Genomic DNA, 57,371 nt, shown 5'->3' on the forward strand with positions numbered 1-57,371 from the left:
AGGCAGCCTGATGGTCGTTTCCTTTCAGGTGGCCATCAGTATCGGTGCGGTCTTCGGCGGCTATATCGTCGATTCCTACGGTGCCACTGCGCCGCTGGCGCTGACCGCGATACTGGCCGCATCCACGGTCGCTCTGGCCCTGCTGCAGCGTCGTGATTGATCCTGTCCGTGACGCCAGATGCCTAAAACGTAAGTCCTGCCCGGAATGTGGTCCGGGCAGGACTTTTTTGAACAGCCGATTTTCTTGCCGTCGCTCTGGTTACTTGCGGTAGGCTAGCCCACCCCAGATGCGGCCTTCGTCTCTGTGGCGACCGCCGTGTACTGCGCCGATATAGGCAGCCGCAGCGGAAACGAGCGCGGAAGCGGCCAGCAGGAATGCTGTCAGAATACCAGCGACGCGTGCTTTTTCTGCGGCATCCGCAGCCTTGGTCTTGGCATCGTCCAATGCCTTCTGCGCCTCAGCCTTCACGGTCTCGAGCTGCTTCTGCGCTTCATCGACCTTCTTCTGCGCTTCCGCCCTGACGGCCTGCACACGTTCAACCGTCTGGTTCACGCGCGTTTGCGCATCGGTCTGGCTGATGCTTGTGCGGGCAGCGACCTGATTGGCGAGCCATGTTTTGTCGGCATCAGATATCTCGCCTGTTGCCATCAGATTGCCGAGAATGCCGCTAATCTGGCGCTGATAGTCACTGGCGCTCTGTTCACCCGTCACAGGGGTGGCGGGCGTATCGGTCCTCAGTAGCGTATCCGTGAAATAGTCGATCGGGTTAGTTCTCAGGCCCTGCGGAAGCATTTGCTCAATGCTGGGCGCTGCAGCCTGACCGGCTCCTTGCGCCAGACCACCGGCCGCACTGCCAGCGCCGGAAATGATGCCGCCCGCCATTTGGCCAGCCCCCTGAACGGCGCCGCCGACTGCGGAACCCGTGGCCTCGACGGCGGTCTGCGCCACGCTGCCAACAGCTTTGGCGCCACCGGACAGTACGCCGAGCGCGAGAAATGCCGAGACGACCGTTCCGAGCCCCCATACGACCAGGCCATTCACACCATCGCGGACCGTCAGTTCGTTCCTGTCGGCAGCGCCGGCAGGCCGACGCATGCGGCCGGCAATATAGCCACCCAGCATGTAGGAGCCGACCATGGAAATGATGACGAAGAGCGCGGTTATGATGAGCCAGACTGTGCTGATCTCGCCGCCATCGTCGGCCGAGATCGAACTCAGGCCTAGGCCGCCCGCAAATGCGGTGAGGACTGCCATGGCGCCCGAAGAGATGACGGCACCGGCGAAGATCGCTGGCCAGTCCACATAGCTGCGGTTTGGATTCGTTTCGATACCCGTTGGATCAACCATCAGCGTAGCCCCAGCAGTGAGAGAATGAACAGGACAACGACGACGAGCCCAACTAGATAGATGATGGAATTCATGCGGTATCTCCTCCGAAAGGACGATCAGTCCTCCGCGTAGCGGTGATTATGTGCAGTGAGAAACGTGAGCCGAGTGCTCCTGCACTAAACTCATCGCACCCGAAAAAGTTTCAGGACTTCTCATTGTCTCGGAAGGATTTGAACAAATTCGACCCCGAAACCGCCATGTGAGCACGGGTGAAAGATCAGGGGATGTTCCGCCTTTCGTCACTCAATCTTTGCTGACGAAAGGCCTCACTCGGGCGATGGACCGACATAGCGGGACTGCGGACGAATGAGCCGCCCTGTCCGTTGCTGCTCCAGCACATGCGCCGTCCATCCTGCCATGCGACCTGCGGCAAAGACATTGGTAAAGCTGTCGCGTGGAAAACCCAACGCCTCCAGCACCAGGGCCGTGTAGAACTCTACATTTGTCTGCAATGGCCGAAGCGGCTTCTTTTCCTTGAGGAGCGCCAGCGCCGCCGCCTCCACTTTGCCGGCAAAGGCAATGCGGCTGGATCCATCCTTGAGAGCCGACACCGCGCCTTTCAGCACGTCGGCGCGAGGGTCGCGGACACGATAGATCCGATGGCCAAAGCCCATGAGGCGCTCCCCGCGCGAAAGCGCATCCTCCAGCCATGTTTGAATGTCAGCCTCACTGCCAATCGCATCCAGCATATCAAGCACCGGACCCGGCGCCCCACCATGAAGAGGCCCCTTTAACGCACACAGCCCACCAACCACTGCTGAGAACATTCCGGCGTCTGTCGAAGCAATAATGCGGGCCGTAAAGGTCGAGGCGTTCAGTCCATGATCGGAAACCGTCGTGAGGTAAGTATCGAGTGCGCGCACCTTCTCCGGCGAAGGGTGAACGCCGGAAATCATTCGCAGAAAATCCGCTGAATGGCCGAGCGTGATATCGGGTGCAATCGGCGGAAGCCCTTGCCTGTCGCGGATGATGACCGCGGCAAAGACCGGCGCCGCCGCAACGGCCATGATGTGGTGCGCAGTCGTTTCATCATCAGGCAACGCGGACAGCAAGAAGCGCAGGCCCTCTATGGAAGAAAGATGTGACAGGTCAGGAAGCGGCTGGATCAGCTGGAAAGCCCGCTGCCGGGCAGAACCCAGCTGAGAACGAATGTCCTGCGCCGTCGCAGGCTGGGGGACTTGCTCTGCCCATAGAAGCTCCAGAACCTGTTCAAAAGACCAGCCCGCCAGGCTTGACAGATGGTGCCCGCGAATAATCAGTTCACCAGCCGTCCCGTCCACATGGCTGAGAATGGTTTCGGCTGCGACGACATCATCGAGGCCGATCACCGACCTATTGTCACTCAAGGCTGCTATCGCGGACATGTAATTTTCCTCAATCTGAATACGAATGCGCTTGAGGATGCGGCATCGTATATATATGGTCAATATTGATTGATATAATCAATATGAGATATGGAATGCAGCCTTACGACAAGTACATGAGCGCTGACCGCGCGGCTTCCGAGCTCGGCATCAGCCGAGCAACGCTTTATGCCTATGTCAGCCGTGGCTTGATCCAGACGAGCGCAGCCGAAAGTGACCCGCGTCGCAAGCTCTACAGCACCCATGATGTCGAGGCGCTGAAGAAAAGGAAAACCGTTGGGCGACGCCCCGGACAGGTTGCCGCTTCCGCGCTTGACTGGGGGCTGCCGGTTCTCGAGTCCTCTATTACGCAGATAACGGAAGGACGCCTGCGCTATCGGGGGCATGATGCGCTTGTGCTTTCACAAACCGCGACCCTGGAGGATGTGGCCTGTCTGCTGTGGGATTGCGGTGAGACTAACCCTTTCGATGACATGAAAGCCGCACCTGCCCCATGGCCACAGCCGATCCTTGATTACGTCAGCACCCTGCCGCTGACGGAGCGGTGTCAAACACTTCTCCCTCTCGTTGAAGCAGGCCGCCTAACTGCGTGGAGGCGCGAAAACAATCGTCTCTGGTCCGGCGCCGCCGTTCTGCTGCGAGCTGTCGCCAGCGCCTGCAGCCTCGGCCAGCCGGGCACGCAGCCGGTTCACCTGTTTCTCGCTGACGTATGGAAGACGGATGCGGCAGGCGCTGATCTCATCCGCCGCGCTCTCGTGCTTCAGGCCGATCATGAGTTGAATGCCTCCGCATTCGCTGCGCGCGTTGTCGCCTCCACAGGCGCCTCGCTCGGTGCTTGTCTCAATGCAGGCCTTTCGGCGCTGAGCGGACCCATGCATGGCGGCATGACAAGCCTCGTCGAGCTCCTGTTCGATGAGCTGGAACGGCGTGATGATGTGGAACGGGTGATTGATGAACGGCTTCGACGCGGCGAAGCCATACCGGGCTTTCACCATCCGCTTTACCCGGACGGTGATCCACGGGCCGCGGGCCTCCTGCCCCATCTTCCATCGGATGTGAAGCGTGCTGAGCTTCTGCGAGTGATGAACGACACCACAGGGCAGTTGCCGACCTGCGATGTAGCGCTGGTGAGCCTGCGTCGCAATCTCGGGCTGCCGCGTGGCTCGGCCCTGGCGCTCTTCGCCATCGCACGGACCACCGGCTGGATTGCCCATGCTCTGGAACAGAAGCTGGACGATAAACTCATCCGGCCCCGCGCGCGCTATGTGGGGCAATAGGCATTGTGGTTTCACAGCATGGCCGGCATTCACCTCCGGGCCTGAACGTGCAACGACTTTGGCACATGCCGTGCTGCTTGATTTCGATGTGCGGCCAATGCTCGGAAATATCGCGCGGCGCTGGCCTGAACCGCTAGACTATGTTGCGGTGGATGCCGAAAACCGAATGGGTGTGAGCGCATTTGAACCGCCCCGATGGCGAATAGAACGGCGAGACGGGATCAATGAGATTTTGCAATGAACGAGCGAAACCGGTCGCTCATTTCCGGGTTGGCAGGATTATAGACCATCATGTTGAGATCCCCGCGCCCCTCCACCGCAAAGCTTGAAAACTCCAATTCAATCGTTCCGAGAACGGGATGGTGAAGGCGCTTGAGCCCTTCATGCATGCTTGTGACCTCGTTGTCGTCCCACATGGCCTTGAATTCGGCGCTGGCCGCCGAGAGCTCATCGACCAGTTGCCGGACGTCGGCGCCAGCGCCAGCGCGCGCAGCGTCCGCCCGGAATGCGCCGACGACATAACGGGCAACATTGCGCCAGTCCTCCTGCGCGGTGCGCACCCGGTCATTTGAGAAGATCAAGCGCAGAATATTGCGGTTCTCCCTCGCCAGTTTGCTGTAATCGGTAAGGATTAGGGCGGCGGCCCGGTTCCACGCAAGAACGTCCCATGTCGCCGTTCTGATGATGGCGGGGCTGAAGGGCATGGCGTCAAGCACACCCTGCAGCCGGGGCGTTATGGTCTCGGGTTGACGGTAACGCGGCTCGGGCGGATGGCCGAAGGCCAGTATATGCAGGTGGTCGCGTTCGGGATCGGTTAGCATCAATCCCTTGGCGATGCGATCCAGCACATCCGCCGAGGGCGAACCGCCCCGGCCCTGCTCCAGCCAGGTATACCAGGTCGGGCTTATATTAGCGCGCTGAGCGACCTCTTCCCGACGCAGGCCCGGTGTGCGGCGGCGGCCGGTGGCAAAACCGAACGTCGCGGGATCAAGCCGCATACGGCGATCACGCAGGAAGGCACTGAGCGCATTGTCTGTCATCGCATTCCCCGGCACAGCCTGTTGAGAATTATACCATGATAAGGTCACTACTTTAACAGGACAATTCTTCATGAGATCACCTCTCCCGTCAACGCGGGAGATTTTTATGCGTGTTTTTCTGACAGGTGCGACCGGGTTCATCGGCTCGCGGATTCTTCGTGAACTGCTGGCGGACGGCCATGAGGTGGTCGGCCTCACCCGCTCGGAGGTCGGTGCAAGAGCGCTGGAGGCCGCCGGCGCCACCGCACATATTGCAACGCTTGAAGATGCGGCAGGGCTAGCGCAGGGTGCGGAAACTGCCGATGCCGTGATCCACACGGCATTCGATCACGATTTTGCGAATTTCGCCGCCAATTGCGAAAAGGATCGCCGGGTGATCGCTGCGATCGGTACCGTATTGGCTGGCTCCGACCGGCCAATGCTCATCACCTCAGCGGTCGGCATGGGCGATCCCGGCAATGGCGAACCTGCGCGGGAAGATGTGTTCGATACACATCATTTCAACCCGCGCATCGCCTCTGAACTCGCGGGACAGGAGCAATTGCAGGCTGGCGTCAATCTCGGCGTCATCAGACTTCCGCAGGTGCATGACACGGTAAAGCAGGGCCTCATCTCGCCCTATATCGAGATGTCGCGAGACAAAGGCATCGTCGCCTATGTCGAGGACGGCGGCAATCGCTGGTCGGCCGGTCATGTCGATGATGTGGCGAAACTCTATGTGATGGCGCTCGCTCGAGGCGAACACGGTGCTCGATATAATGCCGTGGCGGAAGAAGGCGTTGTGGTTCGCGATGTTGCCGGGATCGTTGCAGAGGGGCTGGGGCTACCGCTGCTATCAATAGGCAAAGAAGAGGCTGCCGGCCATTTCGGCTGGTTTGCCCTGTTTGCCTCCATGGATCTCAGGGCTTCCAGCGCCCTCACACGGGAAAAGCTGGGCTGGGCGCCGAAAGGTCCGGGCCTGCTCGATGATCTCAGAGCCATGGATTATTCGGCGATCTAGGCATTGGCCGACCGGCGCCCACGATAGGGAATGGCGAAGACAGGCAGCATGGCAGCAACGGAAAACCAATGCTGACTTTATGAATGGAAAACGTTCAGGTGACGGACATCATTTGCCCGATTCCGGTCTGCCAAGGCCAAGCAGGTGGTAAAAGGCAATCGCTCCGATTGTCGCCGTGCCGATACCATCCAGCGTGAAGCCGGCGACATTGAGCTTGAAGTTGCCAGCGCCCAGCACCAGAGCGATACCCACGGTAATGAGGTTGCGGGGTTCGGAGAAATCCACCTTGTTTTCCACCCAGATGCGCCCTGCGGTCGCCGCGATCAGGCCGAAGACCACGACAGACAGGCCGCCGATGACGGGTCCCGGTATGGTCTGAATGAGCGCACCGAATTTCGGCGAGAAGCCGAGAATGATGGCGACCAGTGCAGCAACGATGAAGACGAGTGTCGAGAAAATGCGGGTTATCGCCATGACGCCCATGTTTTCGGCATAGGTCGTCATGCCGGTGCCGCCGAAAGCGCCTGAAAACATCGTCGCGATGCCGTCACCGATAAAGGCGCGGCCGAGATAACGATCGAGATTCTGCCCGGTCATCGCGCCTATCGCCTTGATATGCCCAAGATTTTCCGCCACGAGAATAACGACGACCGGCGCGATCAGCGCAATCGCCGATCCTGAAAACACCGGTGCGGTGAATGTCGGTAATCCGAACCACGATGCGGCCGCCACGCCGGAGAAATCGACGGGCTTGCCGAGGCCAAAGCCGTTGGCAAGCACGAGATAGGCGAGATAGGCAATCGCACCGCCGAGAAGAATGGGCAGACGGCGCGCCATGCCGGGCGCATAGACCGCAATCGCACCGACCGATGTGACCGTCAGGATAGCAATCCAGCGCGACAGCTGGTCGCCATCGGGGTTGCCCGGGCCCGAGCCAGAGGCGCTTGCGATCGCAATTGGTGCGAGGACAAGACCGATCGCCGCAACGATCGCGCCCGTCAGCACTGGCGGCATCAGCTTTTCGATCCAGTTATGACCGGCGATCATGACGATGACGCCGATCAACGCATAAAGCACCCCGGCAGCGATGATACCGCCGAGCGCCAGCGCGATATTGGGACTGACTGCCCCGGCGGCTGCCCCCGTTGCCACGAGCACCGGCCCGATGAACGCAAAGGACGAGCCGAGATAGCTTGGCACACGTCCGCCAACGGCGATGAAGAAGATCAGTGTCGAGATGCCTGAAAACAGGATCGAGACGTTCGGATCGAACCCCATGATTAGCGGAGCAAGAACCGTGGAACCGAACATCGCAACGACATGCTGAAGACCAAGCACCGCGGTCTGTCCCGCAGGCAGACGCTCATCGGGCAGGATGCGTCCTTCTGTTTTCAGTCTCCAGCGCGGAAAGTAACCACCGGTATCGCTCATATCGCCCCCCTGGCAAACAGCCGGCACGCGCCTCCCGGGGCCTTCCCGTTTCAGTTCGCAACCGCGCAAGAAAATTTGCTTTTTATGATTTGCGCCCACCGTCCGAGATCGAATCGGCAGCCGGCGCATCTTTTTCTCCGTTAACGCGATTGCCTGTCCCTGTCATCGGCTATGGGCTGTTTCCCACTGTTGCTTCCGGCGCGGAAACAATCAGCTCCCGCGCCGGTAAAAGATCGGGTGGACGGCGTTATTGCGCTTTTTCAAGCGCCGTCAGGATTTCATAGGCCGCAGAAACCCGCTCCTCATTGGGGTAGTTTTTATTGGCCAGAATGACGATGCCCAATTTCTGCTTTGGGATGAACGCCACATAAGCGCCGAAACCATTGGTGGAGCCGGTCTTGTTGATGAAGACATCCTGACGCGGTTTCATGGGCGGCGAGATTTCAGAGACCGGAACAGTCTTGAGCAGGGCACCGGAATTCAGCTCTCGCAATGTCTCCCGCTGCGCGGGACGGGCATATTGCTCCCAGACCATGTCCTGCGTCATGGCGCCGACGCTGAAATATCCCGTATGGGTGTTGGTGAGCGCCTGCTGGATTTTTCCGTCCAGCTTTTCCAGTCCCATATTCGCATTGACGAAGCGGATCATGTCTGCCGCTGTCGATTTGACGCCGTAGGCTTCCGAAGAGAGAACGGCGGGGGTCACGCGGGCGGGCTCGCCCGTTCGCTTATAGCCCTGCGCGTAATCGGCCATCTTTGCCTCGGGCACCACGGTGAAGGTGTTCTTCAGGCCCAGAGCGGGGAAGAGTGTATCTTTCATGGCGTCATCGAAGCTTTGGCCCATGGCCTTTGCGGTGATGTATCCGAGCATTCCGATGCTGGGATTGGCGTAGGTTCTGTGCGTTCCTGGCTTGTATGAGGGTTTCCAGGCCTTGAGATAGGCCAGCAACTGCTGTTCCGTCTTGACGTTATCCGGCACCTGCAACGGAAAGCCGCCGGCAGTGTGGGTGCCGAGTTGCATCAGCGTGACATCGCCGAAGGGCTTGCCCTTCATGGACGGAAGATTATCTTCGACCTTGCTCGAGAGCGAAAGCTGGCCATTCATTTCGGCATAGGTGCTGAGGGTAACCGTGAAAGTTTTGGAAATGGAGCCGAGTTCGAAAAGCGTCTGCGCCGTCACCGGCTTGCCCGAGCTTTTGGACATGACGCCATAGGTGAAGATGTGGCTTTCACCATCGACACTGATACCAACGGCAAGGCCCGGAATGCCGTTTTTCTCCATGATCGGTTTGATCGCGGCATCCGTTATCGCTTTCAGCTTTGCCTCATCGGCGGCAAAAGCCTGTGTTAACAGGCTCGTCGAGAGCAAGGCCGCCAGTGCGACATGTCTGCTGTTGAGTTTCATCTTTCGCGTTCTCCAAAACCTAGAGTGGATTTTAGGCGTGTTTGCCATCCCCAGCGAAAGACGTTTAACCGGCCTACATTGCACGAACAAATCATGATATCTCGGAGGAGGCACAAGAAAATCTAGGTCTTGAATGGTTCGGCAATTTCTCCCCCTGAACGGCCTACGGGCTTTTGAGGCATCGGCGCGACACCTGAGCTTCACCCGCGCGGCCATCGAATTGTGTGTGACGCAGGCGGCTGTGAGCCAGCAGGTGAAAGGGCTGGAAAAGCGGCTTGGCGTTTCGCTTTTTCAGCGGCTTCCGCGCGGCCTGAAGATTACCGCCGAAGGCGAGGCCCTGCTGCCGACGGTAACCAGCTCCTTCGACCAGATGGCGACGACGCTTGACCGGATCGAGGCCGGGCAGGTGCGCGAATTGCTGTTTCTGGGTGTTGTGGGAACCTTTGCCGTGGGCTGGCTGCTGCCCCGGCTGAAGGCGTTTCAAAAGCAGCATCCCTTCATCGATGTCAGGGTTTCCACCAATAATAACCGGGTTGATATGGCGGCTGAAGGGCTGGATTTCGCCATTCGCTTCGGCCAGGGATCCTGGCATGGCACGGATGCCTTCCGATTGTTCGAGGCGCCACTTTCACCGCTTTGCACGCCGAAACTGGCGGAGACACTGAAAAAGCCGGCCGATCTGATGGAAGCGACGCTGTTGCGCAGCTACCGAGCAGATGAATGGAGCAACTGGTTTGCGGCGGCCGGCGTCATACCTGCGGCACAGGTGAATGCCGGTATCGTCTTCGACACGTCTCTGGGCATGATGGAGGCCGCGCTTCAGGGGCTGGGCGTGGCGCTGGCGCCGCCATCGATGTTTTCGCGGCATCTGGCCTCCGGCGCGATCATACAGCCTTTTCCGGTTACCATTTCGCTCGGGAGCTACTGGCTGACCCGGCTGCAATCGAAACCGCCTACACCCGCCATGCAGGCCTTTTCCGACTGGCTGTTCGAGACCATCAGTGCTGCGTGATCGGCCCTATCACATTAAGGCAAGCAGAACGCCGCCTGACGCGCAGAGCAGGACCACGGCCCATGGCGGCGTTTTCCACACCGTCAGCAGGATGAAGCCGGTGAGCGCAAGGGTAAAATCCTTCGGCGTGAAGATCGCGCTTGTCCACACCGGATCGTAAAGTGCCGCACCGAGAATGCCGACGACGGCGGCATTTGCGCCGCGCATGGCGGCCTGCGCCAGAAGGTGTTTGCGGAACCCTTCCCAGAAGGGCAGCGCGCCGACGAGCAGCAACATGCCGGGCAGGAAGATCGCAACAAGGGCGATCGCCGCGCCTGTAACACCGTTGGGCTGCGGCCCCACCACCGCACCGAGATAGGCAGCGAAGGTGAAGAGCGGACCGGGCACGGCCTGGGTTGCGCCATAACCGGCGATGAAGGCATTTTCCGGAACCCAGCCCGTGGCGACGACTTCCGATTGCAGCAGCGGCAGCACCACATGGCCGCCGCCGAAAACCAGCGCGCCGGCGCGATAAAAGGCATCGAACAAGGAGAGGCCTTGTGAAGCCGCGACGGCCGCAAAGAGCGGCAGGAGGCCAAGAAGCAGGGCAAAGGTGGCGAGCGCAATGTATCCCGCACTTTTCGGCACCCGGAAGGCGAGATGGGTGGCCTGACGCGCGGCATCGGCACGACAGAAGACAAGCCCGGCGAGCGCGCCGACGGCAAGCGCCAGGATCTGCCCGAAGGCGCCGGCGACAAACACGACGCAGACGATGCCAGCAAGCGCGATGCTGGCCCGCTCACGATCCGGCGCAAGGCTTTTTGCCATGCCCCAGACCGCCTGCGCCACGACGGCAACGGCGACGATTTTCAGCCCATGCAGGAGGCCGGTGCCGACCGGCCCTTCGATGGAGGCGGCGACCATGGCGAAGAAAAACAGAAAAATGGCGGATGGCAGGGTAAAAGCCGTCCAGGCCGCCAGCGCACCGAGCGGACCTGCCCGCCGCAGTCCGAGCGCAAACCCCACCTGGCTGGAGGCGGGACCGGGAAGAAACTGGCAGAGCGCCACGAGATCGGCATAACCGGCCTCATCGATCCATTTGCGCCGCACGACGAGCTCATCGCGAAAGTAACCGAGATGGGCGATGGGGCCGCCGAAGGAGGTGACGCCGAGCTTCAGGAATGCCGCGAAAACCTCGCCGGGCGTGCCGTGTCTCTGGCCGTGCACTTCGGTCTCTATGCTTCGCGTTGACGATTTCACCAAAGAACTCCCTGCGTGCAACGGCTAGTCGTCAACACATATCAGCCTCAAAACGGTTTCGGTATCAGATACCATTATGACAGGGATATGAAGGGGCTGGCCGCATCGACGCCGGAACGTTGAGATAACGTTCCGGCGTCGTTTGGCGATTATCCAGCGAAGGGCCTATCGCTCGGTCGGCAACAGGTCGGCGAAGTGCGAGATCCAGCCATTTTCATCGGTGCCGCCGGAAAAACCCGTTGCCTCCCAGATGATGTGATGCCTGTTGCTGCCGTTATGAATAGTCACCGCGGCGGCGATGGGGGTCGGGGATCGCCACGAAAAGTTGCGGTTCGCCCCGGGCTCGAGATGGCTTAGGGATTCGAGCTGGACATCGTCGAGAAAAAGCACCGTGCTCATCTGCGTCTCATAGAGATATTCCCATCGCGCCTGCGCCAGCGCATTCGCTGCCGCAACGAGAAGATTGCTCTCGCCGACGGGATCGGCCAGGGCCGCCAGGCGCCATGCGGCGAAGATATTGGCGATATCCCCTGTGCCGAGCCCAAGGCTTGAGAAGAATTCGATGGTCTGCGCATTGTTGCTAAAAGCATCATAGCCCGCTTCGCCGAAGGGCCGAATATGCTTGACGACGAAATTGCTGAGAATTGGCATGTGTATCTCCTTTTGGGACATGGGCCACCTGTTCCCGGACGTCGACGTGCAGGAGCGCATGGTGGGATTTTGTGTTATTGGGGCGCCGGATATCTCCGGCAATCGAGGGAAATGCAGTCGGTTTGCCGGCCTAACCGAAGACGATGGCGACGCGGGCCGGCATTGCCAGAAATTCCTGCAAGCCGATGCGGGTTCTGGCGCCGCCTCGCCCTGCCGGCCATGGATCGAGAATATGAAGTTCGAGATTCTTGCCGTTCACGGTGTAGCCGTAGACGAGGTAATAGTGGTATTCCGTTCCGATCACGAAGACGCGGTTGTTATCGATCTCGTGTCTGACGGTATCGGCTGTCAGGCCATTGACGAAGTGGCCGCTTGTCGTGGTGTGATCGAAGGCGTTCCACTGGCTGGAAACCAGCTTGACGACATTGCTGTTTGCATTGGCACCGCCCTGCTCATCGATGCCGGCGGATTGATCCAGAACCTGCGCCAGCTCCCAGCGCTCCTGAACCTGCGGATCGACGCTCGCAAGCGCCTCGGTGTTGCGCCTTGCAATCTCGTATTGGGTGGCGGCGGGAAGCCCGTAATAGGCCCGCACCATCTGCTCGACGGCGGCAAAGCACCAGGCGGGGGTGTCCTGAGGCACCAAAACGGGAGGGTTATTGACTGTCGGCATGGTCTTCTCCTTTCTGAAAATGACGTGGCATGAGGCACTTCGATGGCGGCCGGATGCCTGTCGTTGATTTGGTGAATGTCGAAGTTTCGGCGGCCGTCCTGCCGGCATCTGCGCCGGCAGGACATTGCCCATGATCCCATGCCCGAGGGGGACGATTCCGGCTGAGATCATGGATGCGTTTCTGCCGAGCCGGAAAAGGAACGGCAGGGTCTCAAGGGATCAGGCGGTCTTGCTCAGATCCTGACGATAGGCCTGCAACGACGCGATTTTTGCGTCCGCGGCGGCCTCGCGTTCGGCGACGATGGCCGAGAGCTTCTCCGCGACACCCGCCAGATAGGCCGGCAGATCGTCACTTTTGATATATCCGCCCTGCAACTTGTTCAGCTTCGACCATCCTTCGGCAAAGCTGCGATTGAAGCGGTCGGAGACGATAACCACCGCGTGCCACTGGGCGGTTTGCCTGACGAAGAACTCGTCGACGGAGCGGATGAGCTGCGCGAAGCGGTTCTTTCGCAGCGTCTCCTGCCCGGCGACATTTTCAATGCCGGTGATCTGATGCTGGGCATCATCTGCGACCGCTTGCATGAAATCGGCGAAGCCCTTGAAGAAGAAGGCGATTTCTTCAACGATTTCCTTCATGCGTTTCAGCGCCGAAATGCTGACATTGAGCGATTGCACCGCAAGCTTGATCTTGTCATCCTCTGCCTGCTTTCCCTTCAGGAGGGCGTTGATCCTGATGAGTTCTGCCGCCTGGGTACGGCGCTCCTTCTCATAGGCCTCCGCCTTGTCGATCATCTGCATCTGGATTTCGCGCAGGCTGGCAGCCTGCTGCTGCTGCTCTTCGGAAAGCTTGCCCAGCCCCTTGTCCAAAGCATCGAGCGAGGCCTGCAGACTGGAAATAACCGTTTGCTGAGCGGCGATCTTTTCTTCCTGCGCCTTGAGTTCCGCGGCGCGTGCAGCCAGACGTTTATCGAGTTCGGCAAGCTCGATGGCCTTGCTCGATTTGGGGTCGGCGCTTTCCGCGTCGTCCGCAAGCTTCGCCTTGGCGTCCTCGAGCGACTTGACATCTCCCTTCAGAGCGTCGCGTTTTTCCTCGCTCTTGCGAAGCTCGGCTTTCTTTTCGGAAAGCTCGCTCTGCTTGGCGGCCGCATCGGCCTTGCTTCCGCCGCCTGACGGGGTGCGGGAGCCGCCACCCTGGCCCTGCCCGTCCGCATCCTGTCCGGCCTTGGATTGTCCCGAAAGCGCGCCGCCAACCGACGAGGCCAGCATGGAGGCGGGACCGCCTGCCACCATGGCAATGGCGGGAATTGCGCTTGAAATCATCTGCGCGCCGACCCGGACGATCGACATGACAAAAGCACGCTGCTCCGCCGTATTGGCCCGCTGCTCATATTCCCGGGCCTTCTTTTCGAATGCCGAAACCTGTTCCTTGAGATCGTTGACAAGCGATTCAAGCTGTTCCCGTCGTGCGTCCGCCTCCCGGATTTCCCGTTCCATCACCGCTTTATCGGCGAGGCGTTTGCTCAAGGCCGTTTCGCTCATATCCGTGGTTTGCGCCGTGTCCCTGATGATGGCGTCGTAGGTCGCAGCAAGGGCCAGAAGCTCGTCTCGAACGCTGAGCGCCCTATCCCGGATGCCCGTTGCGAGCTTTATCAGATCGTTGGAGACGAATGCCTTGATTTCGGCCTGATCGTTTTCTTCCCTGACATCGAGCCAGTCCGGGAAAAGATCGGCGATGGACAGGCCGATACGGGTCGCCGCCGCCATCGCGTTCTTCATGACTATTTCGCTTTTCTGCTGCGACGTGATCAGCCTGTTCATGATAGCGCTGATGCGGACGCGAATATCGCCGTTTTCCTGCGGCGTGGTGTTATAGGCGATGTAAAGCAGATCGATCGCATTGTCGGTGTCGCGCTTGGCGCGCTCGACATCATAGGTTCCCTGGATCTTATCGACATAGGACCGGACAAGCGCCGTATCAGACTTGGGAAGGCTGAAATTCGGTTGCGAAACGATCGCATCGACGCCGGCGTCGATTGCGCTGTTGATCTGGGCGGTCCGGCTCTCGAAAGTCACGACATTGTTCATTTTCATGCTCCTGTTGATGGGTGGTTGCGGAGAGTCATTGGGGGTGATCGTTCACGATCCGCATTGTTTCTTCGCGTCGTCAGGCAGCCCGGCCTCGGTGGAGGAAATGAACTGCGGCACGTCTTTGGTCAGGCCGTCGATCTCGGTCGACAGCCGCGTAACCTGACGTATTTTCGCGTCGTCAGGATTGACCTCGCTCGCTTCCTTCAGAGCACTGGTGAAGTTGGCGACCTGAATGTTGAAGTCCTGAACCTTGACGTTGATGGTAGAGATTGCCGCCTTGAGCCTGGTGATCTGCTCCTCCAGAGTTTTCACCGCCTTCTGGTTTTCCGCGTGGCTCTGCTGTGCCGCCGCAAGCTGGCGGCGATTGTTTTCGAGCTGGTTGCGAACGCCTTCAAGAGCCGCCCGGGCATTGTCCAGACGCGGCCGCGCGGTGCGGTATTCCCTCTCCGCATCATTCATCCAGCCCAGCGCCTTGACCGCCGCGTCACCGGCTTGGCAAATTCCCGGCAGGAAGAAGAGGACGCCGCTGCATATTTTTACTCGCTTGGCCTGCTCGTCCATTTCCTTCCGGGCTTTTTCGAAGGTGGCCTGACGCGCCCTGACGTTCTCGCTCTCGGACTGGACCAGCTCCTCGTAGCCCTTCACGCTGGTTTCGGACTGCACCACCTGCCGCTCCAGTTCGATCTGCAGGTACATGGCCTGCCCCAGCGCCTTCTCGCGGTCAACGCTGAGCTGCTGTTGCGCCGTCAGATGTTCCATCAGGCACGCGGATCGACGGCCGAGCAGCTCGCGGCTCGCTTCCGCCTGTTCCAGTTTCGACTGGAAAGCCGCCGTCTGCTCGGCGGTGAGGGTCGCCGCGTTCGCAAGGGTCGGCTGGCCCATGGACGGGATATCGAAATTCATTGCGAAGGCCGCAAGGCCTGCAAAAACAACATGCTTAAGTTGAATCATTTCAACCTCCTCTGAAGAATCGGGGATGAATAAAGGGCATGAAGGGCTCTACGCGCCGCCCGGCATCGCTGCCGAACGCGCCAGAGACATGGCAGTAACATTCGGGTGTCATGTGGTTTCGGATGTATCTTTCACGATGTCGTCAACGCCTAAAAAGCAACCATCAAAGATTGTATTCATGGCAAATAGACAAAAGATTTCGCATCCACGACTTCACTAATTTATGCAATAAAAACAGTCGATAACTTCATTTTCAGCGTCACTCTCGCAAACCGTCTCAAAAGGGAACACATTTTAACGCGCTCCTTAACATTCAATTTATGAGAGTATTTCTTAATACCCCGCAACAGAGCCTCGGGGGAGTGCAACAAAATGCACGCATCTTCCGGAGCGGAACCTTTCGGCTGTCACCCCTGCCCCAAGCGGCCGTTGTCAGCGAACAGAACTCACGCTTTCGAATTCGCCATAAAGTAGCGAATAACAAAAAACCACGGGAGAAAGGTATCCGGAAAAGCAGGCGCCCCAACTTCAAAGACGCACCCGAAAAGGGACTTCGCCCGACCTCGGCCGGACATGCTTCGAGAGAGGCTGGGCTTACTTGCGAACCGAATCCTGAACGACGATGCCTTCGGTGATGCCGTCGCCCATCTTTGCAGCCACATATCGACCGCCTTCAAAAAGGAGCAGCGCCTCGTCCGCGCGCTTGGAGATTTCGGCGCATTCGCCACTGTCATGTGCGCGGTGGGCATCGCATCGGTCCATGGCGGGCAATTTACGCTGGCGGCGGTGCAGGCAGTCGTCGTTCCGCGTGGCTGGGCTTCCAGCCGCAGGACACGGGCGTTGATCGACTGGCTGGAGCTGGAAAATACCGCGCAGCGTCACCCGCCCGGCGACGATAACCGCGAGCGGCCATGGTCGCTAAACGGCTGGATTATTTCGGCCATCGAGACGCTTGCCAGCACCTATCGCGTCGCGGCCTCGCCGTGGCAAACCCTCCCGGCAACGGAAACGCCTGCGGAGGAAGCCATCGGAACCGGCGTGCTTGTCGACGGTGTGAGCTGGCTTCTGCGGCACGCGCAGGATTTGCCTTTTCTCTCAGAGGAAGTGCGGATGTTTCTTGGGCATGCGCCGGGTTTCCTGATCTTGCTGGACCTGCTGTCCGCAGCGAAAGCGGACGCGTGCGATGCGACAGGTTGCGTGTTCTCCCGCAAGGCGACGGCGCGCGCCTATGGGGTCAGCCGTGCTCATGTCACGGCCATACTCGCCAGGGCCGAACGGTTGAAAATCTTGAAAAGAAACGGACCCAGAATAGTTCTGAGCGAGCTGGCATTGCAGAACGTCCAGCGCGATCTGGCCTATCAGCTCGCCTTCGTCGTTTTATGGACGGAGGCAGTGAGAACGTCTCCACTGTCCGCGGATGCCCCCGAGAGCCTGTCCGGCTGGAATGGCTCCAGCAAGCCGCGATAGGGCTTGGCGAGCGGCGTGGCATAAGCGCCGCGCTTGGCGGTGGACAACCCCATCGACACCAGCGATTCCGCCTGCTTGACGGCCGCCGCGACGCCATCGACAACCGGCACACCGAACTCATCGCGGAGTTCGGCGGCAAGATCCGCCATGCCGGCGCAGCCGAGCACGATCGCCTCCGCCCTGTCCTCTTTCAGGGCCAGCGCGATTTCCGCGCGCAGCCTTTCACGGGCGTTCGAGGCGGGATCTTCCAGCGACAGGACAGGAATATCGGCGGCGCGCACATTGCAGCGGGCGGACATGCCATAACGATGGACGAGATGTTCCAGCGGCAGCCGCGAGCGCTCCATCGTCGTAACGATGGTGAATTTCTGCGCGATGAAGGCGGTAGCGGAGACCGCCGCCTCGCAGATGCCGATAACCGGAATATCGGCGAGCGCGCGGGCCGCATCGAGCCCGGTATCGTCGAAACAGGCGATGATCGCGGCGTCGGCTCCAAGCGTCGGCGCCTTTGCCAGCTCCAGCAACAGGCCGGGCACGGCGAAAACCTCGTCGTAATAACCTTCGATGGAGACAGGCCCCATGGAGGAGGTGACGGCCAATATGTCCGTATCGCGGCCGGCTATACGCATCGCGGCGTCGGCAATGGTCGCGGTCATGGATTGCGTGGTGTTGGGATTGATGACGAGAATGCGCATTTGACGTTTCTTTATCCGCGTGAACGGCGGCGATTGAGCGTGACGATCAGGCCGAGCGTGGCCGCGATCACGAGGAAAGAAAACAGGGTTGTTACAGCACCGAGCGCGTAAAGCACCGGCGTTGTGACATTGGTGGTCATGCCGTAGATTTCCAGCGGCAGCGTGTTGTAAGTGCCTGACGTCATCAATGTGCGGGCGAACTCGTCATAAGAAAGCGTAAATCCGAAAAGGCCGACGCCGATCAGGCTCGGCGCGATCATCGGCAGCACCACATGAGCAAAGGTCTGCCAGGAGGAAGCGCCGAGATCCCGGGCCGCTTCCTCATAGGACGGCGAAAACCGGTTGAAGACGGCGAGCATGATGAGAACGCCGAAGGGCAGCGTCCAGGTGAGATGCGCGCCGAAAGCTGATGTATACCATGAAGGTTCCAGCCCAAGCTGCTGGAATAGAACACCAATACCAAGCGATATGATGATCGACGGCACCACGAGGCTTGCGACCGACAGATAAAATAGCGGCGTCGCGCCGATGAATTTGCGCCGGAAGGCAAGGCCCGCCAGCAGCGAGACCAGCACGGTAACGGCCATGACCATCAGGCCAAGTGCGAATGAGCGCCGGAAGGAGCCCCCGAAATCTCCGACGGCCTGCTGTTCGAAGAGATTGCCGAACCAGTGCAGCGAAACGCCGTTCAGCGGGAAAGTCAGGCCGCCATTCGGCCCCTGAAAGGCGAGGATGAGGATGGCCGACAGCGGGCCGTATAGAAACAGCACGAAGAGGACGAAAAAGAAGGCGAGGATGTAGAAGTCGCGGCCGCGTTTTTCCTGATGCATGGGATCAAAGCTCCTTGCGGATATCGACGATGCGCAGGATGCCCGCGACCATCAGAAGAACGAGGATGAGCAGGATGACGGCGTTCGCCGCAGCGGCCGGATATTGCAGCAGCGACATCTGGTTCTTCATCATCAGCGCCACCGAGGCGCTCTGTCCGCCGGACATGACCTGAACCGTGGAGAAATCCGCCATGACTAGGGTGACGACGAAGATGCTGCCGATGGCCATACCGGGCTTGGCAAGAGGAATGATGACGTTGGTGAGTGTCTGCCAGCCGGTCGCGCCCGCATCACGCGCCGCCTCGATCAGCGATTTATCGATACGCATCAGCGTGTTGAAAATCGGCGTGACCATGAACAGCGTATAAAGATGCACCATGGCCAGCACCACGGCGAAATCCGAATAAAGCAGCCATTCGATCGGCTCGGGAATGATGCCGGAACCCACCAATGCGCTGTTAACAAGACCGTTTCGCCCGAGAACGGGAATCCATGAAATCATGCGGATGATGTTCGAAGTCAGGAACGGCACGGTGCAGACAAGGAACAACACCATCTGCATGGTGGTGGTGCGAATGTGGAACGCAAGGAAGTACGCCACCCAGAAACCGCAGAAAAGCGTGATCGCCCAGACCATGGCGGCATATTTCAGGGTATTGAGATAGGTCTGCCAGGTGACCCAGGACCCTAACGTTTCGCTATAATTGAAGGTGACGAAATCGGGATACATCTGGGCGAAGTCGTAGTCCCAGAAGCTGACGATGGCGATCATCAGGATCGGAAGAGCCAGGAAAAAGCCGAGGATCAGCAAAAGTGGCAGGGACTGAATATAGGACACAAGCTTCTGCGGCAGGGCAAAGCTGCGGGGCGGCTTGTCCTTTTTTTCACTGACGCCAATGAGTCTGACCGTCACCATGGTGAAGCCTTTCGCTGTATTTGCAGAAGCCCGGCGGCTTTCGCACCGGGTAGTGTGTCAGGCAAAGTTCTCTTCAAACGCGACGTCATCCTTGGGCTTGTCCCGAGGATCCAACCACGTTTGATGTGGTGGGTCGTTAGATCCTCGGGTCAAGCCCGAGGATGACGTCGCGTTTAGAGGCTCTGTTGCTGTCAAGACCGGCGGCCAACGCCACCGATCTTGTCTGTTTCGGGTACTAGGCAGCGATGAACTCGTTCCAGCGGCGGACCATGTAGCGGTCTTCATCCATGACGGAGTTCCAGCACGCCACCTTGCCCATGCGCTCCTCGAAAGAGCCGCCGTCGCGCACTGCACCGGCCTTTTCCATGACCTTGCCGTCGGGCGCGATGATGTCGCCCTGCGCCGGCTTGCCTTCCACCCAGTAACCCCACTCGTCGGCCGACATGTGTTCTTTCGCCGTATCCATGGCGGCGGAATAATAACCCTGACGATTGAGATAGGCGCCGACCCAGCCGGAGGTGTACCAGTTGATATATTCATAGGCTGCGTCGAGCTTCGCGCCGGACAGGTGCTTGGCGAGACCCAGACCTCCGCCCCAGGAACGATAGCCCTCCTTCAGCGGCTGGTATTTGCAGGCGATACCCTTGGAGCGGACGGCGGCAACGGCCGGCGACCACATGGACTGGATGATGACTTCACCCGAGGCCATGAGGTTGACGCTTTCATCGAAGCTCTTCCAGAAGGCGCGGAACTGGCCGTCCTTTTTGGCCTTGATGAGGAATTCGATGGTCTTGTCGATCTCCTCCTTCGTCATGTTGCCCTTGTCGGCATATTTGATGTTGCCCATGGCTTCCATGATCATCGCCGCATCCATGATGCCGATGGAGGGGATGTTGAGAATGGAGGTCTTGCCCTTGAACTTCGGGTCCATGATATCGGCCCAGCTGGTGATATCGCGACCGACAAGATCGGGACGGATGCCGAGCGTATCGGCATTGTAGATGGTGGGAACCATGGTGAAATAATCGGTCTCGCCCTTCGCGAATGTCTTGTCGCCGGGCTTTTCAACGAAACCGACCGTGTGCGGCGCGGTACCCTGCGCGACCACGCTGTCCGGCTTCAGCTTGCCGTTTTTGAACAGCGGCACGATCTTGTCGTAATATTTCAGCTTCTTGATTTCCATCGGCTGAATGACGCCGGCCGGATAGACCTTCTTGAGGATCCAGTATTCGATATCGGCGATATCGTAGGAGTTCGGCTGGGTGACGGCGCGCTGGGCGGCGGCGTCGGAATCCGTCGCCGTCATTTCGAGCGTGATGCCGAGGTCTGCCTTGCACTTCTCGGCAATGGCATTGAGGTTGGAGACGCCGGTGCCGAACTGGCGGATAGTAATCGGGTTCTGTGCCCAGATGGTCGGGAAGCCGGTGATGAGGCCGGAGCCGATCGCCGCACCCGTGGCGGCCGCGCCCGCCTTCAGGAGGCCGCGGCGGGACAGGCCCTTCTTGCTTTTGGTGGTATCGGTCATTTCAAAGTTCTCCTCTGGTTATTTTTGGGGTCACTTCTCTACCCGGCCGAGCACGATGGCATCGGCCGCATTCCATGAAAGCGGTATGGCGTCGCCGGTCCTGACCGGATTCTCGAAAAAGGCGGCATCGCTGAGGATCACGTTGAAATCCTCGATGCCTGCGCCCGTCACGGCGATCTTCACGCTTGCGCCGCGATATTCGACGTTCGAGACGATGCCGGTGAAACCGAGGCCCGGCTGTTGCGCCTCACCCACGCGCACGCGGTCGGTGCGCACGGCGATATCGACCGCGCCCTCATCCGAGGCGACGCCGCCTGCCGTGAAAGTACCGCCGCCCGCCACTTCGAGCGTGACGAGGTCTCCCGATTTTTCCCGGTAGCGCCCGGAAATGACGTTGTGGTCGCCCATGAAGCGGGCGACGAAGGCGGTGGCCGGACGCTCGAACACCTCGCGCGGCGTGGCCGCCTGTTCGATGCGGCCGTCATTCATGACGACGACGATATCGGCAAGCGCCATGGCCTCTTCCTGGCTGTGGGTGACATGCACGAAGGTGATGCCGAGCGAGGTCTGCAGTTTCTTCAGCTCGGCGCGCATACGGATCTTGAGGAACGGGTCCAGCGCCGAAAGCGGCTCGTCCAGAAGCAGCGCCTCGGGATCGGTAATCAACGCACGCGCCAGCGCCACCCGCTGCTGCTGCCCGCCGGAAAGCTGGGCCGGACGGCGGCTGGCATAGGGTTCGAGCTGCATCAGCCGCAGCATATCGAGCGCCTTGGCCCGTCGGGTTTCCTTGTCCACACCCTTCATCTTGAGGCTGAAAGCGACATTGTCGACGAGATCGAGATGCGGAAACAGCGCGTAGGACTGGAACATCATGGCCGTACCGCGCCGGGCGGGTGGCAGATCGGTGACGACCGCATTGCCGAGCCTGATGTCACCGCTGGAGATGCTTTCGTGGCCGGCGATCATTCTGAGCGTCGAGGTCTTGCCGCAGCCCGACGGCCCAAGCAGGCAGCAATAGCTCCCGGCCGGTATTTTGAGGCTTATCGCATGCACGGCGGTGGTGTTGCCGTAAATCTTGGATACGGACGCGATGTCGATTGCTGCGGCTTTGCTCATAAACACTCTCCTGCGACGTCTTTGTCATGCAGGAGGCGTGCCAATCGGCTTAGCCTTTGATGTAAAATGATATTCTTCTGCGGTCCGGAAAGCTTTGCCCGGACTTGCCCAATTTTACGTCGATTGTTTTCGATTCATTGCAGAAATTGTATGCAATCCAAAAATCCGAAACGCCCCGCGCTTCACCCGGCCTTGAACCGGTCGAAAGCGGTGAGATATTTGACCGTAGGATCGGCATCCCAGCGGTAAATTTCGGTCCGCAGGAAATGCAGTTCCTCTTCGAGCTTTTCCTCCGGCAGTTCGACCCACCAGGATTTCGGCCGTCCATCGGAACCGTCGGACCAGCGATAGCCCCGCTTTTTCAGATGATCCTTCATGTCGAACGGGCTGTTTTCCGCGTAGAGGCGCACCCTTGAGCGCAGGCTCGCCTCATGGAGTTCTGCAAACGGCGTTCTACTCTGGCCAGGGCGCGTCTGCTCCAGCACTTCCAGCAGGGCGAAACAATCGTCCACGGCACGATGGCCGTCGTGGAAATAGCCGGATTGCCCGATCAGATAACCGAGTTTGTTGCCCTCGAAACCACGCGCGCGCCAGTCAATTTCCGAAACGGAGCAGGCCCATGCCTTGTCGCGGAAGATCGGCGAGAAAGCCTCGCAAAAGGGGCGGTCGAAACCGGCATTGTGGGCGATGATCAGATCGGCATGGGCAATGAGGGCGGTCAGCCGGCCCATGTCTATCGACTGCCCCGCCACCATCTCGTCGGTGATCCCGGTCAGACGGGTGATTTCTTCGGGAATGGCGATACCAGGCTGCCGCAACCCGCCATAGATGCCGGTGACATCGCCGATTGTGCCGTTATCGTCGAATGTGAAGGTGATGACGCCGATTTCGATGATCTCGTCGGTCCGATGGTCGAGGCCCGTCGTTTCCGTATCGAGGATCACGCCCTGACGGGCGAATTCCGGCCTTGGCCGATCGATGACCGCGCGCGGCTGCAACCGGCGCAGGATACGATAATTACCGGTGGATTCAAGATAAGCAGCAAGGGCCTCATCGTCCGTAGCGGTCTTTTGGGTCGTTTCGCGACCACCCGCTTTTCGCCCTCTTTCAGCCTGCGGAAGCCGCGCTGCCGCGGGAGAGAAAAAATCCAACTGGGAGGTCATTATGCGCCTGTCCGCCTTGCCCGGAAATCAAGATTGAGTATTCCAACATATGCGCACGGGCTCACAGTAACAACCGCACTGAGCCTCATCCACAGAAACGGGATAGGCAGACAGTCGCGATTTCGCTTTGAGATATCTGGCGACCGGGACGGCTATAACGGCCCGCCTCACGACGCCGGACGATTGAGACTATCCGCGCAATTGCCGCAATTGCCGATGATCTCGGTCGTCCTGGTGCTGAAGCCGATCAACTTGTTATGATCAGCCCCTTCGCGGGAAGCCGATTTACCGGTCCAGCGCGCGCAGTTTTTACCTGTTGCGGAACACGGTGCAGGGAACGCCCGCCCGCCGGATATCGCCACAAAGCGCGTTGGCTTCAGCTCTGGTTTCCCGGCCGATGCGGGCGGCATAACGCGGCCGCGAACCGAAATTGCCGCCCCGCTGCCGCACGATCAAAGCCCGCTCGGCATTCAGCGGCTCGGAAAGCTGCAGGATCGCCCGGGTGAAAAGCCGGTTCGCCACGGCCGGATTATAATGCGCCGCAAGCTGCACGCCCCAGGGCGCCCAGTCAGCCGATGCAATGAGAACGGGATCTTTCATGGTGCGGGTGTCGGCGAGACGCACGCAGGCATCGAGAAAGGAACGGTTGTCATCCAGCGCCGGTGCAGCCTTTTCCGGTGGATTGTCCTTCCATGTCTCCACCGGATAACCGGTGATCGCGAACACATAATCGCGGGTTTCGGTGGGCAGGCGGCCGTTGGCGATGAAGTTCCGCAAGCCCGCCTCCCCCGCATTGTAAGCTGCGGCGGCAAGGCCGAAATTGCCGAACTGCACGTTCAATTCGGAGAGATATCGGGAAGATGCCTCAAGCGCGGCGATGATGTTGAAACTGTCTTCGAGACCGCGCATCTGCGCCGTTCCCGGCATGAACTGGGCAATGCCCTCCGCCCCCTTCGGACTGACCGCACTCGCCCGGAACAGGCTTTCTCGCCAGATCAGCCGGGCGAAATAATCCGGCGGAACGGCATGGCGGACGGCGAGAACCTCAATGGCATGGCAAAGATCGTTATTGTAACTGTCGGCATTGATGCACAAATCCGGCGCGACATCATGGGTATAAGCGCAGGCGGTTTTTTCCCTGGCGGGCTCTTCGGCTTGCGCCGCCCCAAAGGCTGCGGTCAGCAGACACAGGGCAAGAGCCATGCGGCTTGTCGATATCCCTGCCAAGCGAAAGTCCCCGAAAACTCCAGACACGATGTGCCGATTATCGGCCAATCCGGAAGATATGCCCAGCTTTCCGGCTTGTCATCACGTATCGAACTTCCAATGGACTGGCGTGATCGGATGGGGCGAGGACTGCGGGCAGCCCCTTTTAAGTCAATAGTGGAGGGTCAACTTTCTCTCGACGTCATCCTCGGCCCTGTGCCGAGGATCTAATCACGTCGAATAAAATCAATACGTTGCAGATCCTCGGGACAAGCCCGAGGATGACGTGGGCGTGATTGGCTCGGCTTGCTGAGGCCTCACCCTAAAAGTCCTGCCACTCCTCCTGCTTTACGGCAACCGCGGCGGAACCGCGCGCCGCAAGCGGGCGGGATGCGCTGCGATGCGAGCTCGCCGGCGCGGATTGCTGCTCGAAGCCACTGCGCGCTGAGGCGGAGGATCGGGCCATGTCCTCGAACCGGAATTGCCCGAGAAGTTCGAACAGCGCCGCCGCTTCCCGCGCAAGGCTGTGGCTTGCGGCGGTCTGCTCCTCGACCATGGCGGCGTTCTGCTGGGTGCCCTGATCCACAGTGTTGACCGCCTGATTGATTTCCGCAAGCGCCGTGGACTGTTCGCGCGCGGCATCGACAATCGCGACGACATTGGTGTTGATGTCACGCACCTGCTCGGCGATCTCCTGCAGGGCCGAGCCGGCCCTGGTGACAAGGCCGACACCGTTCTCCACCTGCGCCCCGGAGGCATTAATCAGGCTCTTGATTTCCTTGGCAGCCGTTGCCGAACGCTGCGCGAGTTCGCGAACCTCCTGGGCAACCACGGCAAAACCCTTGCCCGCCTCACCGGCACGGGCGGCCTCCACGCCTGCATTCAATGCCAGAAGATTGGTCTGGAAGGCGATTTCGTCGATCACGCCGATAATATTGGAGATTTCACGCGATGATTTTTCGATCTGGTCCATGGCCCCGATCGCATCGCGCACCACCTGGCCCGAATGTTCCGCGTGGTCACGGGCGCGGGCGACGATCTTGCCAGCCTCTTCGGCGCGGCGGCTGGAATCGTTGACGGCGGTGGTGATTTCCTCCAGTGCAGCTGCCGTTTCTTCGATGGAGGCGGCCTGCTGCTCCGTGCGTCTGGCGAGATCGTCGGCAGCAGACCTGATCTCGTTGGAACCGGAAGAAATGGCGCCTGCATTTTCAGACACCAGCGTCATGGCCCTTTTCAGCTTTTCCGAAGCCGCGTTGAAATCCGTGCGCAATCTATCAAGCGAGGGGATGAAGGGCTTGTCGATGTTCTGGGCAAGATCGCCCTCGGCCAGATCGGTGAGGCACTGCGCCAGCTTTTCGACATTCTCGACGCGGCCGGTCACGTCAGTCGCGAATTTGACGACCTTGAACACCTTGCCGTTGAGATCGAAGATCGGGTTATAGGACGCCTGGATGAAGACCTTGCGGCCGCCCTTGCCAAGCCGCATGAACTCGTCCGCCACGAGATCGCCGCCGGCCAGCCTTTCCCAGAACTGCTTATATTGCGGCGACTGCGTATAGGCCGGTTCGCAGAACATGGAATGGTGCCTGCCCTGCACCTCCGCCAGCGAATAACCGAGCGCGGCCAGAAAATTCTCGTTTGCGGTCAAAACCTCGCCGTTCGGGGAGAATTCAATGATGGCTTGCGCCCGAGACAGGGCGTCGATCTTGCCCGCGTCTTCCGCCGCCTTCAGTTTGCGGTCGGTAATCTCGGTGGCGATCTTGACCACTTTCACCGGCTTGCCGCGACGAAACACCGGATTGTAGGACGCCTCGATCCAGACTTCCCGGCCGCCCTTGCCGATGCGCTTATATTGCCGCTGATCGAACTGACCGGCCGAAAGCTTGGACCAGAAGGCCCTGTAATCCTCAGAAGACACGACCGCAGGTTCCACGAACATGCTGTGGTGCCTGCCGAGGATTTCCGAAAGCTCGTAACCGAGCGCCCGACAGAAATTCTCGTTGGCGTTGAGAATTTTTCCCGAAAGGTCGAATTCAATGATGGCCTGGGATTTGGAAAGCGCGGCAAGAACCGCAAAAGCATTGGCACCACGATCAAGAATACTCACGCGCAGTCCTCCATTAGAAAGGGATGATTTCTATTCAAAATCATTCGTGAATATTATTATTACATTCTTAAATAATATTTAAGGATAAATTTGATGTTCGTCATCTGCGGTTGCGGAAACCGTGGCAGAGTGGTGTCTGTCGATGTTCCCTTGCCGCCGTTCTTTTTTGGAACGTTCAAGACTTGGCCGCATTCTATACCGAATGGGGAACCGGCAATTGCCGGCGCATTTACGTGCCGGCACGAGGGCGATTCCAACTTGGGAGGAACACACAGATGGAAAAGAACACGATCTGTATCTGGTACGACAAGGATGCCGAGGCCGCGGCCAGATTTTACGCCGAAACCTTTCCGGATAGCGCGGTAACCGGTGTTCACCATGCGCCGAGCGACTATCCCTCCGGTAAAAAGGGAGACGTGCTGACGGTGCAGTTCACCGTTGCAGGCATCCCCTCCATCGGCCTCAATGGCGGACCGGTCTTCAAGCAGAGCGAGGCTTTCTCCTTCCAGATATCGACCGAAGACCAGGAAGAAACCGACCGTTACTGGAACGCCATCGTCGGCAATGGCGGTGAGGAAAGCGCCTGCGGCTGGTGCAAGGATAGATGGGGCGTTTCCTGGCAGATCACGCCGCGCGTGCTGATGGAGGCCATGGCCGCCGGCGGCGCGGAGGCCAAACACGCCTTCGACGCGATGATGGACATGAAGAAAATCGACGTCGCCGCCATCGAGGCTGCACGTCGCGGTTGACTGGAAAAAGCTGTTCAGCAGTAAGTAGCGACGCAATCCGGAAACAGTAAGCGCTTGATAAACAAGGTTACATTCCGATTTTCCGCATTTGTCGCGCTTTTTTCGCCGCGCAGAATACACTGCGCGGCCAGTCATCATAAAACGTTCAACAAAATGTAAGCGATCCGTTAAATACGACTGTTAGCAGAGCCCGTGGCTACGTGCCGGGGACATGAGGTCCTTGCCGAGCAGGCCATCATTCCATCAACGGGGCTAACTCATGAAATCTTCCGCTCTGACTTCCTTCGTGGCCGGCGTCGCCATCGCCGCCGCCTTCGGCGCCACGGCCGCCCAGGCAGAAAAGACCAAGTTCGAATTCTGGTACGGTCTTTCCGGCGATCTCGGCGACCGCGTGCAGGAAACCTGCAAGAAGTTCAACGAATCCCAGACCGAATTCGAGATCGTCTGCACCTCGCAAAACGATTACGAATCCACCCTGCAGAACACCATTGCCGCGTATCGTGCCAAGAAGCAGCCCGCCATCACCCAGATTTATGACGCCGGCACGCTGGACATGATGCTGTCCAAGGCTTTCGTTCCAGCCAAGAAGCTGATGGCTGACAATGGTTACAAGATCGACTGGGACAATTACTTCCCCGGCATCGCCAATTATTACGCCACGGCCGCAGGCGAGCTGAATTCCTTCCCCTATAATTCTTCGACCGCGATGTTCTATTACAACGTCGATGCTTTCGAAAAAGCCGGCATCACCTTCAAGCCCGACACATGGGAACAGGTCGAAGAAGCTTCCAAGAAGCTGAAAGCCGCCGGTTTCGAATGCCCGCTCGCGTTTAACTTCGACACATGGATGCTGATGGAGCAATTCTCCGCCATCCACAACCAGCCGATCGCCACCAAGGCCAACGGTTATCAGGGTCTGGACGCGGAACTTGCGATCAACAAGACCAAGTTCGTCGACCACGTGAAATTCTTCAAGAAGATGCAGGACGAGAAGCTGTTCGTCGTCAAGACCAAGCAGCTCGGCATGGATATCCTGCCGGCCTTCACCTCCCAGACCTGCCAGATGTTCATGACTTCCATCGCCAACCACGGCACCGTTGGCAAATCCATGCCGGAAGGCGTGAAGTGGGACGTCGCCATGCTGCCGATCTGGAAGGGCACGGAGCGTCACAACTCGCTGGTGGGCGGCGCTTCGCTATGGGTCATGGCCGGTCGTCCGGACGCCGAATACAAGGGTGCGGCCGCATTCCTGAACTTCATCGCCCAGCCTGATATGGTTGAATGGTGGTCGACGGTCACCGGTTACATTCCGGTCACCAAGACCGGCTTCGACGCCATGAAGGCCAACGGTTTTTACGACAAGGCTCCCTATAAGGGCCGCGAAAAGGCCATCGAAAGCCTGACGTTCACGCCGCCTTCCGACTATACCCGCGGCATCCGCCTCGGCGGTTTCACGCAGATCCGCAAGGAAGTCGCCACCTCGCTCGAAGCCATCTTCATGCAGAACGCGGATATCCAGGCTGAACTCGACAAGGCCGTCGAGCGCGCCAATACCGGCCTGCGCCGCTTCGAAAAGACCTATGAAGGCGCCAAGCTGAACTAAGCCCGCTTTCATCGCCGTCAAAGGCCTGTCCGGACATGGTTCGGGCAGGCCCGCCGAATTCTCGAACCCTGCCGGTTTCCAATGGAAAAGCGTACCGTCTTCAAAAGCACATGGCTGCCTGTGCTCTTCGCCCTGCCGCAGTTCCTGCTCATCCTCTTGTTCTTCTATTGGCCGGTTGCGGCGGTGCTGAACTGGGCATTCACCCTGGAGCCGCCTTTCGGCGGCCAGGCGGAATTCGTCGGTTTAGCCAATTTCATCGAAACCTTCGGCGATCCGCTTTATTGGCAATCGATCCTCACCAGCCTGATATTTGCGGTGGCCGGGCCGTTTTTCGCGATCCTCATCGGCCTTGTGCTCGCCCTTGCGGTCGATCGCCAGCTTCCCGGCTCCGGCTTTTTCCGGGTGCTTTATATCCTGCCCTACGCGATTGCCGGTCCCGCCGCCGGCATGGCCTTCCGCTTCATCCTGTCGCCGGAACGCGGCATCGCCGCATCGCTGAATTCCTGGTGGCCCGATATCTGGAACCCTGCAAAATACGGCGAGCACGCGCTCATCCTTGTCATCGTCATCTTCATCTGGAAATGGGCGGGCTACACCTTCATCTTCCTGTTCGCCGGCCTGCAATCCGTGCCGCGTTCGCTGACGGAGGCCGCCGCCATGGACGGCTCCGGGCCCGTTCGCCGCGCCATCGACATTCAGGTCCCGCTTCTGGCCCCGACCCTGTTCTTTCTCACCGTCATCATGATGACCGAAGGTTTCGTTGGCGCCGATACGTTCGGCATCGTCGCCTCCACCACGGAGGGCGGCCCCAACCACGCCACCGAAGTGATGGTCTACCGCATCGTCAGCGAGGCCTTCGAGGGACTGAACTATTCCGGCGCCTCGGCGCAGAGCCTCGTCCTCATCGGCCTCATCATGGTCTTCACCTTCATCCAGTTCCGCTTCGTCGAGCGGCAAGTCCATTACAAGTGAGGCGGCGATGATCCAGCGCACACCCTATGCCGACGCCCTGACCTATGCGATCATGGTGGCCGGTTTCTTCTTGCTCATCGGCCCCTTCATCGTCGTCATTTCCGGCGCCAGCCAGTCGGTCCAGCAGGTCAACAGCGTCCCCTTCAACTTCATGCCGCAGGGCGAATTCTTCACAAATGCACAGGCGGCATGGCAACGCGCCAATCTCGGCAATGCCCTCCTCAACAGCATGATCATGGCGACGCTGGTGACCATCGGCAAGGTGGCCCTTTCGGCCTTCACCGCCTTTGCCATCGTATTCTTCCGCTCGCCGCTCAGGCATCTGTTCTTCTGGACGGTGTTCATCACCCTTATGCTGCCGCTCGAAGTGCGCGTGGTGCCAACCTATTCGGTCGCCGCCGATGTTTTCCAGCCGTTCCGCTCGGTCCTCGGCCTGTTCGGCATCGAGATCACCCTCGAATGGAACCTGCTGAACTCCTATGCCGGCCTCACCCTTCCGCTGATCGCCACCGCCACCGGCACCTTTCTTTACCGGCAGTTCTTCATGACGATCCCGGACGAACTGGCGGAAGCCGCGCGCATGGACGGTTCGGGTGCGGCACGTTTCTTTGTGGATATGCTGCTGCCACTGTCGCGCACCAACATGCTGGCGCTCACCACCATCATGTTCGTTTATGCCTGGAACCAGTATCTGTGGCCGCTGCTGATGATCACCGACCCGTCCTACAAGACGGTGATGATGTCGCTGCGCGCGCTTCTGCCCGCCGATGACGGCACGCCGGACTGGAACGTCACGCTGGCCGGTTCCCTCATCATCATCCTGCCGCCGCTCCTCGTCGTGGCCTTCCTGCAACGCTGGTTCGTCCGCGGTCTCGTCTCGTCCGACAAGTGACAGCGCGGCTTTCAACAAAGGTTTTATAATCATGGCTCAGATCGATATCCGTCAGGTCCGCAAATCCTATGGCAAAACGCCTACCCTGCACGGCGTGGACCTCTCTTTCGGTTCCGGCGAATTCGTCGTCATCCTCGGCCCCTCGGGCTGCGGCAAATCCACGCTTCTGCGCATGATCGCCGGTCTGGAGGATATCACCTCCGGCGAGATCGCCATTGGCGGGCGTGTGGTCAACATGCTGGAACCGCGTGAGCGCGGGTGCGCCATGGTGTTTCAGAACTACGCGCTTTATCCGCATATGTCAGTTGCCGGTAATATCGGCTATGCGCTGAAAGTCGCCGGCGTTGCAAAAGCCGAACGCCAGCGCCGCATTGAGGAGACAGCAAAGATCGTCGGCCTTTCCGATTATCTGGAGCGCAAGCCGGCAGCCCTTTCCGGCGGCCAGCGCCAGCGCGTCGCCATGGCCCGCGCCATCATCCGCGAACCTGCGGTGTTTCTGTTCGACGAGCCGCTCTCCAACCTCGACGCCAAGCTGCGCGTGACCATGCGCGCGGAAATCCGCAAGCTGCACCAGCGCCTCTCCGCCACCTCCATCTTCGTCACTCATGATCAGGTGGAGGCCATGACGCTGGCCGACCGGCTGGTCGTGATGAACAAGGGCAATGTCGAGCAGGTCGGCCATCCGCTGGATATCTATCACCGCCCGGCCAGCACCTTCGTAGCGTCCTTCATCGGCTCGCCGGCCATGAACCTGTTTAGCACAAGGGTGGAGGTGGAATCCCCCGCCGTGATGCTGAATGGCGCGCCGGTGAAACTATTCCCCGAAATCGCGCTGGAACTGCGCGGTCGCGACGTCACGGTCGGTATCCGCCCGGAGCAGTGCGTGGTCAGCACGGATGGCGCCGGCGTACCGGCGGTTGTTGATTTCGTCGAAGAATTGGGCTCGGGCCGCATCGTGCATGCCGATATCGCAGGCGAGACCTTTTCCGCCGCCATCGGTGAGGACCTTTCCGTAAAACCCGGCCAGCGCATCCATCTCGATCTTCCACCCGCCCATCTTCATTTTTTCGATCCGGCCACCGGCAAACGGATCGAAGCGGAAGGTATGGCGGAGACCCCCCGAAGCATAAACGAGAAGCTGCTCGCGGTTTGAACCTTCTGCGAGACATGTCCGGCACGGTTTGGAATATTCTCTCTCCGCGCCGGACCCGCAACTAAGATCAAGCCTGTTTGGCAGGCGCGTCGCATCATGCGACGGGTCCGGCCGTCACCCTTTTACGCCTGACGAAATCATGATCGCTTCCGTTACGCGCCGCTGGAAGATGACATAGGCGATGATGACCGGCAGCGCCGCCAGCATGGCGATGGCCATCAGCCGCGCATAGGCGACCCCGAAAGTGTCGTTGACCTGGGTGATGCCAACAGGGATGGTCATCATGTTTTCCGAGGTGACGACGAGGAAGGGCCAGAAGAAGGCGTTCCACACCGTGATGAACGTCACAATCGCCATAGCGGTGGTGATGCCCCAGTTAAGCGGCAGATAGACCTTAAAAAGAATGGTATATTCGCCGCCGCCATCCAGAACCACCGCCTCGCGCATCTCCTTCGGCACGCTGTCGAAGAACTGCTTGTAGACAATGATGACGATGGGCGTGATGAGCTGCGGCAGGATGATGCCCGCCCAGGTGTTGATAAGGTTAAGGTTCTTCATCAGGATAAATTGCGTGACGACCAGCGTCTGCGCCGGCACCATGAAACTGGCCAGCACGATGCCATAAAGCAGCCGCCGGCCCGGAAAACGTATCTGCGACAGGGCATAAGCACATAACATCGAGATCAGCAGCACCGACACGGTGACGATGGCCGCCGTGCCAACGGAGTTGATGTACCAGTTCATCAATTTCGTGTTGAAGATGGCGCTGACATAAGCGCTCAGCCGGAATTCATCGGGGATCAATGATGTGTTGCCGGCAACATTCTCATCCGAACGGATGGACGTCACGAACGTCCAGTAGAGCGGGAAAATCCAGACCAGTGCGGCCGAAAAGGTCAGCACGGTCAGGATAATGTTTTCTAGTCTTCTTGTGAGGCTCATGAGTTCCTCCGGATGCGCAGCAGCTGGAACTGGAGAATGGAAACGATCATGATCAGCAGGAACAGCACGGTAGCGACAGCGGAGGCGTAACCGCCATTGTTGAGCTGGAAGGCTTCACGATAGACCTTGAGAAGCAGCACGAAGCTGGAATTGAAGGGTCCGCCGCCGCTGAGCAGATAAATCTGGTCGAATATCTTCAGTTGCAGGATCAGTTGCAGAGTGAGCACGAGAGCTGTCACCGGCCACAACAGCGGCCAGGTGACGCGCCAGAAGCGTTGCCACGTCGTTGCACCGTCCAGCGAGGCAGCCTCATAAAGCTCGGCCGGAATATTGCGAAGGCCCGCGATGAACAGCAACACGTTGAAGCCATTCGTCCACCAGATGGTGACGACGGCGACCATGGGCATCACCCAATATGGGTTCTTGAATACCGCGACCGGCTTTCCGGCAATCAGCGAAATCACCGGTTGGAGAATACCGAACTGCAGATCGAGCATCCATGCCCAGATTTCAGTGACGACAGACACCGGCAGCACATAGGGCAGGAAGAACAGGCTCATTGCGATCGTCTGCTTGACACCCGAGAGGCGGCTGACGGCAAGAGCGATCATCAGGGCGATAACTGTGGTCGGCACGACAGTCAGAAGCACGAAATAGCCGTTATTCTTGAGGGAGGTGACGAAAAGCTTGTCACTCAGCAACTTGGTGTAGTTGGCCAGCCCTACCCAGTCACCGTCGCCAATCAGCGGCGCATTGGTAAAACTGATGCGCACCATCTCGATCAAAGGATAAAGGAAGAAGGTGACGAAGACCACGATGAACGGCGTCACCATCGACAGCGCGATCAGCGATTTCTTGCGCCGGTTTTCAATCATAGCCATGGGATATCTCCGGGACCTCATGCATTGCAGGCACCCTCCGGCCATAGACCGGAGGGCTGGTTTCCTGTCACTTCAGCTTGCTTTGCAGCTCTTCCTTGATCTGTGCCACCGCATCCGTGCCACTCATGAAGCCCTGAATGGCCGGCGCGATGACGTTGAGCGCCGCATCATAGGCGGGTGAGGCAACGCCGGTGATCGTCGTTTTCGGATCGAACACAGCTGCTTCCGCAAGCGACGCATAGGTCGCATTCGGCTGCATCGCCTTGTAGTCGCTGCCTTCGGTGATCGATTTATAGGCCGGGATATGGCCGGCATCGGCCCAGCTGATGGCGTGTTTTTCCATCCAGCCGATCACTTTCATGACGGCTGCGCGCTTCTCGCCGGAAATGGTCTTGTCACCCTGGTTGGGAATGGCAAAAGCGTGCGAATCCGCCCAGGTGGCGCGTTTGCCCATGAACGGTGGAACTTCAACAGCGCTCCATTTGAAGCCCAGCTTGCCGTTTTTCTCCAGATCCTTGTAGGTGGGCACTTCCCAGACGCCGTTCAGCTGGAAGGCGGATTTTCCGGCAGAGAACAGCGCGACGGAAGCTGGATATTCCGCCTGCTCGGGCGCCCAGCCGTTTTCGCGCCATTTCGACATGGTATCGATCGCCTTGGCGGCCTTTTCGGCATTGTCGCCGGCCAGAACCTCGCCATTGGTGACGAGTTCGCCGCCCTGTTGCGAGAACAACGTATAGAAGACACGCCAGACCCCGGCTTCTCCGCCGGACTGGTAGGTCACCGGTGTCTCGACGCCTTTCTCCTTCGCCCAGGCCAACGCCTTCTCAAAGTCATCCATCGTCTTGATGCCGGTCAGCTTGCCCTCGGCATCGATATAGGGCGAGCCTTTGAGAAGATCGGCATTGTAGTAAAGAATAAGCGCGTGAATATCGAAAGGCACGGCATAAAGCTTGCCGTCATGGGTCGCCGCCTCAAGCGGAGCGCTGAAGAAATCGTCTTTCTTCAGGCCAGCATCTTCAAGGTCCTTGTCGGTGATTTCGCTCAGCACCTTTTCCTGCAGCGCCAGGGGCGCGCGGGACAGGTGATAGGTCATGACGTCAGGGCCCTCGCCGACGGCTGAGGCGGTTCGCACCTTGGTATAAAAGGGCACGCCCCACTCCAGTGTCGTTCCCTTGACCTGAATATCCGGGTGCTCCTTGTTGAAGGCATCGATCAACGCCTTCATGCGCACGCCATCGCCGCCGGACAGAAAGTCCCACCAGACGATATCCTGTTTGGCCAGCGCCGGCAGGGCGGTCAAACCCAGAACCGTGCCAACAAGCAATGTCTTGATCAGTCTCATCGTTCACTCCTCCCATTTATGTGGAAACACCCCTTGAAGAGGCGGTCTGCTCAATCGAAAGGCGCCTCCTCGCGCCTATCGCAATCTCTTGCCGTCGCTGTCGAACACCAGAATGTGTTCGGGCGAAGCGCTGAGCGACACGGACCGGCCATCGAGACTCTCGCGTGAGCCCTGCCGCTGCACGATGATTTCCTTGCCCGAGGGCGCGCGGGTGTAGAGATAGGAAACATCCCCCAGCTCCTCCGCCACCTCGACATTGACGGGCAAGGCGCCCTCCTGCGTTATCGTCAGATGCTCGGGCCGAACGCCGATCTCGACCCGCTGGCCGGCGGAAACAGGCTGCAGAAGCCGTGCTTCGAGATGTCTCTCGCCGCCATCGAGCGAAAGCGTCACGACGCCGTTTCGCTGTTCGACAATCTGCGCCTGCAGGAAGTTCATCGCCGGTGAGCCGATGAAGCCCGCGACGAACCGGTTGTCCGGATCGTCATAAAGGGTGAGCGGCGCACCCGCCTGCTGCACGACGCCGCCCTTCAGCACGAAAATCCTGTCCGCAAGCGTCATGGCCTCCACCTGGTCATGCGTGACATAGATCATCGTCGCGCCCAGCTTGCGGTGAAGCCGGGTCAGTTCCAGCCGCATCTGCACACGCAGTTCGGCGTCCAGATTGGACAGCGGTTCATCGAACAGGAATACCTTCGGCTGCCGGACAATGGCGCGGCCGATGGCCACGCGCTGCCTCTGCCCGCCGGAAAGCTGCGAGGGCCGTTTGTGCAGATGCTCCTCGAGCTGGAGGACGCGCGCGGCCTCGCCCACCCTCTCCGTCACCTCCGCCTTCGGCCGGCGTGCAAGACGCAGGCTGAACGCCATGTTCTCGAACACCGTCAGATGCGGATAGAGCGCATAGTTCTGGAACACCATCGCAACGCCGCGATCCGCCGGTTCGACTGCGGTGACATCACGCTCATCGATGGCGATGCGCCCGCCGCTGGTTTCCTCAAGGCCTGCGATCATGCGCAACAGGGTCGATTTTCCGCAGCCGGAAGGCCCCACGAAGACCGCAAAGCTGCCGGCTGGAATTTCCATCGAAACATCCCGGATCGCCGCGAAGGATCCGAAGGACTTGGCGACATTGTTGAGACGGACACCCATGGTCGCCTCACTGAACCTTCAGCCGAAGCACGTGATAGGACAGCGCTGGCACAGAACCCTTCAATGCCCCGTCCTCCACGGCGACGCCACTGCCCGGCACCGGCGCGACGCGATCCGGCTGGTCCGGCCCGTTGCCGACACGCAAATCGTATCCCGCCATGGCCAGATGCAGGCTGAGCGTGGCGGATGAATAGCCGGTGAAGTTGACATCGATCTCCGCCGCTTCTGTCAGATGTCGGTTGAGCACGAACAGCGTCACCACACCTTCCGCTTCGTCATAAACCCCGGCAACATCGAGATATTTGACGTCATCGGCCGCGTTGCAATCGTAAGTCGGGCAATCGACGGCGATGTTCAGCGCGACACCACGGCCATAAAGCGAGGCGAACTGATAGGGATAATAGATCGTCTGCCGCCAGGCCGGGCCGTTCTTTTCCGCCCGGATGGGGGCGATGACATTGACGAGCTGGGCGATGCAGGCGATGCGCACCCGGTCCGAACGGCGGATGAACTCGTTGAGCAGACCGGCGACGAACAGCGCATCCTCGAAGTTGTAAGTTTCCTCCAGAAGTGCGGGCGCTTCCGGCCAGTCCCAGCTCTTGATGCGTTTGCCGTCTTCTTCGCGGATGTGATACCAGACGTTCCATTCATCGAAGCAGATGGAAACATCGTTCTTGGCGCGTTTCTTCGCCTTCACGTAATCGATGACCCCGGCAATCGTCTGGATATAGCGCCCGGTTTCCTCGATCTTGCCGAAATAGTTCAGCGTGTCGCGGCTGCTATTGCCGAAATATTTGTGCAGCGAGATATGATCGACATTCTCGTAGCACTCCTCCAGCACCTCGCGCTCCCATTCGGGATAGGTCGGCATGCCGTCATTGGAACTGCCGCAGACAATCGCTTCAATCGTCGGGTCGAAGCCCTTGAAGGCCTTGGCGGTTTCATTGGCGAGGCGGCCATATTCCACAGCCGTCTTGTGGCCGATCTGCCAGGGGCCGTCCATCTCGTTGCCGAGGCACCACATTTTCACACCGTGGGGCTTTTCAGTGCCGTGGCTGCGGCGCAGATCGCTGAGAGCCGTGCCTCCTGGAAAGTTCACGTATTCGAGGAAGTTGCGGGCATCGTCCAGCCCACGGGAACCGAGATTGACGGCGAGCATCATCTCGATGCCGGCCATCTGTGCCCAGTCGGCAAATTCATTGATGCCGATCTGGTTGGTTTCCTTCGAACGCCAAGCAAGGTCGAGACGGATGGGGCGCTGATCGCGCGGGCCGATGCCGTCTTCCCAGCGATAAGCTGACACGAAGTTGCCGCCGGGATAGCGGATCGCGGGAATTTTCAGGTCCTGCACGAATTTCAGGACGTCTTTGCGAAAGCCATTCGCATCCGCCTGCGGATGGCCGGGCTCATAAATCCCACCATAGATCGCACGCCCCATATGCTCGATGAAGGCGGAATAAAGACGATCGTCGATACGCCCAATCCGGAAGTCCCGGTGGACTGAAACCCGCGCTTTCATAAGGCTCTCCTCCCTGCGCATTTATATCTTAAAATATGATATGAACCATATTTGATAATATAGTTGCCGAGGGAATCCGCGCCTGTCAACCGCGAAAATCATACTTTTGAAAATTGAGGGTTCAGCCCGCGGTACGCAGGCGCAGGATGATGTCCTGATCGTAATTGCCAAAGCCGCGGCCGAATATATTCAACCCGCCCGGATGTTTTGCATCGGCCTTGACCTCGATGCGCAAGCGGATGGAACGGTGGCTGGTCAGATCGATATCCGTCAGTGTCACATCCGAAATCCGGGTTCCGTCGACATAGGTTCCCTGTTCGGTGATGCGCCAGGTCTTGAGCATGCCATATTGGGAACCGGAGAGCTTCCACCAGTCCGGCGTAAACGTGCCGCGCTTGTCGCCGAAGTCGCCGGGTGAGGTCCACACCCCGATTTCCTGGCCGTTGACGGATAGCGTAATATCGGACGGCCAGTTGCTGTGCGTTCCGGGCACTTCGGAGCTGACCTCCATCGAAAACTCGATTTCCTCGACTTCCCGCCCCTGAATCTTGGCATTATTGGGAAATTGATATTCCACGAAGCCGGAGGTCAACCACAGAAGCGCCGTCTTCATGCGGTCTGGATCCATGAATGTATCGGGCACATCAAGCAGCCCGATAATTCCCTCCGGCGAGCAGATGCCGCAGGGCGCGGTGACCGAACTTTGGGTGTAAAGACCGAGCGGCATGGCGACCGCGATGTAATTTGATGTGACAGGCGCCTCGGGTTTTCGGAACGAAACGATGAGTTCGTCACAGGTGGCGAAGCAGATTTTCTGACTTCCCTTGCGCGCCTTGCGCGTTTCGGTTCGCAGAAGCCCCGCCTCCTCGAGAACGGCCACGCCGGCGGAAACGGTGGACTGGGGGAGTTCCAGTCTCTGTGCAATTTCGTTGACGTTGAGGCCGCTCGCCTCATGCAGCAGCTTTAATATTTGCACGCGGATCAGCGACGCCGCCGCCTTCAGGACATCGAATTCTTTTTCAGCATCAACGAGGAGAAAATTGGGCGCCATATTCTAATCTTCAGATTTATCGATCCAGATCAGAATTTCTGGCTTAAATGCCATGCACTTGTCCAGTGCTGTTTGTCATACAGGCGCTTTTGAAAGGCATGAAGCGCCATTCAGCCCGGGTGCTTCACAAAAAAGAGCACCGCCACATGGCTCGACACCGTGTGGCGGCGCCCGTTTCGTCGTCAGCCGCGCTTGCGCAGGGTCCGCGTGCCGGTGTCGACGAGATTTTGCGCCGCTTCATCCACGCTGGCGCGGCCGAAGGCGAGCGAATCGGCGATGGGGCGCATCACGCCACGGTCGAACTCGTTGGCGCCGATCGGGGCGGGTTCCGGATAGGCATCGGTCTTTCCGGACAGGCTTTCGATATAATCCACCGTCTTGCGCTCGGTCTCATTGAGCGTCGGCAACAGGGCCTCGCGCACGGCCTTGGCCGGCGGCACGCCACGTTCGACGCCGAGCGCCTTGCCGGCTTCCAGATCGTTGACAAAGAAGTTGATGAACTTCGCCGCCGCTTCCGCATTGGTCGAGGTGGACGAAATGGACCAGATGAGTCCCGGCCGGTAATAATGACCTGTCGGTTTGCCCGGCCCCTCGCCCGGCAGCATGCCGATGGACAGCGTTTGTTTATTGAGCTTCTGATAACCGACAAGCTGGTTGGAATAGGCAAAGCCGATAGCCGAATTGCCGAGCGTCAGGGCGTTGGATTCGATGGTATTGTCGTCACGGGTCTGAATGTCGGCGGAAACGCAAAGCTTGTTCTCGCGCAAATCCTCCCAATAGGCGAACCATTCCTTGGCGTCTTCCTTGTTGAAGCCGATGGTGCCGTCCTGAAACAGCAGCTTGCCGCGCTGGCGCAGCCAGACATCGAAAACATAATGATAACGCGCGCCATAGGGCACGGCCCAGTAGTTCCGTTTTGCCGGACCGTTCTTCTTGAAATCGCGCGCCAGTTCCGCAAGCGCCTTCCAGGTGATCTGGTCCTGCGGCACGGAAACGCCGGCTTCCTTCAGCGTGTCGGCGTCATACATCATGCAGAAGGAATTCAGCCCGAGGCCGACGCCGTAAAGCTTGCCGTCGATGCGGCAGAGATCGACCTCGCTTTTGCCGAAGGTGGAAAGATCGAGCGACTTGCCGACGAACTGGTCCAGCTCCATGCAGGCGCCACGGCCGGAATAATCGGCAATGGTGGAAGGTTCGAGCTGGAAGATATCGGCGACGTTGCGCCCCGCCATCGATGTCGCAAGCTTGGTCCAGTAATCGGAACCGGCGATCATTTCGCCGCTGATCTCCGTTTGCGGGTTTGCCTTCTGGTAAAGGGCGATCACGTCGTTAGTGCGCTTGCTGCGGTCGGCAGATCCCCACCATACGCAGCGAAGCCGGGTTTCGGCCGCGGCCGCCCGAAAACCGCCCGCCGCCACGCCGAGACCGGCCAGCGCCGCCGTTACCAAAAATCCACGTCTGTCGATAGTTTGCATCTGCTCCTCCCGCGTTTTGCAAATTTTTCATTTACCACTTAAATTCTTGCAAATTTTCTCAGTTTGCAATATTTGCATCATATTAGATTTTTTTGCAAGCGCAGGAGACGATATGAACGATACGCCCGACATCAGCCGCCCGCGCCAGTCGGATATCGCCCAGCGCGCCGGCGTTTCCATCAGCACCGTCTCGCGCGTTCTTGCAGGGGAAAAGGGTATCAGCGCGTCAATCCAGACCAAGGTTCTGGGGGTGGCGGCGGAACTTGGTTATCCCTTGCGGCCGGTCACAACCCAGACCGGCGGCGTGCCGCTGGAGGGCAAGAAAATCCTCGCCCTCATGTCCGCCGAAAGGGCGACCGGCGATATCGGCGCTTTTTATCACGATATTTTCGACATGCTGCGCAGCCTTGCCCAGACGGACGGTTTCGAACTCGACATCCGGCTTTTGCACCAGAAACAGGTGGATGATGCGCTGACCCAGCGGGTCTGCGAGGTGGACGGTCTTCTCGCCATCGGTCTCGATCCCGAGGATGAAATCATCCACCGCATCACGCAGGGTGTGCTGCAACCGGTTCTGGTCAACAGCGCCGATCCCTTGATGATGCTGGACTGCGTTTCGCCTTCCAATTTTTACGGCGGGGCGCTGGCGGCGCGGCGGCTTCTGGAGCTCGGGCACCGCAAGGTCGCCTATATCGGCCCGCATCATCGCCACACCATAAGGGAGCGTATGCGCGGCTTCCGCCACACGATTCTTGAGGGAGAGGGAACGACCTATGAGGAGTTTCTGCTTTCGACGGCGGATAGCGGCTTCGGACAGGCAGGCGATGCAGTTCGCCAGCTATTGGCCAAAAACCCTGAACTCACCGGCATCTTCTGCATGAATGACGCGATTGCGCTCGGGGCGCTCGGGGCAGCGCAGGAGCTTGGCCTCGCCGTGCCGGACGATCTTTCCATCATCGGCTTCGACGACCTGCCCTTTGCCGAACTTTCCACGCCCCGTCTCAGCACCATCCGCGTCGACCGTCGAGAAATCGCCCGTGAGGCGGTGGAACTGATGCGCCGCCGGCTGACGGAACCCTCCGCCAATGCCCGTCAGGTGCAGCTTGGCGTGCAGCTGGTGGAAGGACAGACGGCCGGAAAGGCGAAAAAGACGAGAAAGGCAGCACGCGATGCATGACACCATGAGTAAGCCCACCATGGCCAGATTCAATCCGCTGCATGGCAATCCGCTCAAAAGCCGCGCCGATGTCCGACGGGCGCTGGATGACAGTTTCGCACCGCTTCTTCCCTATTTTTCGCCGGGCGGCGCAAGAGTGACGCTCAGCGGAGCCGCCGCGCATTTCGACCGGGCGGCGGCCGATCTGGAAGGTTTCGCTCGGCCGCTCTGGGGCATCGCACCGCTTGCGCTGAGCGGCGACCAATTCGACCATTGGCCGCTTCTGGCACAGGGAATTGCCAACGGCACCGATCCTTCCCATCCCGAATATTGGGGCGATGTGCGCCAGAAGGACCAGCGGCTGGTGGAGCTTGCAGCAATCGGGTTTGCGCTGCGGCTTGCGCCGCAGCACCTGTGGGAACCGCTGTCCGACGCGCAGAAAGACAATGTGCGGCGTTATCTGCTGGCGGCGCGCGAGCGCAATTACGCCGATAATAACTGGAAGTTCTTCCGGGTGATGGTCGATATGGCGCTTGATCATCTCGGCATCGAATTCGACCGCAGCCTGACCGAGACATTCCAGAAGGAACTGGACGAGTTCTATATTGCCGACGGCTGGTATCGTGACGGTAATTATCGCCGCATCGACCATTACATCGCCTTCGCCATGCATTTTTACGGCCTGATCTACTCGAAACTCAGCAAGCCTGACGACGCCTACGCCGCACGTTACCGGGAGCGGGCGCGCCTCTTCGCCGGCGATTTCGCCAGCTGGTTCGATGAGGATGGCGGCACGCTCGCCTTCGGCCGCTCCATGACCTATCGCTTCGCCTGCGGCGGCTTCTGGGCCGGCCTTGCCTTTGCCGATGAGGAGGCGCTGCCCTGGGGCGAAATCAAGGGGCTTTATCTGCAACATCTGCGCTGGTGGGCGAAAAAGCCGATTGCCGACCGCGACGGCGTGCTCTCCATCGGTTACGCCTATCCGCAGCTCACCATGTCCGAAAGCTATAATTCGGCGGGCTCGCCCTACTGGGCCTTCAAGGCCTTTCTGCCGCTGGCCCTGCCGGAAAGCCACCCCTTCTGGCTGGCGCAGGAAAAACAGCCTGAAACATCCGCAAATCCAAAGCCGCTCGCTCATCCCGGCATGGTGCTGATGCGGGCCGCCGGCAATGTCACGGCACTTTCCAGTGGCCAGGAAAACCTTTCCATGCGTGGCGGGCCGGAGAAATATGCCAAATTCGCCTATTCCTCGCGTTACGGTTTCGGCGTGGAAGTGGACGAGCGTGGTTTCAAGACCAATGGTTTCGACAACATGCTGGCCTTTTCCGAAGACGGCCTGCACTACCGCGTGCGCGAGACCAACGAAAAGGTTCTGCTGGCCGGGGAAAGCCTGCGGGCGACATGGAAGCCGTTCCCGGATGTGGCGGTTGAAACGACGCTGATTGCGGCTGGCGACTGGCATATAAGGCTGCACCGGATCACCTCCGCCCGTCCCCTTTCGGTGACCGAAGGCGGCTTCGCTATCAACCGCAACGACGGCGACCGCGACGCCGTGCGCGAAGAGTCGGGCCGGGCGACTGCCGATTGCGGCACGGACATATCCGACATTGTCGATCTCGGCTCCAGCATAACCCGCCGCGGCGTGGCGCTGAAGGCGCTGCCCAACACCAATCTCGTCAACGCCAAGACCACGGTGCCGCAATTGCGGGGCGAGATTCCGGCGGGCGAAACCCTACTTGCCTGCGCGGTCTTTGCGGGGATGGCCGGGCCAGAAAGCGAAAAAGCGCTGGCGACGCCACCTGTCTTTCCGGATATGGAGGCGCTCGACCGCCTGTTTGCCGAACGGGGCGTTTCGGTCAGCAGCATGGCGGCAACGGGAGAGCCGCAATGACGAACCCGCTTCCGCGTCTCAGCCTTGCCATGGACCCGGAGCGAACCCAGCATGTGCTGACACCGCAGGCGCTCGACAGGCTGTCGCAGAACGTCGAGATTCTCGATACGAGGCGGATCTGCGATTTCCACGATCCCGCAGTTAAAGAGCAACTGGCACGGACGGATATTCTTCTGACCGGCTGGGGCTGTCCGGATATCGGCGCGCGGGAGCTGGCGCTGATGCCGTGCCTCAGGCTGATTTCCCATGCCGCCGGCACGGTCAAATATTTCCTGTCCCAGGCGGTGTTCGATCGTGGCGTTACCGTGTGCAGCGCGGCGGAGGCGAATGCGCAGCCGGTCGCCGAATTTTCGCTGGCGATGATCCTGCTCGCCGGCAAGCGTAGCTTCGGCTTCCGGCGTCTCTATCTGGAGCACCGAGATCGCGCCCCTGTCGAACGATTGCAGGCGCAGGCCATCGGCAATCTCGGCCTCACGGTCGGCATTGTCGGCGCCTCACGCATCGGACGTCGCGTCATCAATCTGTTGCAGCCCTTCGATCTCAACCTTATCCTTTTCGACCCGCTTCTAAGCGTTGCGGAGGCGGAAAAGCTCGGCGTGCGTCTCGTCTCGCTCGAGGAGCTGGTGGCGGTGAGCGACGTCATTTCCCTGCATGCGCCTTCCCTGCCGGAGACACAGCATATGATCGGCGCGGCAGCGCTTGCCCGCATGAAGGACGGCGCGACCCTGATCAATACGGCGCGCGGCGCGCTGGTGGATGAAGACGCGCTTCTGGCCGAACTGAAAACCGGACGCATCGAAGCCGTCATCGACGTGACCGACCCGGAAGTGCCGCCGCCGGATTCACCCTTCTACAGCCTGCCCAACGTGTTCCTGACGCCGCATATCGCCGGCGCCACCGGCCTTGAACGCGCAAGGCTCGGTGACATGGCCATTGCCGAAATCGAACGCTTCTGCCGCGCGGCACCCCTGCAACAGCAGGTGCGGCCGGAACATCTGGAACTGATCGCATGAGATTTTTCGAGCCGGGCCTCTGCTCCGTCACCTTCCGCTCCCTGTCGCCACAGGCCGTCATCGACCTTGCTGCCGCAAACGGCATCAAGGCAATCGAATGGGGTGCGGATATCCATGTACCGCCCGGCGATCTCGAAAATGCAAGGGATGTGGCGGCGCGGACGGCAGAGGCCGGCCTCTCCGTCTCGTCCTACGGCTCCTATATCTTTGCGCCGGATTCTACGCCGGAAGATGTGGCTGCCGTGCTCGAAACCGCAAAGGCCCTCGGTGCCGGCCATATCCGTATCTGGCCCGGCAGCCGCAAACGCCCGTCTGCCGATTACTCCCCTGGCGAACGCCGCGCGGCGGCGGAAGCACTGGCGACAATCGCCCGCCGGGCGCACGACGATGGCATCACAATCGGCCTCGAATATCACCCCAACTCACTGACGGACACCCTGCCCTCGGCCCTGCAACTCATGCAGGACTTGCCGATGCCCAACCTCTTCTTTTACTGGCAACCCGCCCCCGGACTGCCGCTGGAGGACGCACTCACGGAAATATCCGCACTCGGCTCCCGCATCTGCCATCTCCACGTCTTCGCCTGGCTCGCCGACGCCAGCCGCCTGCCGCTTCACGAACGCGCGGATTATTGGCGGGCGTGCGTGGATGCATTGCCGGAAGGCGACTGGACGAAGACGGCTTTCGCGATGCTGGAATTCGTCAAGGGTGACGATATCGAGCAGTTCGCGGAAGATGCGGCGGTTCTCGGCGACATTCTTTATAGAACATAGAACCCCGCCCTATGACTGCCCACTGGTCAGGAAGATGCTTCTTTGCCCCCTTCACATAGTGAAATTTATGCACTATGTTTTATTGATGCGTGGGGGCGCATGGACAAACTGGTTCAGATCGGGAACATCATTATACGCGTCTATGCGAACGATCATTTGCCACCGCATTTTCACATCGTGAAACCGGATGCCGATGCCCGTGTCGACATCGAAAATCTGGAGATCTTGTGCGGCAAGCTATCCCGCAGGGCTGAAGCCGAAGCTTTGGCATGGGCGAGAAACAATGGGAACCTGATTGTCGATGAATGGAATCGGACGAACCCGCGTTTTCCCATTGTAAGAAAGGGAAAGAAGTCATGACACCGCGCATCAAAACCATCCTGCCCCATCCACCTTGCACGCTCACCATCGACTGGGTGGACGGAAGCCAGTCGACTGCCGATCTGACCGGATGGATAGCGACCGGAGGAAAATTGCTCAATCCGCTCCATTCGGCAGATATCTGGCAGACCGCGACAGTCGCCGACTATGGCGCGAGCGTGGAATGGGACGGAGACGACCTGGCAATCGATGCCTATCACCTTTACCAGATCGCGCAGGACCAGCGGGATTTCGATGTGGAGGACCTGCGCAAATGGCAGGAGGAAATCGGCCTTTCCAATAATGAGGCGGCGGATTTTCTCGGCGTCACTTTACGGACGTGGAACAACTATCGTGCGGGCACGCCTGTAAGCCACGCGATCAAGATGCTGCTGCGGGCCACCCAGCGCGACCCGCTTCTCATGCATGCGCATTTTCGTCCCCGCCGGCCAGGACGCCCGAAACACGCAGCGTAAGACGGCTGCCGGCAGCGCTATATCCGCCGCCCATCCGCCCCGAACAGATGCGTCTTCGCCAAATCGAACGCAAAGGGAATGGTCTCGCCGATGCGGATATGGCGCTGGCCGTCCAGCAGCACGGTGGCGGGCTGGCCGTCGGGGGTCGCGGTGTAGACCACCGTTGAGCCGCCGAGATGTTCGACGAGCTGGATGGAAGCCTCACCCAGCGAGGCGGACTGCTCCTGCGGGTTCACATGTTCCGGGCGCACGCCGAAGGTGAGCGGTTCGCCCTGTTGCGCGGCGACCGGTTTTTCCAGCACGATGCGCTGACCGGCCACCTCTATGGTGCGGTTGGAACTGTCGCCAGAAGCCACCTTGGCGGAGAGGAAATTCATCTTCGGCGAACCGATGAAACCGGCGACGAACTGGTTTGCCGGGTTGTTGTAAAGATCGAGCGGGCGGCCGACCTGCATGATGCGACCTTCGCGCAGCACGACGATCTTGTCGGCCATGGTCATGGCTTCCACCTGGTCATGCGTCACATAGATCATGGTGCTGCCAAGCGTCTGGTGCAGCTTGGCGATTTCGACGCGCATCTGCACGCGCAGTTCCGCATCGAGGTTGGAAAGCGGCTCGTCGAACAGGAATATCTTCGGTTCGCGCACAATGGCGCGGCCGATGGCGACACGCTGGCGCTGACCGCCCGAAAGCGCCTTCGGCTTGCGCTGCAACAGGGGCCCGATCTGCAGGATGTCGGCGGCCTTCTGCACCCGCGCCTGGACTTCCGGTTTCTTGTAGCCTGCCGTCTCAAGACCGAAAGCGAGGTTCTTGTAGACGCTCATATGCGGATAGAGCGCATAGGACTGGAAGACCATGGCGATTCCGCGCTTGGAGGCGGCGGTTTCGTTGACCCTTTCGCCATCGATGCGAAGATCGCCCTCGGAGATTTCTTCCAGTCCGGCGATCATGCGTAAAAGCGTGGACTTTCCGCAGCCCGAGGGACCGACGAAAACTGTGAATTCGCCCGGTTCGATCTTGAGATCGATGCCGTGGATGACCGGAAAAGCGCCGAACCGCTTGACGATTTTTTCCAGAGTAATGCTGCTTGCCATGCTGTTTCTCCCGACTGTCGCGCCGCGCAAAGGGCAGCCGCGACAGTGTTGATGGTCTTATAAAATGTTCTCTCGGTTCAGCGTTTCATTCCCGTCGTCGCGATGCCTTCGATCAGCAGCCGCTGGAAAAACAGGAAGAACAGGAAGACCGGCACCAGCGACAGGTTGGACATGGCGAAAAGCGAGGTCCAATCCGAGCTGCCGGTGGAATCCACGAAGGATCTGAGACCGAGCTGCACGGTGTAGGTGTTGATGTCGTTCAGATAGATCAGCGGACCGAAGAAATCGTCCCATGTCCAGATGAAGGAAAAGATCGCGGCCGTCGCCAGAACCGGCAGCGACAGGGGCAGCATAATCTTCCAGTAGATGCGGAAGGGCGAGCAGCCATCCATGACCGCCGCCTCGTCCAGTTCACGCGGGATACCGCGGAAGAACTGCACCATCAGGAAGATGAAGAAGGCATCCGTCGCGAGGTATTTCGGCACGATCAGCGGCAGCGACGTGTTCACCCAGCCCATTTCCAGAAACAGGATATATTGCGGGATGAGCACGACGTGATAGGGCAGCATGAGCGTGCCGAGCATCAGCGCAAACCAGAAATTGCGCCCGCCGAACCGAAGCCTTGCAAAAGCAAAAGCGGTGAGCGAGCAGCCGACCACATTCCCTATGGTAGCGAGCACCGAGATGAAGAAGGAGTTCCAGAAGAACTGCCCGAAACTCACCTGCAGCCCCGTCCAGCCACGGATATAACCGCCAAAATCGACTGCCGAGGGAATGAGCGAGGAAGAGCCGAACAGCTCATCCTGCGGCCGGAAAGAGCCCGATATCATCCACAGGATCGGATAGAGCATCGCGAAGGACGCGATGATCAACGCCGTGTGGAGCATCACCGATTTCAGCGGCGAGCGTTGCGGGCCTTGTCCCGGCCGGGGGGCGGTAACAGCGTCAGTCATCGTAATGCACCCAGTATTTTGCGCTGAGGAACGAGAAGGCCGTGAACAGCGAGATGATGATCACCAAAATCCAGGCCAGCGCCGAGGCATAACCCATGCGGAAGAAACCGAAGGCTTCCTGATAGAGGTAGAGCGTGTAGAACAGCGTCGAGTTGATCGGCCCGCCGGAGCCTTCGGAAATGATGAAGGCGGGCGTGAAGGCCTTGAAGGCGTCGATCGTCTGGATGACGGCGTTGAAGAAGATCACCGGCGTCAAAAGCGGCAGGGTAATGCGGAAGAACTGCCGCACCTTGCTCGCGCCGTCGATATCGGCGGCCTCATACATGTCCTGCGGGATTTGTCTCAGACCCGCAAGGAAGATGATCATCGGCGAACCGAACTGCCAGACGGACAGGATGACCAGCGTGTAGATCGAATAATCAGGATTGGAAATCCAGCTTGGGCCTTCATAACCGAAAGCCTGCCAGAGCAGCATGTTGACGAGGCCATCGGACGCGAAAAGCTGGCGCCAGAGAACGGCGATCGCGACGCTGGAACCCAGCAGCGACGGCAGATAGAAGATCGCGCGGTAGAGCGTTAGCGCCTTTATGCCGCGATTGAAGGCGAGCGCCACCAGCAGCGCGAAGATGAGCTTCAGCGGCACCGACAGCAGCACATAGGTAAACGTCACCTGCATGGCTGCTGCAAATTTCGGGTCATCGGTTGCGATGCGCACATAGTTCGCCGCACCCACCCAATCCGGCGACTGCAACAGATCGTAATTGGTGAAGGACAGATAAAGCGACGCCAGCGCCGGGCCAAGCGTGAGGCCAAAAAAGCCGATCAGCCAGGGCAGCAGAAACAGGTAGGCGTGAATGTTGCGGTCGAAAACCCGCTTCAGGCCGCCCCGTTTCGGGAGAGCCGCGCCACGGCTCTCCTCCACAAGAGTTTCAGATCGAAAGGCCATAAACCATCACTTCCGTTTGATAACGGTTTCGGATTCCTTGACGAGGCGGTCACCGCCCTCTTCCGGCGTGATCTTGCCGAAGCCAACTTCTTCTGCCGTGCGTTTCAAAACGAAGGCGAATTCGCCCGCGCCCGGAGGCGGCGCCGGCGGCAGATCGCCGACGCCGGGGGTAATCTCGGCAATATAGTCCACCATCGTCTTGCTGACCTCGTCGAGCTTGCTGCTCAACTGGCTACGCATGGATTCCGACGCCGGAACGCCACGCTCGACGCCGAGAATGTCGACGCCCTGCGGGTCAGCCACGAGGAAGTTGATGAACCCAATCGCCTGCTCTATCCCGGCACTGCCATTGGCGACGCTGATGAGCATGGAGGGTTTCAGATAATGGCCAGAAGGGCCATCCTTCGTGCTCTTCGGATAGGAGCTTATGGCAAGTTTGGACTTGTTCAGCTTCTGATACCCGACGAACTGGTTGGAATGGGCAAATGCAGTTGCCGCCTTGCCCGTCGTCAGCGGGTTGGTTTCAATGTTGAGCTGGTCGAGCGCCTGCACGTCGGCTGGCACACAGGCGCCGCTTTTGCGCAGATCAGCCCACAGGGTGAACCACTTGGTGGCATCGGTCGGATCGAAGCCGATCCCGCCATCCTGCGTGTAGAGCGATTTGCCGTTCTGGCGCAGCCAGTTTTCAAAGCTCGGCTCCACGCCGCTGGCGTCGGCCGTTGCGTAATAACCGGGCTTCGGCTTGTTCTTGCTGAGCTTGGTGGCGTTTTCGGCAAACTCCTCCCAGGTCTGGCCGATCGACGGCGGCGTCGCGCCGGATTTTTCCCAGGCCGCCTCATCAAAGAAGACGGCGCTGGAATTGACGCCGAGATTGATGCCATAAAGCTTGCCATCGACCCGGCCGGAATCGATGTTCATCTTGCCGAAATCCTCGATCTTCAGGCCCTTGCCGATATAGTCATCCAGCGGAGCAAGTGCGCCGCGCCGGCCATATTCGAAGATGTAGCGATAATCCATCTGGATCAGGTCAGGCGCATTGCGGCCCGCCACCTGCGTGGCAAGGCGCGGCCAGTAGTCGCTCCAGCCTGCGAATTCACCGGCAATGTCGAGATCCGGCTTGACCTGCTTATAGGCTGCTATCGCCTTGTTGGTGCGGTCGGCGCGCTCCTGCGAACCCCACCACAACATGCGAAGGCGCGCGGCCTGGGCCTGCGCTGAACCACCTCCCAGTGCTGCAAGCGACAGAGCGCCGAGCCCCGCTGAAAGCACACCTCTCCTGTGAAGCATCATGGGCATTGGCAACTCCTCCCTATTGACTGCCAATTGATGATGAACGTAAACGACGCTTGCCGTTTTATAACTAATTGGTTACATGGGAACACTGATCGCAAACATTGTCAAGCGGGTGCTGAAATGGAAAAAACGACAACAAACCAGCCGTCCGATCCGGCCCCCGATGCCACCATGGAGAAAACGCCGTCGCCCAAGCGCAAACGCGCGACGGCACAGGTGCGAAACCCGGAAAGGACGCGCGCCGCCATTCTTGAAGCCGCCCGTCGTGAGGTGGCCGCCAAGGGGCTGGCGGGTGCTCGGATAGATGTCGTCGCCCGGCGCGCCGGCACCAACAAGCGGATGATCTACCATTATTTCGGTGACAAGGATGCGCTTTATCTCGCCGTTCTCGAAGACGCTTACCGCCATATCCGCCACACCGAGAGACGGCTTGACCTGGCCCGAAAGGCCCCGTCGGAGGGCCTGCGGGAACTTGCGCTTTTTACCTGGCACTACTTCCTCGACCACCCCGAATTCCTGAGCATCCTCGCCACGGAAAACCTCAATAAAGCCCGCTATCTCAGGCAATCCCCGACGATTACGGCGATGCATTCGAATTTCATTTCAGAGCTGGAAGACGTGCTGCGGCGGGGCAGCGACGCCGGCGAATTCCGTGACGGTCTAGATCCGATCGACGTCTATCTGACCATTGCTTCGCTCGGCGCCTTTTATCTTTCGAACCGGTTCACGCTGTCGACCATCTTCCAGCGCGACCTGACCGACCCTGCCGAACTGGAACGCTGGGGCCAGCATATCGTCGATACCCTGCTTGCTGCAGTGCGGCCGGCCTGAACCGGCCGAACCGATTTTCTCTTTAACAACAGCGACGACGCGCCATTCGCATCCGCGAAGCGCGCCGTTTTCTTTTTGCGACGCGGTGGAGACCCGTAAGTTCAGCGATCCTCACCTCATGAATTTTTCCTGTCAAAAACACCTTGACAGATCGCACCTTTCACGAACACAAATAACCAAATGGTTACAAATTGCCATGTTTGACGGAAGCGGCTTTCGGGAAAAGGCCGCCTTGGGAGGAAATTCATGAAACGTATCGGCGTCATCATGCACGGCATCACCGGCCGCATGGGTTACAACCAGCATCTCGTGCGCTCCGTTCTCGCCATTCGCGATCAGGGCGGCGTGCTGTTGAAGAACGGCGAAAGGGTCATGCTCGACCCCATTCTGGTTGGTCGCAACGGCGCGAAGATTGAGGAAATAGCCAAAAGGCACGACGTCGCACGCTGGACGACCGATATCGATGCGGCGCTGGCGAACCCCGACGATACGCTGTTCTTCGATGCCGGCACAACGCAGATGCGCGGCAGCCTCCTGGAGAAAGCCATCAAGGCCGGCAAGAACGTCTATTGCGAAAAGCCGATTTCCGACACGATGGAAGAGGCGCTGGCCATTGCACGGCTGGCCGAAAGCGCCGGCATCAAACACGGCGTGGTGCAGGACAAGCTGTTCCTGCCGGGCTTGCGCAAGCTCGCCATGCTGCGCGACAGCGGCTTTTTCGGAAAAATCCTCTCGGTCCGCGGCGAGTTCGGTTACTGGGTTTTTGAAGGCGACTGGCAACCGGCGCAGCGCCCCTCCTGGAATTACCGTCTGAAGGATGGCGGCGGCATCATTCTCGATATGCTGTGCCACTGGCGTTATGTGCTCGACAACCTGTTCGGACCGGTAAAATCGGTAAGCTGCCTCGGCGCGACCCATATTCCGGAACGTTTTGACGAACAGGGCAAAGCCTATAAGGCGGATGCGGATGACGCGGCCTATGCCACTTTCGAACTTAAAGGCGGCGCCATTGCCCATATCAACTCCTCATGGGCGGTGCGGGTGCGTCGCGACGACCTCGTGACCTTCCAGGTCGATGGCACCCATGGCTCGGCGGTGGCGGGCCTGACCAAATGCTTTACCCAGCACCGCACCAACACACCTAAGCCGGTTTGGAACCCCGACCAGCCGCAGACCATCGATTTCTACAAGACCTGGCAGGAAGTGCCGGACAATGTCGTCTACGATAACGGCTTCAAGGCGCAATGGGAAATGTTCGTGCGCCACCTCGTCGACAACGACCCTTGGCCCTATGGGCTGATGGAAGGCGTGAAGGGCGTGCAGCTTGCCGAACTGGGTCTTAGATCGTGGAAGGAACGCCGCTGGCTCGACGTTCCCGCCATTTCCTAAGGAGGCAGACGTGAGTGAACTCAAGCTTCCGAAGGACGACCGCAGCATCGAGGTCTACAGGCTATCAGGCACGCCGGTCGCCGTTGAGAAACGAAGTGCCGCGGATTTCAACCGCGTCGCCTTCGCCGCCGCCCATGTGGTGGCCGATCCCTTTGCCGATAACGACCCATGGCTTAACCCCGCCATCGACTGGGACGCCACCTTACGTTTTCGTCACCGCCTGTGGGACCTCGGCCTCGGCGTCGCCGAGGCGATGGATACGGCGCAGCGTGGCATGGGACTGGCATGGCCGCAGGCGCAAGAACTGATCTCCCGTTCGCTGAAGGAAGCAGCCAGCCGCAAGGATGCTCTGATTGCCTGCGGCGTCGGCACCGACCATCTGAATGGCGGCGGTTACGACCTGAACCAGATTATCGACTCTTATCTCGAACAGCTTGATTTTGTTCAGGGAGAAGGTGGACGTGTGATCTTGATGGCGAGCCGCGCGCTGGCCGCGACCGCCCGCTCGCCGGATGATTATCTCAAGGCCTATGCGCGGGTTCTCTCCCGCGTCGAGCAGAAAGTGGTGATCCACTGGCTGGGCGAAATGTTCGACCCCGCGCTTGAGGGCTATTGGGGTGCCAATGACCATATGGCGGCAATGGAAACATGCCTTGCCATGATCGAGGAGAATGCTGACAGGATCGACGGCATCAAGATTTCGCTTCTCTCCAAGGAAAAGGAAATCGTCATGCGCCGCCGTCTGCCGGCAGGCGTGCGCATGTATACCGGCGACGATTTCAACTACGCCGAACTGATCGCCGGTGACGAACAGGGCCATTCGGACGCGCTGCTCGGTATTTTCGACGCCATCGCGCCGGCGGCTTCGAAAGCGCTGGCCTGCCTGAAGCACGGGGCGGACAATGAATTCTTCGATATTCTGGAGCCGACGGTGGCGCTCTCGCGCCACATCTTCAAGGCTCCCACCCGCTTCTACAAAACCGGTGTGGTGTTCCTCGCCTATCTCAACGGGTTGCAGGATCATTTCACTATGATCGGCGGGCAGGAAAGCACCCGCTCCACGCAGCATTTCGCCGAGCTTTTCCGACTTGCGGACAAGGCCAATGTGCTGACCGAGCCTGATCTGGCCACGCACCGCATGAAGGCGTTTCTAGCCGTCCGCGGCATCGGGTGAAGCAAAACGAGGGGAGATACCGAGATGAGCCTTGAAGGCCTTTCCATCAATTTCGCCACCGTGCGTCAGGGCGGAGATTTTGGCGCAATCGTCGATGCTTGCCTCGCCCATGGCATCACCGCCATTTCGCCCTGGCGCGAACAGGTACACGGCGTCGGTCTTACTGAAGCCGCACGCATCGTTGAGCAGAATGGGCTGCGCCTCAGCGGCCATTGCCGTGGCGGCTTTTTCCCTGCTCCTACCGAGGAAGGCCGTCGGCTCGCCATTGAGGACAATAAACGCGCGGTCGATGAGGCCGCCGCCATGAAAGCTGATTGCCTCGTACTTGTCGTGGGCGGGCTGCCCGCCGGCTCGCGTGATTTAAAGGGTGCGCGGCAGATGGTGGAGGACGGCATGAGCGAACTTCTTCCCTATGCGCGGGCCGCCGGCGTGCCACTGGCCATCGAGCCGCTTCACCCCTTTTACGCCGCCGAGCGCGCCTGCTTCAACACATTGAAACAGTCGCTTGATCTCTGCGACCGGCTGGGTGCCGGCACCGGTGTGGCCATCGACGTCTACCATGTCTGGTGGGATCCGGAGCTGGAGGAACAGGTGGCGCGGGCTGGCCGGAACGGGCAAATCCTTGCCCATCACATCTGCGACTGGCTGGTGCCGACCACGGATCCGCTCAATGATCGCGGCATGATGGGCGACGGCGTGATAGACCTCAAGGCATTTCGCGCCATGATCGAGGCCGCCGGCTTCCACGGCCCGCAGGAAGTTGAGATTTTCTCGCATCGCTGGCAGGCACGCCCGATGGATGAAGTCCTCGCCACCGTGGTTGAGCGCTTCAAGACTGTTTGTTGAGATATCCGGGAGAGAGGCAATGCCTGAAAAGGTGAAACGCAAACGTTACGCGCTGGTCGGCACCGGCAATCGCGGTACCACCATGTGGGGCCGCGAATTGCTGGCCGGCTGGAGCGACTATGTCGAGCTGGTTGGCATTTGCGACCTGAACCTGATGCGCGCCGAGCGCGCCCGCGCAATGATGGGATCGAACGCGCCGCTTTACGACGACTTCGACCGGATGATGCTGGAGCAACGCCCGGAACTGGTGATCGTCTGCACACCTGATGACACCCATGACGACATCATCATCCGTGCGCTTGAGGGCGGGGCTGATGTCATCAGCGAAAAACCCATGACCACCACCCCGGAAAAGATCGACCGCATTCGCGCAGCCGAAGCCAAAAGCGGCCGACGTGTCGATGTGTCCTTCAACTATCGTTTTTCGCCCACGGCCGCTCGCATAAAGGAACTGATCGATGACGGCGCCATCGGCACGGTTACCTCGGTCGATTTCCATTGGTATCTCGATAATCACCACGGCGCGGATTACTTCCGCCGCTGGCATGCCTTCACCGAACATTCCGGCAGCCTGTTCGTGCACAAGGCCACCCACCATTTCGATCTCCTGAACTGGTATCTCGATTCCGATCCCGTGGAAGTGAAGGGGTTCGGACAATTGCTGCATTATGGCAAGAACGGTCCGTTCCGGGGAACGCGCTGTCGCACCTGTCCGCACAAAAGCGAGTGCGATTATTTCATGGATCTGGGCGCCGATCCTTTTCTAGATGCGCTATATGAAGATCCTTCGACGGTGGACGGTTATGTGCGCGATGCCTGCGTCTTCCGCGAGGAAATCGACATTCCCGACACCATGAGCGCCTCGATCCGTTATGCCAGCGGCGTGCAGGTTTCCTATTCACTCAATACCTATATGCCGATCGAGGGCCACCATATCGCCTTCAACGGTCATAAGGGGCGCATCGAGATGCGCCAGTATGAAAAGCAGCCCTGGACGGAACCGCCGGCCGATGAAATCCTGCTGGTGAAAAGTTTTGGCGGCGGCGTGGAACGTATCTGGGTGCCGCATGAGCCGGGCGGCCACTATGGCGGCGACAACCGCATGCGCGACATGATCTTCAAGCCTGGCTCCAACGACCGGCTGCGGCAGCGGGCGGGGTCGCGCGCCGGCGCCATGTCCGTTCTGACCGGCGTGGCGGCGCTGAAAAGCGCCCGTGAAGGCGGGACGGCAACGGTGAAATCGTTGCCCGTTTAACCGCTGTCGTCTGCGACCTCATCGGCAACTGGGCCGCAGACGGCAATCGCCAAAAAAGAACCGACGATATTCCGCAGATTACGCTCTTCTTTCAGGCCGGTAAAATGGCCGCCGGGGGAAGAAAGAGTGAGTCATGTCCAGTTTTGAATCCTTCGTTCCGCTCATCATCATCGGCGCCAGCCTCGTTGTGTTCTTCAAATGGGTCGGACGAGATATGAACCGAGAAGAGAAAAAGCCGCGTTCCCGCCGCTGACGGCGGAAAAGCGCGCCCGCGCGGTGTGGAAACGGAACCCGCGCCTTTTCCCTGGCGTTTTCCTGCTAAAAGGAGGACGCGACATGACGAAGAAAACGAAGCCGAAAACTGTCGACAAAGGGCCTTCCAGCCCGAACGACAGTCCCCCGGCCGGCCCGCACGCCAAACCTTCCCTCACTGACTGCGACAAGACGCCGGGCGCAGGCAGTCTGCCGGATGACGATGCGAAAGACGTGTCTCCCGGCGGAGGTTGATGCGCGTGAGACCAAAGGCAGCGCCAGACCGGGGTTAACATTGGCCCATCGGGAAATAACGCCGTAAAACAGACACTTAGCGGATCAAGCGTTGCTCGCCGGCGCTTTTTCCTTCAGGGCCCATTGCAAAATCAAAAATTGCGCCTATATTTTCTTCATCGACCATTGCTTGTGACGTCGTTCTGGAACAGACTGTTCCCCGTCGGATTTCCTCTCAAATAATCGATCTTATCCCGCAAGGTATCGCGGGAACCACAACGATTCTACGAAAGGAAATCGTTATGAACACTGGTACTGTAAAGTGGTTCAACGCCACCAAGGGCTTCGGCTTCATTCAGCCTGACAATGGCGGCACGGACGTTTTCGTTCACATCTCCGCAGTTGAGCGCGCCGGCATGCGTTCGCTGAACGATGGCCAGAAGATCAGCTACGAGATCGTCCAGGACCGTCGGTCCGGCAAGAGCTCGGCTGATAACCTTCAGGCAGCTTGATATTCGTCATCTCCAACTCGCAGACCACGGATGTACTGGCTGCAGGTTAGGATGACTGTGAGAGGTCGGGTCAAAGCCCGGCCTTTTGTTTTGGGCCATGGAGGTCCTATGCGTAAAAATTCCTACAAGTGCGGCGACACGGTTTTTCTGAAGCCCGGTGTCATCGGCAACAACCAGCCCAAGGGTCCTGCGCGCGTGATGTCCGTGATGCCGGAGGGACAGGGCGTCGTTCGTCTCAGGGTGCGCTTCCAGCATGAAAATTTCGAACGCAGTATTGCGATCGACGAAATAGATTTGTCAGCGTCCACCACACCGACGCCACGCGTCAGCGAAAACACTTCGGTGCGCGAAGCGGGATCCAGCTGGGTCAACCTGAGTTCCATTAAAGTCAGAAAGTAGCAGCATGGGCTGCTGAAGGAGAATTTCTTGCAAGTACTCGTCCGCGACAACAATGTAGACCAAGCCCTTCGTGTTCTGAAAAAGAGAATGCAGCGCGAAGGCATCTTCCGCGAAATGCGCGCGCGGGAATCCTATGAGAAGCCCTCGGAAAAGCGTGTCCGCGAACAGGCCGAAGCCGTACGCCGCCATCGCAAGATGGAAAAGAAGAAGATGCAACGCGAAGGCTTGCTGCCGGGCCCAAAGAAGG

53 protein-coding genes and 1 pseudogene (1 of these 54 running past the window's edge) are annotated in these 57,371 nt (G+C 59.4%); 25 read left to right on the forward strand and 29 right to left on the reverse strand.

The window, feature by feature from the left end; genetic code table 11:
• Nucleotides 1-160: pseudogene (locus BS627_RS24245) on the forward strand (MFS transporter); the annotation flags it as partial.
• Nucleotides 161-259: 99 nt separating this feature from the next.
• Here BS627_RS24245 and BS627_RS15850 read toward each other — a convergent pair.
• Both BS627_RS15850 and BS627_RS15855 read right to left on the reverse strand, forming a co-directional pair.
• Complete coding sequence (locus tag BS627_RS15850; RefSeq protein WP_077984153.1) at nt 260-1,348, reverse strand: hypothetical protein; 1,089 nt, start codon at nt 1,346-1,348, stop codon at nt 260-262.
• A 308-nt stretch (nt 1,349-1,656) separates the two neighbouring features.
• Complete coding sequence (locus BS627_RS15855) at nt 1,657-2,754, reverse strand: citrate synthase/methylcitrate synthase (RefSeq protein WP_077984350.1); 1,098 nt, start codon at nt 2,752-2,754, stop codon at nt 1,657-1,659.
• Between the two features lie 116 nt (nt 2,755-2,870).
• Between BS627_RS15855 and BS627_RS15860 the strand changes: the two genes are divergently transcribed.
• On the forward strand, nt 2,871-4,031 hold the full coding sequence (locus tag BS627_RS15860) for a citrate/2-methylcitrate synthase (protein WP_165691274.1): 1,161 nt from the start codon (nt 2,871-2,873) through the stop codon (nt 4,029-4,031).
• A gap of 221 nt (nt 4,032-4,252) precedes the next feature.
• Here the strand turns inward: BS627_RS15860 and BS627_RS15870 are convergent, their stop codons facing one another.
• Nucleotides 4,253-5,071, reverse strand: a complete 819-nt coding sequence (locus BS627_RS15870; protein ID WP_077984155.1) for a helix-turn-helix transcriptional regulator — start codon at nt 5,069-5,071, stop codon at nt 4,253-4,255.
• A 106-nt stretch (nt 5,072-5,177) separates the two neighbouring features.
• Here BS627_RS15870 and BS627_RS15875 point away from each other — a divergent pair, with 106 nt between their 5' ends.
• On the forward strand, nt 5,178-6,071 hold the full coding sequence (locus BS627_RS15875) for an SDR family oxidoreductase (protein WP_077984156.1): 894 nt from the start codon (nt 5,178-5,180) through the stop codon (nt 6,069-6,071).
• A gap of 108 nt (nt 6,072-6,179) precedes the next feature.
• On the opposite strand, the gene BS627_RS15880 is transcribed toward BS627_RS15875, so the two are convergent.
• Nucleotides 6,180-7,502, reverse strand: a complete 1,323-nt coding sequence (locus tag BS627_RS15880; RefSeq protein ID WP_077984157.1) for a solute carrier family 23 protein — start codon at nt 7,500-7,502, stop codon at nt 6,180-6,182.
• Between the two features lie 247 nt (nt 7,503-7,749).
• Entirely contained in the window at nt 7,750-8,907 is a 1,158-nt protein-coding gene (ampC, locus tag BS627_RS15885) for a class C beta-lactamase (protein WP_077984158.1), read from the reverse strand.
• Nucleotides 8,908-9,040: 133 nt separating this feature from the next.
• Between ampC and BS627_RS15890 the strand changes: the two genes are divergently transcribed.
• Entirely contained in the window at nt 9,041-9,919 is an 879-nt protein-coding gene (locus tag BS627_RS15890) for a LysR family transcriptional regulator (RefSeq protein ID WP_077984159.1), read from the forward strand.
• 9 nt (nt 9,920-9,928) lie between these two features.
• On the opposite strand, the gene chrA is transcribed toward BS627_RS15890, so the two are convergent.
• The 5 genes from chrA to BS627_RS15915 all read right to left on the reverse strand — a co-directional run bounded on the left by chrA (nt 9,929) and on the right by BS627_RS15915 (nt 15,524).
• A complete protein-coding gene (chrA, locus tag BS627_RS15895; protein ID WP_077984352.1) occupies nt 9,929-11,158 on the reverse strand; it encodes a chromate efflux transporter in 1,230 nt (409 codons plus the stop codon).
• A gap of 165 nt (nt 11,159-11,323) precedes the next feature.
• Nucleotides 11,324-11,830 (reverse strand): hypothetical protein, encoded by a 507-nt coding sequence (locus BS627_RS15900; RefSeq protein ID WP_245307150.1) that lies wholly within the window; start codon nt 11,828-11,830, stop codon nt 11,324-11,326.
• A 109-nt stretch (nt 11,831-11,939) separates the two neighbouring features.
• Nucleotides 11,940-12,482: a papain-like cysteine protease family protein gene (locus BS627_RS15905; protein ID WP_077984161.1), complete on the reverse strand. Its 543-nt coding sequence runs from the start codon at nt 12,480-12,482 to the stop codon at nt 11,940-11,942.
• 219 nt (nt 12,483-12,701) lie between these two features.
• Nucleotides 12,702-14,570: a tyrosyl-tRNA deacylase gene (locus BS627_RS15910; protein ID WP_077984353.1), complete on the reverse strand. Its 1,869-nt coding sequence runs from the start codon at nt 14,568-14,570 to the stop codon at nt 12,702-12,704.
• Nucleotides 14,571-14,621: 51 nt separating this feature from the next.
• Nucleotides 14,622-15,524 carry a hypothetical protein gene (locus BS627_RS15915; protein ID WP_077984162.1) on the reverse strand — a complete coding sequence of 301 codons (903 nt, stop codon included), beginning with the start codon at nt 15,522-15,524 and terminating at the stop codon, nt 14,622-14,624.
• A gap of 573 nt (nt 15,525-16,097) precedes the next feature.
• On the opposite strand from BS627_RS15915, the gene BS627_RS15920 reads away from it, so the two are divergent.
• A complete protein-coding gene (locus tag BS627_RS15920; protein ID WP_077984163.1) occupies nt 16,098-16,991 on the forward strand; it encodes a hypothetical protein in 894 nt (297 codons plus the stop codon).
• Here BS627_RS15920 and BS627_RS15925 read toward each other — a convergent pair.
• The 8 genes from BS627_RS15925 to BS627_RS15965 form a co-directional block, all read right to left on the reverse strand.
• A complete protein-coding gene (locus BS627_RS15925; RefSeq protein ID WP_077984164.1) occupies nt 16,883-17,686 on the reverse strand; it encodes an aspartate/glutamate racemase family protein in 804 nt (267 codons plus the stop codon). The two genes, BS627_RS15920 and BS627_RS15925, sit on opposite strands and share 109 nt — an antisense overlap.
• Nucleotides 17,687-17,697: 11 nt before the next feature.
• Nucleotides 17,698-18,516, reverse strand: coding sequence for an ABC transporter permease (locus tag BS627_RS15930; protein ID WP_077984165.1), 819 nt, complete (start codon nt 18,514-18,516; stop codon nt 17,698-17,700).
• Nucleotides 18,517-18,520: 4 nt separating this feature from the next.
• On the reverse strand, nt 18,521-19,432 hold the full coding sequence (locus BS627_RS15935; RefSeq protein WP_077984166.1) for an ABC transporter permease: 912 nt from the start codon (nt 19,430-19,432) through the stop codon (nt 18,521-18,523).
• Between the two features lie 235 nt (nt 19,433-19,667).
• A complete protein-coding gene (locus tag BS627_RS15940) occupies nt 19,668-20,957 on the reverse strand; it encodes an ABC transporter substrate-binding protein (RefSeq protein ID WP_077984167.1) in 1,290 nt (429 codons plus the stop codon).
• Between the two features lie 30 nt (nt 20,958-20,987).
• A complete protein-coding gene (locus BS627_RS15945; RefSeq protein ID WP_077984168.1) occupies nt 20,988-22,073 on the reverse strand; it encodes an ABC transporter ATP-binding protein in 1,086 nt (361 codons plus the stop codon).
• Between the two features lie 182 nt (nt 22,074-22,255).
• Nucleotides 22,256-23,236 (reverse strand): 3'-5' exonuclease, encoded by a 981-nt coding sequence (locus BS627_RS15950; RefSeq protein ID WP_077984169.1) that lies wholly within the window; start codon nt 23,234-23,236, stop codon nt 22,256-22,258.
• Nucleotides 23,237-23,545: 309 nt separating this feature from the next.
• On the reverse strand, nt 23,546-24,439 hold the full coding sequence (locus BS627_RS15955; RefSeq protein ID WP_077984170.1) for a transglycosylase SLT domain-containing protein: 894 nt from the start codon (nt 24,437-24,439) through the stop codon (nt 23,546-23,548).
• Nucleotides 24,440-24,764: 325 nt separating this feature from the next.
• A complete protein-coding gene (locus BS627_RS15965) occupies nt 24,765-26,549 on the reverse strand; it encodes a methyl-accepting chemotaxis protein (protein WP_077984171.1) in 1,785 nt (594 codons plus the stop codon).
• Nucleotides 26,550-26,824: 275 nt separating this feature from the next.
• On the opposite strand from BS627_RS15965, the gene BS627_RS15970 reads away from it, so the two are divergent.
• From BS627_RS15970 to BS627_RS15990, 5 genes are all read left to right on the forward strand, one after another.
• The gene (locus tag BS627_RS15970) at nt 26,825-27,298 is read left to right on the forward strand and encodes a VOC family protein (protein ID WP_077984172.1); all 474 of its coding nucleotides are present in this window, start codon (nt 26,825-26,827) and stop codon (nt 27,296-27,298) included.
• A gap of 259 nt (nt 27,299-27,557) precedes the next feature.
• Complete coding sequence (locus BS627_RS15975; RefSeq protein WP_077984173.1) at nt 27,558-28,901, forward strand: extracellular solute-binding protein; 1,344 nt, start codon at nt 27,558-27,560, stop codon at nt 28,899-28,901.
• 81 nt (nt 28,902-28,982) lie between these two features.
• Nucleotides 28,983-29,873, forward strand: a complete 891-nt coding sequence (locus BS627_RS15980) for a carbohydrate ABC transporter permease (protein ID WP_077984174.1) — start codon at nt 28,983-28,985, stop codon at nt 29,871-29,873.
• A 7-nt stretch (nt 29,874-29,880) separates the two neighbouring features.
• Nucleotides 29,881-30,765 carry an ABC transporter permease subunit gene (locus BS627_RS15985; protein ID WP_077984175.1) on the forward strand — a complete coding sequence of 295 codons (885 nt, stop codon included), beginning with the start codon at nt 29,881-29,883 and terminating at the stop codon, nt 30,763-30,765.
• A 31-nt stretch (nt 30,766-30,796) separates the two neighbouring features.
• Nucleotides 30,797-31,918 carry a sn-glycerol-3-phosphate import ATP-binding protein UgpC gene (locus tag BS627_RS15990; protein WP_077984176.1) on the forward strand — a complete coding sequence of 374 codons (1,122 nt, stop codon included), beginning with the start codon at nt 30,797-30,799 and terminating at the stop codon, nt 31,916-31,918.
• A gap of 114 nt (nt 31,919-32,032) precedes the next feature.
• On the opposite strand, the gene BS627_RS15995 is transcribed toward BS627_RS15990, so the two are convergent.
• The 7 genes from BS627_RS15995 to BS627_RS16025 form a co-directional block, all read right to left on the reverse strand.
• On the reverse strand, nt 32,033-32,860 hold the full coding sequence (locus BS627_RS15995) for a carbohydrate ABC transporter permease (protein ID WP_063949887.1): 828 nt from the start codon (nt 32,858-32,860) through the stop codon (nt 32,033-32,035).
• Nucleotides 32,857-33,741 carry a carbohydrate ABC transporter permease gene (locus tag BS627_RS16000; RefSeq protein WP_162520600.1) on the reverse strand — a complete coding sequence of 295 codons (885 nt, stop codon included), beginning with the start codon at nt 33,739-33,741 and terminating at the stop codon, nt 32,857-32,859. Before BS627_RS16000 ends, BS627_RS15995 begins: the two co-directional genes overlap by 4 nt.
• 67 nt (nt 33,742-33,808) lie before the next feature.
• Nucleotides 33,809-35,083 carry an extracellular solute-binding protein gene (locus tag BS627_RS16005; RefSeq protein WP_077984177.1) on the reverse strand — a complete coding sequence of 425 codons (1,275 nt, stop codon included), beginning with the start codon at nt 35,081-35,083 and terminating at the stop codon, nt 33,809-33,811.
• A gap of 75 nt (nt 35,084-35,158) precedes the next feature.
• Complete coding sequence (locus BS627_RS16010; protein WP_077984178.1) at nt 35,159-36,232, reverse strand: ABC transporter ATP-binding protein; 1,074 nt, start codon at nt 36,230-36,232, stop codon at nt 35,159-35,161.
• 7 nt (nt 36,233-36,239) lie between these two features.
• The gene (arfA, locus tag BS627_RS16015; RefSeq protein WP_077984179.1) at nt 36,240-37,751 is read right to left on the reverse strand and encodes an arabinosylfuranosidase ArfA; all 1,512 of its coding nucleotides are present in this window, start codon (nt 37,749-37,751) and stop codon (nt 36,240-36,242) included.
• Nucleotides 37,752-37,872: 121 nt separating this feature from the next.
• Entirely contained in the window at nt 37,873-38,802 is a 930-nt protein-coding gene (locus BS627_RS16020) for an ArsR/SmtB family transcription factor (RefSeq protein WP_077984180.1), read from the reverse strand.
• Nucleotides 38,803-38,984: 182 nt separating this feature from the next.
• Nucleotides 38,985-40,277: an ABC transporter substrate-binding protein gene (locus BS627_RS16025; RefSeq protein ID WP_077984181.1), complete on the reverse strand. Its 1,293-nt coding sequence runs from the start codon at nt 40,275-40,277 to the stop codon at nt 38,985-38,987.
• Between the two features lie 112 nt (nt 40,278-40,389).
• Between BS627_RS16025 and BS627_RS16030 the strand changes: the two genes are divergently transcribed.
• From BS627_RS16030 to BS627_RS16055, 6 genes are all read left to right on the forward strand, one after another.
• Nucleotides 40,390-41,454 (forward strand): LacI family DNA-binding transcriptional regulator, encoded by a 1,065-nt coding sequence (locus BS627_RS16030; RefSeq protein WP_077984182.1) that lies wholly within the window; start codon nt 40,390-40,392, stop codon nt 41,452-41,454.
• Nucleotides 41,447-43,324: a DUF2264 domain-containing protein gene (locus tag BS627_RS16035; RefSeq protein ID WP_077984183.1), complete on the forward strand. Its 1,878-nt coding sequence runs from the start codon at nt 41,447-41,449 to the stop codon at nt 43,322-43,324. Before BS627_RS16030 ends, BS627_RS16035 begins: the two co-directional genes overlap by 8 nt.
• On the forward strand, nt 43,321-44,337 hold the full coding sequence (locus tag BS627_RS16040) for a hydroxyacid dehydrogenase (protein WP_077984184.1): 1,017 nt from the start codon (nt 43,321-43,323) through the stop codon (nt 44,335-44,337). The genes BS627_RS16035 and BS627_RS16040 overlap by 4 nt, the downstream gene beginning before the upstream one ends.
• Nucleotides 44,334-45,110 carry a sugar phosphate isomerase/epimerase family protein gene (locus BS627_RS16045; protein ID WP_077984185.1) on the forward strand — a complete coding sequence of 259 codons (777 nt, stop codon included), beginning with the start codon at nt 44,334-44,336 and terminating at the stop codon, nt 45,108-45,110. The genes BS627_RS16040 and BS627_RS16045 overlap by 4 nt, the downstream gene beginning before the upstream one ends.
• A gap of 99 nt (nt 45,111-45,209) precedes the next feature.
• The gene (locus tag BS627_RS16050; RefSeq protein ID WP_077984186.1) at nt 45,210-45,470 is read left to right on the forward strand and encodes a DUF4160 domain-containing protein; all 261 of its coding nucleotides are present in this window, start codon (nt 45,210-45,212) and stop codon (nt 45,468-45,470) included.
• Nucleotides 45,467-45,946: a hypothetical protein gene (locus BS627_RS16055; protein ID WP_077984187.1), complete on the forward strand. Its 480-nt coding sequence runs from the start codon at nt 45,467-45,469 to the stop codon at nt 45,944-45,946. Before BS627_RS16050 ends, BS627_RS16055 begins: the two co-directional genes overlap by 4 nt.
• Before the next feature lie 17 nt (nt 45,947-45,963).
• On the opposite strand, the gene BS627_RS16060 is transcribed toward BS627_RS16055, so the two are convergent.
• The 4 genes from BS627_RS16060 to BS627_RS16075 all read right to left on the reverse strand — a co-directional run bounded on the left by BS627_RS16060 (nt 45,964) and on the right by BS627_RS16075 (nt 50,235).
• On the reverse strand, nt 45,964-47,040 hold the full coding sequence (locus BS627_RS16060; RefSeq protein WP_077984188.1) for an ABC transporter ATP-binding protein: 1,077 nt from the start codon (nt 47,038-47,040) through the stop codon (nt 45,964-45,966).
• 77 nt (nt 47,041-47,117) lie between these two features.
• Nucleotides 47,118-47,993: a carbohydrate ABC transporter permease gene (locus BS627_RS16065; RefSeq protein WP_035210311.1), complete on the reverse strand. Its 876-nt coding sequence runs from the start codon at nt 47,991-47,993 to the stop codon at nt 47,118-47,120.
• Nucleotides 47,986-48,939 (reverse strand): carbohydrate ABC transporter permease, encoded by a 954-nt coding sequence (locus BS627_RS16070; protein WP_162520601.1) that lies wholly within the window; start codon nt 48,937-48,939, stop codon nt 47,986-47,988. Before BS627_RS16070 ends, BS627_RS16065 begins: the two co-directional genes overlap by 8 nt.
• Nucleotides 48,940-48,945: 6 nt before the next feature.
• Nucleotides 48,946-50,235, reverse strand: coding sequence for an ABC transporter substrate-binding protein (locus BS627_RS16075; protein WP_077984189.1), 1,290 nt, complete (start codon nt 50,233-50,235; stop codon nt 48,946-48,948).
• Nucleotides 50,236-50,352: 117 nt separating this feature from the next.
• Between BS627_RS16075 and BS627_RS16080 the strand changes: the two genes are divergently transcribed.
• The 9 genes from BS627_RS16080 to rpsU form a co-directional block, all read left to right on the forward strand.
• Nucleotides 50,353-51,063: a TetR/AcrR family transcriptional regulator gene (locus tag BS627_RS16080; RefSeq protein WP_077984190.1), complete on the forward strand. Its 711-nt coding sequence runs from the start codon at nt 50,353-50,355 to the stop codon at nt 51,061-51,063.
• Between the two features lie 246 nt (nt 51,064-51,309).
• Nucleotides 51,310-52,452 carry a Gfo/Idh/MocA family protein gene (locus BS627_RS16085; protein ID WP_165691275.1) on the forward strand — a complete coding sequence of 381 codons (1,143 nt, stop codon included), beginning with the start codon at nt 51,310-51,312 and terminating at the stop codon, nt 52,450-52,452.
• A 10-nt stretch (nt 52,453-52,462) separates the two neighbouring features.
• On the forward strand, nt 52,463-53,626 hold the full coding sequence (locus BS627_RS16090) for a dihydrodipicolinate synthase family protein (protein ID WP_077984191.1): 1,164 nt from the start codon (nt 52,463-52,465) through the stop codon (nt 53,624-53,626).
• 24 nt (nt 53,627-53,650) lie between these two features.
• Complete coding sequence (locus tag BS627_RS16095) at nt 53,651-54,472, forward strand: sugar phosphate isomerase/epimerase family protein (RefSeq protein ID WP_077984192.1); 822 nt, start codon at nt 53,651-53,653, stop codon at nt 54,470-54,472.
• Between the two features lie 19 nt (nt 54,473-54,491).
• Nucleotides 54,492-55,727 (forward strand): Gfo/Idh/MocA family protein, encoded by a 1,236-nt coding sequence (locus BS627_RS16100; protein WP_077984193.1) that lies wholly within the window; start codon nt 54,492-54,494, stop codon nt 55,725-55,727.
• A 336-nt stretch (nt 55,728-56,063) separates the two neighbouring features.
• Nucleotides 56,064-56,234, forward strand: coding sequence for a hypothetical protein (locus tag BS627_RS24625; protein WP_165691276.1), 171 nt, complete (start codon nt 56,064-56,066; stop codon nt 56,232-56,234).
• A gap of 281 nt (nt 56,235-56,515) precedes the next feature.
• Nucleotides 56,516-56,725: a cold-shock protein gene (locus BS627_RS16105; RefSeq protein WP_003508146.1), complete on the forward strand. Its 210-nt coding sequence runs from the start codon at nt 56,516-56,518 to the stop codon at nt 56,723-56,725.
• Nucleotides 56,726-56,833: 108 nt separating this feature from the next.
• Nucleotides 56,834-57,124, forward strand: a complete 291-nt coding sequence (locus BS627_RS16110) for a cold-shock protein (protein WP_077984194.1) — start codon at nt 56,834-56,836, stop codon at nt 57,122-57,124.
• Nucleotides 57,125-57,151: 27 nt separating this feature from the next.
• Nucleotides 57,152-57,371, forward strand: the 5' portion of a protein-coding gene (gene rpsU / locus BS627_RS16115; protein WP_077984195.1) for a 30S ribosomal protein S21. Its footprint extends 17 nt past the window's final position; the window shows 220 of its 237 coding nt (coding positions 1-220); it begins with the start codon at nt 57,152-57,154; the stop codon falls past the right edge of the window.

The sequence above is a fragment of the Agrobacterium salinitolerans genome (genome assembly GCF_002008225.1).
GTDB classification, from domain to species: Bacteria; Pseudomonadota; Alphaproteobacteria; order Rhizobiales; family Rhizobiaceae; genus Agrobacterium; species Agrobacterium salinitolerans.

Bases quoted from the DNA above. Each gene is read 5' to 3' on its own strand.
- BS627_RS15850 (WP_077984153.1), bottom strand. From the start codon at position 1,348: ATGGTTGATCCAACGGGTATCGAAACGAATCCAAACCGCAGCTATGTG.
- BS627_RS15855 (WP_077984350.1), bottom strand. From the start codon at position 2,754: ATGTCCGCGATAGCAGCCTTGAGTGACAATAGGTCGGTGATCGGCCTC.
- BS627_RS15860 (WP_165691274.1), top strand. From the start codon at position 2,871: ATGAGCGCTGACCGCGCGGCTTCCGAGCTCGGCATCAGCCGAGCAACG.
- BS627_RS15870 (WP_077984155.1), bottom strand. From the start codon at position 5,071: ATGACAGACAATGCGCTCAGTGCCTTCCTGCGTGATCGCCGTATGCGG.
- BS627_RS15875 (WP_077984156.1), top strand. From the start codon at position 5,178: ATGCGTGTTTTTCTGACAGGTGCGACCGGGTTCATCGGCTCGCGGATT.
- BS627_RS15880 (WP_077984157.1), bottom strand. From the start codon at position 7,502: ATGAGCGATACCGGTGGTTACTTTCCGCGCTGGAGACTGAAAACAGAA.
- ampC (WP_077984158.1), bottom strand. From the start codon at position 8,907: ATGAAACTCAACAGCAGACATGTCGCACTGGCGGCCTTGCTCTCGACG.
- BS627_RS15890 (WP_077984159.1), top strand. From the start codon at position 9,041: ATGGTTCGGCAATTTCTCCCCCTGAACGGCCTACGGGCTTTTGAGGCA.
- BS627_RS15900 (WP_245307150.1), bottom strand. From the start codon at position 11,830: ATGTCCCAAAAGGAGATACACATGCCAATTCTCAGCAATTTCGTCGTC.
- BS627_RS15905 (WP_077984161.1), bottom strand. From the start codon at position 12,482: ATGCCGACAGTCAATAACCCTCCCGTTTTGGTGCCTCAGGACACCCCC.
- BS627_RS15910 (WP_077984353.1), bottom strand. From the start codon at position 14,570: ATGAACAATGTCGTGACTTTCGAGAGCCGGACCGCCCAGATCAACAGC.
- BS627_RS15915 (WP_077984162.1), bottom strand. From the start codon at position 15,524: ATGATTCAACTTAAGCATGTTGTTTTTGCAGGCCTTGCGGCCTTCGCA.
- BS627_RS15920 (WP_077984163.1), top strand. From the start codon at position 16,098: ATGCTTCGAGAGAGGCTGGGCTTACTTGCGAACCGAATCCTGAACGAC.
- BS627_RS15925 (WP_077984164.1), bottom strand. From the start codon at position 17,686: ATGCGCATTCTCGTCATCAATCCCAACACCACGCAATCCATGACCGCG.
- BS627_RS15930 (WP_077984165.1), bottom strand. From the start codon at position 18,516: ATGCATCAGGAAAAACGCGGCCGCGACTTCTACATCCTCGCCTTCTTT.
- BS627_RS15935 (WP_077984166.1), bottom strand. From the start codon at position 19,432: ATGGTGACGGTCAGACTCATTGGCGTCAGTGAAAAAAAGGACAAGCCG.
- BS627_RS15940 (WP_077984167.1), bottom strand. From the start codon at position 20,957: ATGACCGATACCACCAAAAGCAAGAAGGGCCTGTCCCGCCGCGGCCTC.
- BS627_RS15945 (WP_077984168.1), bottom strand. From the start codon at position 22,073: ATGAGCAAAGCCGCAGCAATCGACATCGCGTCCGTATCCAAGATTTAC.
- BS627_RS15950 (WP_077984169.1), bottom strand. From the start codon at position 23,236: ATGACCTCCCAGTTGGATTTTTTCTCTCCCGCGGCAGCGCGGCTTCCG.
- BS627_RS15955 (WP_077984170.1), bottom strand. From the start codon at position 24,439: ATGGCTCTTGCCCTGTGTCTGCTGACCGCAGCCTTTGGGGCGGCGCAA.
- BS627_RS15970 (WP_077984172.1), top strand. From the start codon at position 26,825: ATGGAAAAGAACACGATCTGTATCTGGTACGACAAGGATGCCGAGGCC.
- BS627_RS15975 (WP_077984173.1), top strand. From the start codon at position 27,558: ATGAAATCTTCCGCTCTGACTTCCTTCGTGGCCGGCGTCGCCATCGCC.
- BS627_RS15980 (WP_077984174.1), top strand. From the start codon at position 28,983: ATGGAAAAGCGTACCGTCTTCAAAAGCACATGGCTGCCTGTGCTCTTC.
- BS627_RS15985 (WP_077984175.1), top strand. From the start codon at position 29,881: ATGATCCAGCGCACACCCTATGCCGACGCCCTGACCTATGCGATCATG.
- BS627_RS15990 (WP_077984176.1), top strand. From the start codon at position 30,797: ATGGCTCAGATCGATATCCGTCAGGTCCGCAAATCCTATGGCAAAACG.
- BS627_RS15995 (WP_063949887.1), bottom strand. From the start codon at position 32,860: ATGAGCCTCACAAGAAGACTAGAAAACATTATCCTGACCGTGCTGACC.
- BS627_RS16000 (WP_162520600.1), bottom strand. From the start codon at position 33,741: ATGGCTATGATTGAAAACCGGCGCAAGAAATCGCTGATCGCGCTGTCG.
- BS627_RS16005 (WP_077984177.1), bottom strand. From the start codon at position 35,083: ATGAGACTGATCAAGACATTGCTTGTTGGCACGGTTCTGGGTTTGACC.
- BS627_RS16010 (WP_077984178.1), bottom strand. From the start codon at position 36,232: ATGGGTGTCCGTCTCAACAATGTCGCCAAGTCCTTCGGATCCTTCGCG.
- arfA (WP_077984179.1), bottom strand. From the start codon at position 37,751: ATGAAAGCGCGGGTTTCAGTCCACCGGGACTTCCGGATTGGGCGTATC.
- BS627_RS16020 (WP_077984180.1), bottom strand. From the start codon at position 38,802: ATGGCGCCCAATTTTCTCCTCGTTGATGCTGAAAAAGAATTCGATGTC.
- BS627_RS16025 (WP_077984181.1), bottom strand. From the start codon at position 40,277: ATGCAAACTATCGACAGACGTGGATTTTTGGTAACGGCGGCGCTGGCC.
- BS627_RS16030 (WP_077984182.1), top strand. From the start codon at position 40,390: ATGAACGATACGCCCGACATCAGCCGCCCGCGCCAGTCGGATATCGCC.
- BS627_RS16035 (WP_077984183.1), top strand. From the start codon at position 41,447: ATGCATGACACCATGAGTAAGCCCACCATGGCCAGATTCAATCCGCTG.
- BS627_RS16040 (WP_077984184.1), top strand. From the start codon at position 43,321: ATGACGAACCCGCTTCCGCGTCTCAGCCTTGCCATGGACCCGGAGCGA.
- BS627_RS16045 (WP_077984185.1), top strand. From the start codon at position 44,334: ATGAGATTTTTCGAGCCGGGCCTCTGCTCCGTCACCTTCCGCTCCCTG.
- BS627_RS16050 (WP_077984186.1), top strand. From the start codon at position 45,210: ATGGACAAACTGGTTCAGATCGGGAACATCATTATACGCGTCTATGCG.
- BS627_RS16055 (WP_077984187.1), top strand. From the start codon at position 45,467: ATGACACCGCGCATCAAAACCATCCTGCCCCATCCACCTTGCACGCTC.
- BS627_RS16060 (WP_077984188.1), bottom strand. From the start codon at position 47,040: ATGGCAAGCAGCATTACTCTGGAAAAAATCGTCAAGCGGTTCGGCGCT.
- BS627_RS16065 (WP_035210311.1), bottom strand. From the start codon at position 47,993: ATGACTGACGCTGTTACCGCCCCCCGGCCGGGACAAGGCCCGCAACGC.
- BS627_RS16070 (WP_162520601.1), bottom strand. From the start codon at position 48,939: ATGGCCTTTCGATCTGAAACTCTTGTGGAGGAGAGCCGTGGCGCGGCT.
- BS627_RS16075 (WP_077984189.1), bottom strand. From the start codon at position 50,235: ATGCCCATGATGCTTCACAGGAGAGGTGTGCTTTCAGCGGGGCTCGGC.
- BS627_RS16080 (WP_077984190.1), top strand. From the start codon at position 50,353: ATGGAAAAAACGACAACAAACCAGCCGTCCGATCCGGCCCCCGATGCC.
- BS627_RS16085 (WP_165691275.1), top strand. From the start codon at position 51,310: ATGAAACGTATCGGCGTCATCATGCACGGCATCACCGGCCGCATGGGT.
- BS627_RS16095 (WP_077984192.1), top strand. From the start codon at position 53,651: ATGAGCCTTGAAGGCCTTTCCATCAATTTCGCCACCGTGCGTCAGGGC.
- BS627_RS16100 (WP_077984193.1), top strand. From the start codon at position 54,492: ATGCCTGAAAAGGTGAAACGCAAACGTTACGCGCTGGTCGGCACCGGC.
- BS627_RS24625 (WP_165691276.1), top strand. From the start codon at position 56,064: ATGACGAAGAAAACGAAGCCGAAAACTGTCGACAAAGGGCCTTCCAGC.
- BS627_RS16105 (WP_003508146.1), top strand. From the start codon at position 56,516: ATGAACACTGGTACTGTAAAGTGGTTCAACGCCACCAAGGGCTTCGGC.
- BS627_RS16110 (WP_077984194.1), top strand. From the start codon at position 56,834: ATGCGTAAAAATTCCTACAAGTGCGGCGACACGGTTTTTCTGAAGCCC.